This is a genomic window from Candidatus Kryptoniota bacterium (assembly GCA_036567965.1).
GTDB lineage: Bacteria > Bacteroidota > Ignavibacteria > Kryptoniales > JAKASW01 > JAKASW01.
Window position 1 is genome coordinate 115,344 of the sequence record DATCTN010000027.1, and the last position, 57,139, is coordinate 172,482.

Here is a 57,139-nt window from a genome sequence, read left to right on the forward strand (position 1 = left end):
GAGCACTTTTGCTCCGGTTCCAGTTCCAACTGCAGTGTGGGGTCAGTACCAAATGAATAAAATCTGGGGGACAGGCAGTTCCAACATTTACGTGGTCGGCAATGGCGGCTCGGCTGCGATGTACACTTCCGGATCATGGCAAAAGGTCATCAGTAATATCACTCTTGACATTCGTGACATCTGGGGCTCACCTGATGGAAGCCAGATACTTGCTGTTGCGTCGAACGATGAAGGATCTAAGTTTCTCAGTATCCAGGGAACAACTGTAACAACCGTTTCTGACAGTGGCCTGGGGAGCAGTCTTTACGGAGTCTGGTTTGTACCAAACCAGAAATATTACGCGGTGGGTGCAGGGATCTCTTGGAAGCACCGACTCACAGATCGTGTCTGGAACACATATGCACCGGGAGTTGTAACGAGCTACGTTTCTGAAAGCGTGGCAGGGAATGACACGAGCGACGTATTTGTGGTTGGGGACTCATTCGAGATGGTGCATTACAACGGAAGAAGCTGGCACAATTACAAGGATATGATTCCACTTTCTTATGGCGTACTTGGGAAAGTAGCTATCAAAGGAAATCTGATGATCGCAGTAGGATTCACGGGAATTGGACAGAAAGCTATAGCAGTCATAGGCAGGCGACAAAACTGATTGTGGATTCATCGCCGCTGTTTGTACCTAAGCGTGCTTGGTCGACTTGGGCAAAGGACTTACCCCGCTGCTCCGCTTGCCATTCACAACCATTCCAGTCAAATAAGTTGATAGAAAAATCAGAGCAAATGGGATCCACGTGCCTAACATACTCGAAAACATGTTGAGACTTCGATTGATCGCTAACCCTACGACAAAGAAGTCAACAAGAATTATAAATGATGTGAAAGCAATTGCGGTTCTAAATGGCGAAAGATGATTGTACTTCTTGAAATAGTTGAGCGATACCACAAAGAAGATTACAGGTGCTAGTACGGCATGGATGTAAAGGGTGTTCCGCAGTGTCGTGAGTACAACGCCAAGTTCGATAGTCTCAGCACAGAGCGCCCAACCGACAAAGGCGTGAATCAGAGGGATCCGGAAGCTCCTGTAGGATCCCGCATGAACCTTAATTTGAATTCCCAACTCAAATCCCTTCATGGAACATTACACGATGCATGAAAGAAATGCAAGCATCTGACTTCAAAACCCGCATCAACCAAGTCACCCATGCCAAATCGTTGCATCTACATTGATAGTACAATCCAGGATGACATGGGGAATTGTGATTTCTTTTCTGATGTACAAAAGGAACTCTAATTGCGGTCGAGTTGCAATTTCCCTGAGCATTTCCTAACCTTAGGAAATCAGAGAGCTGGGTATGGCTAAGAAACTGTTTAAACTTGTTGCTGAAATAAGCACTGGTAGTCCCAAGAAGATCGAAGTCATTCTGACCGAACTGATCGGAATTGATGGGATCGTTCGGAATGACAATGGCTTCAAGGTTACCAGGACTATGGAAGGCGAGAGCGCAAGGCAATTAAATCGTGAATTGCTGTCGGCACTGAGGCGAGTGGAAAAGAAAACGACTTTGAGAGCTGAATGGACCCACGGCAAATCGACTGAACGATTCTTTGATTATGTGCCAAAGGGAATCAGGCAAGCCTAAGGATATCTTCAAGTCCAACCATTTCTCAATTCATGCGGTGCTCATTGGGAAGTCGTCGATGCGAGACAGGACTTTTTCCGGCGGAAGCGTTTACTGCGCCGGTTTCAACGTGCAACCATGATTCGTTGCAGACAATAAGATTTGCATGTTTGTCAAATGTTCCATGAAGGCCTGTAAGGTGCCTGAACATTACGATACACTGCCAATTAACACATAGCGGAACCAATTTTAAAAGTGAAGCGTGAGGAACATGTCATGGAAAAAGAAGCAGATTCGGTCATCAAGTCAAAATCAGATGGTGGAGGCTTCAAGAACACTTTAATTGTTTTGTCGCCTTTGTTGGTATGTATTCTAAGCTTCTTCACTGCTCACATATTCAAATCTGTCTGGGATGTTTGGGCATGGGTACCAATAGTCATCATTTATTGGATAATAATCTCCTTCTTTATTCTATGGGGAGGTGGAAGAGCGTCGATCAGGAGGTGGTTGCAACCCTCGAGGAGCCATTGGGGTTGGGCAGTGTTTGCAGTTGCATTAGCTCTTCCGTCCTTAAGAATGATCCTCACACAAAGTTATCTTCTTAAGGGTGTTCTTATCTGGCTTCCTTGGCTGTTGTTAGGTTTGACAAATCCGTTCCTGGAGGAAGGATATTGGCGGGGACTTATTCTAGATATTACAAGTAAATGGCCGACATGGGTAGCCATAATTTATTCAAGTTTATTCTTCATGTTGAATCATCTTGTCGGTTTGGGAACCACTTCAATCGCTTGCCGTAATCCGATATTCCTGACCACCGTGTTTCTCTCGGGCGTTTGTTTCGGCATAATTTATTTCAAGACGAGAAGTCTGCGGTGGCTTATCTTTTCGCATGCTTTAACAGATCTTTTCAGCTTGAGTGTGCCGGTCTTCTTGAATCTTTATGTTCCGCCTGGTTAAACCGTTCAAGAGCCGTCGAAGGGAATATATATCGGCGGGCGTTGAGCTGTTTGTCAACCACTCGGAATACGGAAGTCGTGCCACTAACTTCAGATCGGTGCCTATTATGGGGGCAGGTTAATTTGCCTTCAAACTTTCATAGATTGTTATTTGTCGGGCTGTCCCGATTACCTAACGCAGAAAAAGTCGGAGAAAATAATGGATGAGAAGACTCTGAAAGAATTGGGGCCGATAGGTCGATTGGCTGGAGTTTGGGAAGGTGTCATCGGAGAAGACACGGCCCCATCTGATGACCGGAAGACGGAAAAGAATAAATACCGCGAGAAAATGGTTTTGGAGCCAACCGGATTAACGCAGAATCATGAACAGAATCTTTATGGTCTACGATACCACACTCAAGCCTGGCGGCTAAGCGAGTCCGATCCCTTCCACGACGAAGTTGGATATTGGCTTTGGGACGCCGCGGCCAATGAGGTTATGAAATGTGTCCTGATTCCCAGAGGTGTTTCGTTAATTGCCGGAGGCAAGGTGGAGCCCGACGCTAAGCACTTCAAATTAACCGCTCAGGAACGGTCGTCCATCTTCGGGGTCTGTTCCACTCCATTCCTCGATAAGGAGTTCAAAACAGTTTCCTTCGAGCTGGAAATGACTTTCGATGACGACAGAAGTTTCAGTTACCATGAGGTGACTAGGATCCGGATCAAGGGCCAGAAGGAACTATTCGAGCATAGTGATCGGAACAAGCTGGTACGAGTCTAGTCCGGCTGACCGCGGTTACCATTTCTCAGAATCAATTGGGGACAATGACATTGCCGTGTGGAAATCGCTCTCTACTCCACGCAGTGTTTTACGTTCGGGAATTTCCTATCGGGAATCTTCATGACGAGTGTCAGGCGATCCGAATTACCATTCCGATCGGGGAGCAAAGCCAGTCTAAGACTTAGCGCTTCAGATCAGAGATCTCAGCTCATCTCGGTCAAAATATTTCATTTGCATCTCTCAGCGAGAAGATGGTTCATCGAGATATGAGCGACTCATCTGGACGCGCGAGATCATCAAGGTTGCATTGTCGGACAACGCCGGGCAGGCCAGTCCGAAGACGTTTTATTTACAATTGACAATGATAATCGCTGGTGGGGAATTCATATCCTTCGGAGAAATAATATGAACCTTCTCCCACTCGCGCAGGTGCTGCTTTGCTTCACCAAGCTGCCACGTGTCACTAACGGTCACAGAGGTATGACGCATTTCCACGCGCTGTTTTCCTCCGCTAGCGCCATCACTGCGCAGCCACTCATATTCAACTGTGACCGGCGTGTGGTTCACCGTAATTGTACAGTGGAAGTCGAACGTTTTGGGGCAGTGCCCGTTGAATAAGCTAGGCTTAACTCCAATTTTCAACTTTGTAATTTTTCCGGGTTGACTCTTTGGCGGAACATTCTTTGTCTGTTTAGGTTTTAACTGCTTGGTCTTGGCCGGTTGAGGCTTGAGTTGCACTGTTTTGGTTTGCTTTGGCTGCACTCTCTTTTCGGGAACGTTCTCTTGGGCGAATAAGACTTGTGATGAGAATGCAAGGACAATTGCCGTAAACAACGCAAACCGCAAAGGAAGGACATGATATGAATGCATTAGAGGTTCTCCTCGAATTTGTTGTGAGGAATTGGATTATCCATCGACAGGGTCCGATGGCACAATGGGGAAATGAATATTCTCATCCCGACAAATGTTTCCTCATGTGTACCACCAAAGTGAATTGGTTGCAAAGGTCGAAGCATGGAACGCTGGCCTGCCCTGACAAATTAGTTCGATTCGAATTTAGTGAAAAGAACCCCGCCATCAAAGTTAACGGATTGTAGGAGTAGCAGACCTTGTTGGAGATAGTTTGATAGATTGTTGACCTGCCGAGTTTAATGGGGAAGTCATCAAAGCAGTCAGTAAGATGATCCGCTGCCCCTTCATTGTTCACCGTCCGTTGTTGCTCAGGAAGATATTCATTCTGGTCTTGTCGGCACAAATTCCCCCGGCAACATTACACGATGCATGCAAGAAATGCAAGAGTGTCGGTACATTAGCATCTCCTTTGAGTTTCAAACGATCCCCTCTATATTAGTTCAAAGGGCGAGCAGAGATTGCTTGAGAGAAGAGAATCGTTGCATGGGATGGCGGTTTTATCGGGGACAATTATTCTGCTACTTCTTCATGGCTCAATCGCGTTCTCCCAGAATGATAGCCTAAGAGCTAAAAGAGTCTCAGACTATCTGTCGCTAATTGAGAATTCCCAGACGAGCACGCTAGCTTCAATCCCTTCCGGTCAATTGAAACAATATGCGAGAATAGTATATGAAGCCGATGAAACAGATCCGCTGGCAGTAGACAAAGAAATACAGAAGAATCGTAAGTGGCGTGTAAGCCCATCTCGATTCAGATATGCCCTACTTAATAGTATCAAAGCTCGGCTGTCACTGCTGGATTTTAATTTGGTGGCAGCACCTCGCATTGTGAAGGCCACAATAATCCGAGTTGAGACGGTTGATTATAAGGTTGAAGGTGGTCCACCTGGTGTGAATGCCGGAAGTCTGCCAAGGACTGATCTCACAGCGATAGTGGACGAAGTTTTTAAGTCGGACACTCTCCTTTCTACGGGTGACATAATTAGATTCTACTACTTCCCCTTCTGGCGACCAACACGTTGGAACTTTGAGATCGGTGATACCTGCCTTCTGCCGTTAGAGCCTCTTTTGTTTCGGGGGACAGAATTTGTTGCGTTAATTACGGACCTTGATGGTCACCGGAGCGATACGGGTGCTATTGAAAACGACAGCGCAAGCTATGGGAGATATCCCATCGTCAATGGTGTGCTTGTTGACCGGAAGAATTCATTCGGTTACGGAGCGAGAACCAAGTGGGAGTCATTTAGGTCGATTCTCTTGCAGGAAATCAAAGCGATAAAATCGTGGTGAATTGAGAATCCAGGATTCCGATTTTGAGCCTCAACAATTTAACTCGTGCATTAAGTCTCAAACATCTTTCTACTTTGGGTACTAGCAGAATAGGGGGAAGGGTCTTCTAGATTTGGATTATGTCTATACCAGCGTGCGAGCAATGCGTTTGATTGAACATGAGAATAAACTTGTCCCAATACCGAGCGTCTAACTACTTGATGTACTAAGTCAAGGTTATTGGGATTTCACCACGGGCTGTTCCACCGTAAATATGCCAGCTAGCACGCTGCATACCTATATGCCCTGAAAGTTGGAACAGCCCATTTTTATTTCAGGCATGTTGGCGTTTCCTGTTGTTCTTATGAATAGTAAAGGTACAGATAAGGTCACTAATTTCACATTTGTACATCATATGGGGGCAGGTCAAACATTGCTAAGTCGCTTCGTGTGTGCAGAGAGCACGGCTCCCCAATTCTTTCTTGGACTTGGATCATGTCTGCGTTCGTGTCTACCGGTTGCCATTAATAGTCCGACAAGGTAAATTTCTTAAGACATGGGGGTTGAATCAAATGGATGTCATAATTCTGGAGAAGAACGACGGAGATTGGTAAACGGGTTTGCAATTGCAAACTAAGATGGAGGAGTTCAGATCTTTGTCTGGAACAAAATGAGAAGCTTCACGAACAGGAGATTGAGAATACCCAATTGCAAATCCTTTTCTGATTACTACTCATCCTCGTGCTTTAAAGAAATTTCGACGAAATTCAAAAAAAACTCTCTGAGTTGGAGGCAATAACTTGAAGAAGAATGGAGAAGAAGGCAAATCGCAGACGAGTTCTTCCAGAAGAAAATTCCTGCAAACGATAGGCACGGCGACTGCTGGGCTGATAATTGCTCCTTATATAAAACCCGGAAGCGTCTTTGCCTACAAGCATCATGTTTCCTTGTCATCCCAGCCTCAAGTAGGGATCACCCAGACGATCAATACTAATGCAGACTCATATGATCCTACGACCGTCAAGCAAAAAGTGCAATACCTGTTCGATCAACTCGGCGGAATCAGCGATGTGGTGAAGGCGGGCGATAAGGTTGCGATAAAAATTAACCTGACCGGTGGGTCAGGCAATGCCACGAGTACTCTGCTTAACGGCGTGTCAATTACAGAAGCTATGTGGACCCACCCTGCGGTTCTTCAGGCAGTTGGCGAATTATTGATTGATGCGGGTGTTACTGCTGGTGACATTTACATTGTGGATTCCTTGTGGGACACGGGCTCCAAAGCGCCGTTCGGATCCAGCGACAGCTTCGGCTATGCTGCTGTTCAGAAAGCTCTGGGCTGTAACATGATTGATCTTAACAATGCAACGCCTTACAGCAGCTTTGTCGACATGTCGACAGGTAGCAATCCATTTAACTTTGCATCTCTTAAAATGAATCAAATACTAAAAGATGTCGATGTCTATGTCTCGATACCGAAGTTGAAGCAGCATGCTGAAGCAGGCCTCACGTGCTCGCTAAAAAATCAGGTTGGCACTGTTCCGAAAGCTCTTTACACGATACAAACCAATACGGGCCGGCGGCAGCAGCTCCATAATCCAACCGGCGGGGCATCGAATAGCTACCTCCCGGAATCCATCTGCGATCTCAACGCTGCTCGTCCCGTAAGTCTTGCAGTGGTAGATGGGATCAAGAATGCCAAGGGCGGGGAAGGTGTTTGGATTTCCACTTTCGTTCCATACGCTAGCCATGTTTTGTTGGCGGGGAAGGAACCTGTTTCGACCGACAGTATTGGAGCCTACCTGATGGGACTAGATTGCGAAGCCAAGAGCCTTCAGTTGCCTGACGGCAAGACAACTTGTGATAACTACCTTGATTTACTCCACACCAAAGGAATGGGGACGAATCAACTTAAGGATATTAACATCGTCGGTGACGGAGCGAGTCTGATTACGTCCGTCCGACCGCACAACGACGTCAGACTCCCGAGCAATTTCCTTTTGCTTCCGAATTTCCCGAACCCATTCAACCCATCCACCAGAATAGTGTTCTATATGCCGAAGGCCGCAAGGGTTTCGGTCAAAGTCTTCACAGTCACCGGGAGTGAGATTCAAACGCTTGTTGAAGGTGAAGTTCCTGCGGGGCAACATGACCTCTACTGGAGCGCAGAGGGATTGGCCAGCGGAGTCTACTTGTGCAGGATGGAGACTGACAACTTCTCCGACACGATTAAGATGATCTACATGAAATAAAGTCAAGCATCGTGTTCATCAGTATAATAAAATGTCCGGTGCGTCGTGAGAGGGTACGTCGCACAAAGCACTAATTGGTATACGCCCAACTGGCAATCTCATACTCCCATCGACAAAAGGGCTGTGGGAGAATGTCGTGGATTATAATCAAGAAGATAATAAACGAAACGGTTCGGTAGTTTAACCCCAGGAGTACGCCTAACGAATACGTTGGCCAAGTAGTTAGGCGACACGCAGCAACAAGTCGGCAAATCTTTGACAGGAGGGAGGTAAAATGAAAATTTGTTGTTTTCTTTTATCTATTTCATTCCTTTCGATCTGGGGGTGTGATGTTACCAACGAACATTCTTCGAGTTCCTCCTTCGCTATTTACCGACTGAAGGATTCCACATTAACAGCTCAACACGTTTGGAATTTACCCATCGACAGTTTGATTTTGGCGGATGCGCCATTCTTGGTGCAGGACTCTCTAATATCTTATCGCTGGCAAACGCACGAGTTCGTAGCAACAGCATCGGTAGATACGGAACTGGCCATTCTTAGGAGACACAATGGCCCAACGGCAGGAATACCTTTCGTTGTTATGGTAGGACGCGACCGCATCTACCTTGGAGCCTTTTGGTATCCATATTCATCTCTATCGTCGAGTGTTCCATATATAGACGTGTGGCTGCAGTCTCATCAGATTCAAAAAGCGTGGACTCCGATTGATTCGGTGGACAAGCGGAACGACCCCCGCATCTATTCTGCTTTGAAGAACGCTGGAGTGCTTGTTGAATAATCAGCAGACGCTAACGATGATGTCATGATACGCTTGTTTATCCACATGGTGTGCGTCGGCTAACAACCAGGAAGAAGATGCTCATCATGGGCTATATATCGAATCGCCCGCCTTCCGCAAGTCCCGCCTTGCGGGACGGCGGAGAGGCTTCATGGCGCGCTCATAGGAAGAGAATGGTCGACGACTCGACTCATCGAGATGCGTGCCACGACTTTTTTCTCGCACACGTCGTGCGTCATTAGTAGATGTGGGATCAGGACTTGAGTTGCACTTGAAGAAACCATATCAAGAAGAGAAAAATTATGTGGACGACAAAATGAAATCAAGCAAGAAGACAGCGAGAATCGCGGGCGTCCTCTACTTGCTCGTCGGCATCTTCGGCGGCTTTGCAGAAGGATTTGTTGAACCCAAGATGTACATTGCCGGCAACGCGGCGGCCACGGCTGCGAATGTTATCGCGAACCCCTTACTTGTTCGCATAGGCGTTGTCGCTGACCTGTTGGATCAGACATTCTTTGTCTTTCTGGCCCTGACCCTTTACATCCTGCTGAAGCATGTGAACAAGAACGTGGCGAGGGTAATGTTGATCCTCGTCTCTCTCGCTGCCGGCATCGGATGCCTCAATGCGGTCTTCGAGTTTGAGGGCTTGCGTGTGGCAACCAACAGTGGATATGCTGCCGCCTTTGGCATCGAGGGTTCGCGTGCTCTCATATATCTTTTACTTGAAACCCAGCACTATGGTATCCTCATCGCGCAGATATTCTTTGGCCTGTGGCTGGTGCCGCTTGGGTATCTCGCTTACAAATCAGAGATGTTCCCCAAGTGGCTCGGCGAGTTTCTCATCGTGGGTGGGGTCTGCTACCTCGTTGACCTGCTCGCTGCTTTCCTTGTCCCCGACTTCGGTCAAAAGATTCACTCCTTCGTCGTCATTCCGTCAGCAATCGCGGAAATCTCGATGGTTGCATACCTGCTCGTGGTTGGCGTGAGATCGCAAAAGCCAGGCGGACCCATCTCCCAAAGTTCCGAATGATGATGAGATTAAGATGTGCCACTTGGCAAGCGCAGACGCCAGCTAATAGAACCCATATTGTCACGAAGATACGCCTTCGGCGAAAGCGGAGAGTAGAGAAGGAGTGGATTAAACGATAACAGGAAAACCTCCTCGTCGCAAAGGAAGGTGCCAATGCCTGACCGGATCTCTGACTTTGCATTGGTACATTAATATTGCCGCAGCTTCCTGTCCGCCGAAGTCGTTCTTTCGACGAAGGCGGAAGCTCCGGTCCGTTAGAACACACGAATTACATATTGCTAGTTACATGAGTTAGAGAAGAGGCTAGAAACGATCACAGTTAAACAGTTGCAACTAAAAGGAATTTAGCTATGCAAACAATTTTGGGAGCAAACGGAACAATAGGTTCTGTATTAGCAAAGGAATTAACGGCTTACACCAAGCAAATAAGATTAGTAAGTCGCAATCCTAAAAAAGTAAATGAAACAGACGACTTATTCCCAGCCGATTTATCAGATGCAAGTCAGGTAGAAAAAGCTATTGAGGGTTCTGAAGTTGTGTATCTATTAGTTGGATTTGATTACAACATAAAAGTTTGGCAAAATAATTGGCCGAAACTTATGCGTGCCACAATAGATGCATGTATTAAGTACAAAGCGAAATTGGTATTCTTTGACAATGTCTACGTCTATGATATATATGCTATCCCGCACATGACTGAAAATTCACTCATAAACCCAGCAAGTAAAAAAGGGGCGGTTAGAAAAGAAATTGCTGACATGCTTTTAAATGAAGTAAAATCGGGGAAATTGACCGCACTAATCGCTCGTTCTGCTGATTTTTATGGCCCTAATAATGACAGGAGCTTTTTACTTGAAATGGTTTACAAAAACATTAAGAAGGGCAAGAAACCCAATTGGTTCATTGATGCAAATAAAAAACATTCCTTTACGTATACACCTGATGCAGCCAAGGCTACTGCACTATTGGGAAACACTGCTGATGCATACAACCAAGTGTGGCATTTGCCCACCGATAGAAATGCCTTAACAGGTAAAGAAATGATAGCATTGTTTGCCAAAGGAATGAATGTAGAAAACAAGGTTTCTATATTGCCGATGTGGTTATTGAGAATACTCGGTTTATTCATTCCAATAATGAAAGAGATGCCTGAAATGATGTATCAATACGATCGGGATTACTTTTTTGATTCAAGCAAATTTGATAAACGATTTAGCTTTAAAACTACAACCTATCAGGAAGGTGTAAAATTAACAATTGAGCAAACAAGAAAATAAATGATGGGGGTAGGCAAACCGCTGACGGCACATTGGTAATATTGCGGATTCAGTGGTTAATTAAATATTCTACCGCATGTGTTCTACCAAGTCTCTCTCCGAAGAAGTCCTTCGGACAAGCTGACGGAATCAGCCGTTGACGATTTCGCCGCGCGACAGTACGCCGAGCTTGATATGATCAACAGATACGTCCGCGCAATGGGCCGCATAGGACTGGCTGATCGCCGCCGCAGCTTCCTGTCCGCCGAAGTCGTTCTTTCCACGAAGGCGGAAGCGCCCATCCGTTAGGCTAATAATGGTTATGCTAAGAGGAGGTAAAACCATAGCCGAACAGGAATTGAGGCTAAATGCGCCTGGCTATGAGTAGGACTATGAAATAATCTACAAAAAATGGATTTCGCGATAAATAAAAGCTTGTGAGTCAGGTATCGATCATTCCAGGGGAAATAATCAAAGGAGGCAAATACTATGGACAAAGAAATTAAAAATTACGAATACAGGATCATCCCTCAGTCCACAACTGCCGTGCGCCCCAAAAAGTGATCGAGTGTTATATTAGTAACTGAGGCAAGAGTGGATCAGAGGAGATTGCAATGGGAAAGAAGCGGCACACGGTAGAATCGATCGTGGCGATGCTGCGGGAGATAGAGGTTCACTCGGCTACATGCCTCCAGCTCCAGAAGTCTTTTATCCTCGTCAGGTTGCCAATGCTTGACAGGATTACTAACTTCATGTTGGTACATAAACTGTGGTCAGGTCATTCATCGGAAATTCCTTACTTGAAAATTCCCTCTGCATACGATAGATTACGTCCTGCGACGGTAACATCTAACGCGACATCTAACGTAGGTTCCGGATTTCGATTCTAGGTCGCGAAATTCTTTGAAAGAAGCAAAATTCTGAGGGGTTGTAGCTCAGTTTGGTTAGAGCGCCTGCCTGTCACGCAGGAGGTCGCGAGTTCGAGCCTCGTCAACCCCGCCAAATTCCTTCCGATTTGAAACATTCCCCTCGACTTTTCGACTCCTTCGGTATTCGTGAACTGTACAAATGTGTACAGTGTTGAGAATCCTTACTGTACAGTTGCAACTCCCGATCCACGATGCTTGCTCGAAGTTTGATTGCATCAGCATGGGCCCTGCCTTTCTTCTATGCCGATTAGCAATCATGATTTTTGTTATTCATTAGAATTACTTCCCGGACCACATATGCTTGAATTTAGTTTCAATTCCATGGAGTTCAAAGGCTGAGGAATGGTTCTCTGTTTCGGAAACGAAATTTTGAGAATTCCTTTTCTCAGTGCAACTTAGTGGTAGAAATAACAAGGCAGGTGCCTGCGGTATCTGCCGGGGGAAACGGCCTGCGGAACTCAGTGAGTGTCCCGGCCGACTTTAAGACAATAAAATGGGGGTAATAACAATGTTACTGTCAGAATTCAGAAACTGGGCGGTCGAGTATGGGGAGACGAACTTCTCAAAGAAAACAGCCGAATGGTACAGAATATCACTCGACTCGCTGATAAAACTCATCGGAGACAAGGAAGTTACTTCTGTCACGCCACTCGAAATAGAAAAATACAAGACGTTGCGCAAGAAAGATGTTGCCGAGGCGACTGTAAACATAAATCTTCGCGCGATCAAGAGTTGCTTTCGGAAGGCATTCGAGCTGGAACTTCTTCAGAAGAATCCGACTGAAAAAATCAAAGGCATACGTGAAGCAGATCAGTGTCCGCTTTACCTCACAAACAAGGAAGCTTCAGAATTTCTAGGTGCCGCTCAACGTGAGCAATGGTTTGGCAAGATCGTCCTTTTCGCAATACAAACCGGGCTAAGGAGAGGCGAGATTACAAACCTCCTGAAGAAGGACGTGGATATCGCTAACAGGGTCATGCAAGTCCATTCGACGACTGGGTACAGGGTCAAATTCGGCAAACGGAGAGTCGTCACGCTCAACGATGTGGCTCTTCAAATCGTCAAAGAGCGGATGACCGCCAATGATTCCGAGCCGCTTTTCACGGACGAGGATGGCAAAGCAATTGATCCGACCGTGCTAACAAAGAAGTTCAGAAAATACGTAAGGGAATTGGGTCTGAACAGAAAGCTACATTTTCATTCCTTGCGACACACTTTTGGATCCCTTCTTTGCCAGAACAATGTGCCGTTGAGGGACATCCAGGAGTTGATGGGACATTCGCGGATAACCGTGACAGAAAAGTACGCGCATACATCTCCGGAACATTTACACATGTCTACTGGGGTAATGTCGACTCTGACTGCTTCATCTACGGGAATGTTCAGCTGGAACTAACTTCTCAGAAGGACGCAGTGAGAACACGGGTGGGCTTTGACCTCATAGTGGGAGCTCACCCTTTTCATTTGCATCGGTGAAGCAGCCAGGAACCGGCAAGGACCGTAGTTATCTTTAAAAATGTAATTTTGTGAAATCAGAAAAACTCCATATTATGTGGCATAGAAAATAGACGCACACTTCCAAAAGTCGTCGCGTGGGGGCAACAAACGATACAGGGGGCACATTGATGAGGAGGGAAAAATCAGAGATCAGCACACAATTCCTCGTTTGGCGAACGAAACATAATCTTGATCTGACCGAGGAATTGACAAAAGGAATTCTCGTCGCCAAGCGTGCCATGGAGAACGTGCGTAAGATGTCCACGAGGAAGGTAGCGGATATCCACCTGACTTCGGTAATAAGCGACATGATACTCAGGGATTTCTCTTATGGAAAGAGGGCGAAGATTGATCCGGCGAAGTTCAGGCTTCCGATCGCGGGGAGCAAAATACGCTATGACACATCGACGTCGATTCTCCATATCCCATGTCTGGACGCGAAAATATTTGCTCCACTTCCGATCGGTTTGTCAAGAATATGGAAGGCGGAGCTGGACGAAGAGAACGTGTATCTAACGTTCGAATTACCGTGTGCTCGGAGAATTGCGTCGGAAAGATACCTGGGGATTGATGTCAATGTATCGCGTGCTCCAATCGTGGTGGGGGATCCAAGGACCGGGGAGTTCTGGAAACTCGGAGCAGAGCTCTTCGAGCTAAGAAAACGGCATGAAGCATCCGTGGCGGCTCTGAAAAGAGCAGGCAATTTCAGGGCACTCAAGGGCGCAACGGGCAACTACTCGAACAGGATGAATTCGGCACTGCACAGGATAACGAAGGAAGTGGTGATGATGGCGGCTGAACGTAAGTCGGGTATCGTCATGGAGGATCTTTCCGGCATCGAACACAAGGAAAGAGACCATTGGCGAGAGAAGATGCTGAAGCAGTGGGGGTACTCGAGACTTCAACATCTTATTGACTACAAGGCAGGCCTCATGGGGGTAGAAGTCCATTATGTGTCTCCCTATGAGACGAGCTCCCGATGTTACCTCCACAGGATCAAGGGCGAGAGATCGAAGACAAACATATTCTATTGTTCTCTTGGTCATTCGCTGGACGGAGATGCCAATGCTGCATTCAACATTGCGCTGAAGTTTTTGACGGATAGCGTCGTGAGCTAACTGAATCGCGAGCGGAGATGGCACCCGCGGGCTCCGCCATTCGTGGTGGAAGGGTCCGAGCTCCTCAATGTGGGGGTTGTCAGAGAATAGGGGAAAAGACTCAAAAAAACGGGAAACTGGATTCCTGCAAATTGTACAAAACGCAGGGGTAGAGGATAATTCGCGAAAATCCGCGCGAGCAATCTTATCGGTGAAGAATACGAATCTGATAATGAAAGCCCTCGAGCAGCGCTATGCGATCACCTTCATGGAGACCGTGCACGCGATTCCCGGGGCGCGCGGGAGAGAAATATTCAACGTGGGTCCGATGGAGAATCATATGGTCGCGTGGAGCGGGATAAGCTTTGAACTGAAGCAGGCGCTTCTTTCGCTGGTGGAAGAGAGAAAGATAGTGGTCATGGGAATCGATTCGAGCTTCTATAGGATATTGAAGGAAGAATACCAGAAGCATCCCGGAAATGAGAGCATAGTGGACGTGTGCGAGAGGTTGATGAATCTTCCTCGCGCGAGCATGGACGACGCGCTGGAACAAAAGCATTATGATGATGCGCACTGGCTGCCGGCGATGATACTATTAAGACCGCCGGAGGACCATCTGGACAGTTTAATGTTTCAATCTTACACAAAAGACGGACAGCAGAAATATGAAGCCTAAAGACATTGTAAAGAGAGGAGTATCAGGATGAGCGACCAAGTTGAACAGGCAAAGGCAGAGTGGAAAAAACAGATTGAAGACGCGAAATCAAAAATAGTCTGGAACTGTAATTTTCCTGTTACCGGATGGCACGAAACTGGGTGTCCTCATAGAACATGGACGACCGAAGAATTGCATAACGCTTTGATTGCCGCAAAGGCTTCAATGATACTTATGTGCGAGGACGACGAGAAAGAGTCGACAACACATTCCACTGATGCGGCAAGCGAGCTGCCGAACGATGAGAAATTGCAAAGTGGGCAAAAGAATATGCAGGCTACGGAGAAGAGAGAAAACGAGACGGATTCATAATAGGCGCGAAATGGGTGCGCGATATCGCGCGAGCGGCAAAAAATACAGTAGGGGAAGGAAAGCATGAAGCCTAAAGACATTGTGCGAGCTATAAAGAAATTCGGGCCTACGACGTTCATTCAGCTCATGGGGGAAGTGCCTGGTTTTGTCGGAGATTATGATTTTCGCATAGGCAGTGCGGAGCAGAATGCAGTTATGTGGTCCGGCATGTCTCCGGAAGCGATAGCGATTCTGGAGAACCTCATAAAATCGGAGCGCGTGTTTTACGTGCCGACCGTTAGCGGATATTACAGGTTTGCTCTCGGAGCCGTGGCAGATGAAATCACGAAGAAGGAAATTGACGACCAGATCTTGTCGTTGCCGAGGGTAGAAACGTGTCAGAAAACGGGAAAACGGAATCCCGCAATTCAAGTGGATTTCACACATCAACAACAAAAAGAAGGAAATAAAAATGAAGAGCTTTGCTGACATGTTTAAAAATGATTTTCTCATTTCGCGCAGGAAAGATCTCGAGGCTCTCCTCGTAGAAAACATCGGCCCGCCGGCCGCGCCTGAGAGCTATCCACAGGAACCGGAAGACCTGTTAAGGATGCACAGGATCGCCGACGTCTGCGTGCGCGAGGAAATAATTCTTCGCAAGATTGGAGAGACGCCGTTAAGGCGGGTCCCTCCCGCAACCCAGCTTGCTTATCTCGTCGGAAGCGCCGTCCACGATGCGGTCCGGAGCAGGTACAGACACATCGATCTCACGGTAAGCGGTGTGTGCCTTCGCCATATCCTGTCGCCCGTATACGAAGATCTCCTCTCATACGAGCACCGCGAGGTGAATGGTGACGAGAGAGTCTGCGCGATCCACCTGCTCGGCAAATGGATGTGCACGAAGTGCCTCGCTGAGATCGGCGGCAATGGTAAAAAGGACTGGAAGGCGTCTCCCGAGTTTCACCTCACGCCGGATGGCAAGATTTGTGACGAGCCTATGACTTACAAGGAACTTGAGCTCCGTGACTACGAGGCCGGACTTCGAGGCGACCCTGACGGCGTGCTCGAGATCGAGATAATAAGCGGCGCACCGTTATATACGCTCCTCGAAGTCAAAGTGCTTAACGAGTTCAACTTCGAAAATTTTTCAATTTCTCTCCCGAGAGTATATTATTGGCAGGTTCAGGGGTATCTGGGACTTACGGGACTCACCCGCGCGACGATGCTTCTCGTCAACAAGGCTGCGCGCGCCTCGAAGGACATGTACTCGGTTCTTGAAGTTTATCGCGACGAGCCTGTCATCGAGATGATCTGCAGGAAAGGGCGCGAGTTCCGGAAGGCCAAGGATACAGGGGTGCTCCCCGAGAAGATCTGTGAAAAGATCACGGACAAGCGCGCGGGAAAATGTCCCGTGAGGGATATTTGCTTTCGCGCGAATAACGAAACGCGGCTTACACGCATCGGGGATGTTGCAGCCGAATTGGATAGAATAGTCAGTAAACAGGGAAAGGGTAGAAACAATGGAAATATCGAATAGCATAACCGTCTCAAGTCATAAAAAGATCTTCGAGGAACTTGGCGTGAATGATGCGCAGGGTCTCATGCAAGAGCTTGCACGGACCACCGACAATCTGACGCAGAATTCACTCCGGCTCGCGCAGATCTTCTACCATATCAAAAACGACGAGCTATACCTCGACATGGGGTTCATGACGTGGGAGGCATTCTGCATGAAGTACGTGAAGCTTTCATCGCGCACGGTCAACTCGATGATCGAAGCGTGGGGAAGATACAGAGGACTCCCGCCGGACAAACAGAGAGCTATGACGGGAATCGGCTGGACAAAAGCGCGCACGCTCTTGAAGGTGGCGGACGGCGACAACTTCGGCGATCTCGTAAAGGAGGCAAAAAGGCTTACCTGCGATGAGCTTCAGGCAAAAGTCGGAATGCAGCTCAAGGAGAAAAAGTGCCGTGAGATTTCGGCCGCGCCCAATCGCACGCTAAATGCTTCTTCGGAGGACCCGAATGTCATCCGCGACAGGAGCGGCGAGCCGGAGCAGCTCTTCAACATGAACTTCAAGCTGTATGGCGACCAGTACAGATCCGTCGTCGACGCGCTTGAATTGGCCTCGAAGATGTCGCACTCCCACAAACCGGGATATAATCTCTCACTTATTGCATTGGAGTTCGTAGCGACGCATAGTGATGCTAAAGGTCTGAAGGGTTTGCTCGCGCTTGTCGAACAGACTCGCGGGGTTACGATTGTGGCTGTAGACGACGAGTCAGGAGAATTTATCTATGGAAAGGAGAATGTGCAGGAATCGGTTTAGAGTTATTGGCGCGGTTGTCGCGCGCCATTCAAAACAAGCGAAAAACGGGAAGCTGATTTCCCGAAAAACGGTTCAAAAAACGAATGAAGGATTAAGAAAATGACAGTCGGAGAAAAAGTAAGATATCTTAGAATGAAGAAAGACTTAAGTCAGAACGAACTCGCCCGGCTAGCTGACTTAGCGCAGCCCACAATCTGGCGCCTGGAAGCCGGCGACCAGCTTACTCTCAAAGGCAATCACGCGGTGCGGCTTGCAAATGCCCTCGGCACATCGGTCGATTTTCTTCTTTCAGACAGAGAGAAATGTAACACCACCGATTTCGTGGGCCACGACGACGGGATTGACGAGCTCGTGAAGCTTTACGTCGACTCGAATCAAAACGTGCGCGAGAAGATTTTGGACTACGCGCGATTCGTAAATATTAAACCATAAAGATAACCGGAGACGCTCTGCGTTGGCGCGCTAGTGTTGATGCGGGGCCTTCTTCCGGAATTTTGTGAAGCGAAAGAATGAAACAGTATTAATGAAAGGAAGGACGGATGGATATGGAAGATCTTGATATATATTTCGTTTCGATGCGCGGCCAGATTAGGACCTGCGGTCATAGACATAAGAGTGCCGCGCACGCGGTAAAATGCTCGCTGGAAAACCGCGCTGACCTGGCGCCGTGGTCCGGCGGCATCGATCGTAACACAGAGATCGGCATAATAGTGGGCAAACAACTTTTCAGGGAAGGCGATTGGATACTTACGCCGCAGGGGAGCGCGGAAATCATGAGTATCGATCGCGGCTTTTGCCGTTATAGAATCACTTACCTCGAGAGAAATACGGCGTGGGATGCCACGTACAGTGAAGCCGAGGAGATTTCGGTGGAATTTGGATTTTCCATGACTCCGTACGATCCTGGCGACATCATGCTTGCGCTATCCAGGAAGCTTTCCGAGTTAGGCGATCTTACTGGATGGGAATCGAGAGTTGAGATTAACGATCACGGCTACTACAGAATAGTGCTCATGCACGAGGACTATGACTGGTTTGTGCTAGTTGGACACGACCCACGATTCCAGAATATAGAAGCCGGAACGGTGGTTGGAGATATACTGGCGGGGCTCAACGGCGACTACTCGGTGGCAGCATTGAATGATGCTATGGATTCTATCTTGGCGATACATGAGGCAGTACACTGTGGCGCAGACGATGGTGTTGGCGAGGACGAGGCGCGACTTTTACGGCGACCTTACAATTAGACTGCGGGCTATTGTCTCGATGGCAGTCGATTCGGACTTTTAAGACTTTAGAGGCGGCATATCTTGCATCAGTCGGCCATGCTGCGGGACCTATCCAGATAAACTAAGATGGGTCGCGCAGATGGGCCTTTTCGTGCGCGATTTGCTGGAAGTTGATTTCCCGAGATGCGTGGCGAATAGTCGTGTGGGCAAGATTGCACCGTTAGCTTCAGCAGTCAGGCTTTCTAGGCTCAGAGATCTCATCATCATTGAGCGTGGATCCAAAGATCGAAGGTCCTCCGACTACACGCCGATAACTGGTACCTGAAGCTATTGCTATTGCTTGGATTCCTTGCGTATCTCACCTTCCGAATCTTCAGGAGCTTCTTCACGCAGAATCCGGGGAGATCTTCCGCCCACTTGCTTCAGATATTGGAAGACCTAGGTTTCTCACGCGGTTTATCGACCTCCCGCACTGCAATTAGGCGGGGTGCATAATTTTTGTGGTAGTGTCTCAGTTTGAAATCTTGATTTAGGGGTAGATGCTTGACCGGATAAGTATCATGCCGTATATTTCGGCATGAAGAAACCAAAGAGACCGAAAGACACAAATCAACTTGCAAAATCGGTTGTTGAGTTAGCGATTGGTGAAAGAGTTGAAACTTCGATTAGTGAGGGAAAAAATCCTCACGCCGTTGAGCTTGGAAGATTAGGCGGACTCAAGGGCGGCAAGGCAAGGGCGGAGAAACTCAGCGCAAAGCAACGATCAAATATTGCAAAAGTTGCGGCTCAAGTGAGATGGGGAACAAAAAAGAAATAGATACCCATCAAGAATTTTCTTCTGATTGTCTTTTTATAAATTCATCAAACAGCGGAACCGCAAACGAGTACTTACCATGTCGATTACGATAGATAATTCCTCTCCTTTGAAGAACATCAAACAATTGCGTGATCTGACTACTGCCAAAAGGCTTTTCAAGTATTTCTTGTGATTTAGCCACAACATCTTTGGTAGTAAAATGATCAGAACAGTGGTCTAAAGAGGCTACAACATTCAAGAGGTCCCTTTGTCTATCCGTAAGTAGCCCCCACCGTCCAGAGAAAAAATCAACGTCAAGTTTCTTTATAATTTCCTCAACGGGTACTCGCGGCTTAGGAATACCAGATTCAATTTGGCGAATAAAACTGTCGAAGACTTCTTTGCAAATAAACCGAATAAAATAGGGATAGCCACTTGATGTTTTGATTATTGTTTCAATGGATTCCGCTGAAAACGCTAATTGGCTTTGACTTTTCTTAATCGGTTTTTCAATTGCCCTACGACTATCTTCCTCAGACAATCGTTCAAGAAACACGGTCTCAAACATTCTTTCGGAATATGTCCTTGTTGCAACCAACAATGGCAGTAGAGTGGGTAATCCGGTTAGTACTAACAGGAAGGGGGTTTCTTTTTTTGAAATGATTGGAAAACATCCAACAACAGAGAAAGCGGATATTGCTGGTTGTCCGCATGATCTGTCATTGTTTGCACTTCATCGTCAGCGAAGATGATTCCTCGAAAGGCCGTCTGTTTTTGAATCACCTCCCATATTCGCGATAGGGTAGCTTTTAATTTGTCTGAAACCAAACCCGCCGTTTGATCATAGACTTCAGCAAGTTCTTTGAATCCGAGTCTAAGCGGTGCTGACGTGCCCCCCAAAAACCGGTCCAATGTTATATTAGTAAAACGAGTAACATAAGGACCAAAGGTCTACGACCTCGTAGAGGAGACAGCAATGGGAAAGAAGAGGCACACGGTAGAATCGATCGTGGCAATGCTACGAGAAGCGGAAGTCCTAATGGCAAAAGGACAGCCACTGGTAGAGGTAGTCCGACAACTGGGTATCAGCGATGCAACGTACTAGAAATGGAGAAAGGAATACGGCGGACTGCAGGTAGACCAGGCGAAGCGGTACAAGGAGCTCGAGCAGGAGAACCAGCGACTTCGCAAAGTCGTTGCAGATCTGACAATAGATAACTCAATACTCTGCCGAAGGCATCCCTTCGGGAAAGGAAGCCGCACGGGGAAACTACTGAGCCCGGTGAAGAAGCGCCGGGCGGTGGAAGAGATCCGGAAGGAGCTTCAAGTATCGGAACGACGAACATGTTTTGTGTTGGAACAGCCGAGGTCCACACAAAGAGAAGAGCCCAAGGTGAATGCAGCCACAGAACGTCTTACAGATCGGATCGTTGATCTTGCCTGCCAGTATGGACGGTATGGCTACAGGAGAATAACGATCATGCTCCGAAGAGAAGGCTGGCGAGTGAACCACAAGCGAGTAGAGCGGCTATGGCGTCAGGAAGGGCTCAAAGTGCCACAAAAACAGCCAAAGCGAAGGCGTCTGTGGTTCAACGATGGATCGTGCCTGAGACTTCGTCCAGATTACAGGAACCACGTCTGGAGCTATGACTTCGTCGCAGAGAGAACCGGCGACGGAAGACCACTACGTATGCTTAACATCATCGACGAGTACACGAGAGAATGTTTGGCCATCAGAGTAAAGAGAACCCTCAAAGCCAATGATGTTATCGACACACTGTCGGACCTCTTCATCACACGTGGCATACCCAAGTTCATCCGCTCGGACAATGGTCCGGAGTTCGTTGCAGAGATTCTACGGACGTGGCTGCACAATCTGAGAGTCAACACCGCTTACATCGAGCCTGGCAGTCCATGGGAGAATGGCTACATCGAATCATTCAACGGAAAGTTCAGAGATGAATTACTTAATCGAGAGATATTTGACACAGTCCTGGAAGCGAAGGTAGTCACTGAAGACTGGAGGAAACAATACAACACCGTGAGACCCCACAGTTCACTCGGCTACAGACCCCCGGCTCCAGAAGCATTTTATCCTCGTCAGTTTGCCAATGCCTGACTGGATCACTAACTCTTATGTTAAAAGTCAATGTCTCGGGTTTGGTGTTTTGTGATTGTGGTTGATTTCTTGTTCAATTCCAAGGCAATCGACCATGTAGACATACTCTTATCAGCAGACATCCTCAAACAATAGATGCCAACAGAGAGGGGCCGCATTATCTTTATCACCAATACATGGCCGGGGAGTGCAGTCTTAGCAAAGCAGATATTGCGCGATACGCGCAAGCCGCAAGTTAGTGATAGCACTTCTTCCCCGGATAGTTTTCAACATGTCGATCCCATTGAATGATTGAAGATTCTTTTTATTCAACCACTCCTATCTGATATGCTTTCTTGTTTTTCAAGACATACCAGAGTCGATCTATCATCTTTCTTGCAATTCTGATTATCGCTTCATCTTTTTTCATCCGCTTGGTCAGCTGAGTAAAAGCTATGGTCAATGCGGGATCTTTCCGTACCGCAATCCACGATCCTTCCACGATTATGTTTCTGAGCATGGCGTTCCTCATTGGCGTAAGGCCAGTCACAGTCTCATCATCCCCAGTGGAATGCTGTCCCGGGACAATTCCGAAGTAAGCCCTCAACTTGAATCTCGTCTCAAATCGATTGATGTCAACGATCTCTGTCAACACGGTCATTGCCGATACCGTGCTGAAACCAGGCATGGTTACGACATTTGCCGCATCTTCTTTGTATCTCTCCTCTTGTGACAATCGCCGTATCTTCTCAGTTACCTCCAGGATCATCTTTCGTAGATTCTTTAATTCTTCCATCAGCATCTTAAGAGCATAACTGCCGCTGCTCTGTTCATTGTCCGTAAGGGTATCCAACCATTTGATGAATCTAAGCGACCAGTATCTTTCGTCAATATCTTCGGGCAATTTGATCCCGTGGAAGAACAGAAAAGATTTTATCTGGTTCTTCACCCTCGTTTGTTTCTTTATAAACACATGACGCATCCTCACTAGCGCTCGGTCCTCTCGCGCTTGCTTTGACGGTACATATATACCTTTGATTTCTCCGTTCCTTAGCGACCGTGCCAGCTTACGTGCATCAACAGGGTTGGTCTTTCTCACTTCCTTTAGTTGGTACCTCTGCAGGGCTAACGACCATCGAACAGATACCCTGTTCTACGAACTTTTCATGGGCGGAGTATCCCGAAAATCCAGCTTCGTAAACTGTCTTATAATCTCCCCTAGGAAAGTTTTTCCGAAGATACTTAACCAAGCTTTCTGCCTCCGGCGGTTGCGTAAACGTTTTATGCTCGAAATCCTTTGTCATTATGCTTACCGACCAGCTCTTCTTTCCTACGTCGATCCCAACGTAAATCGATTGACCTGTAAAGTCCAGTTGCTTACCTTGATGGTGCATCGAAAGCCTCCTTTGGATTTGTTTTTGGTTTTCTTTTACTACCTATCAAACTTACAAACCAAAGCCGAGGCTTTCTTCTTTTAAACATAAGGTCTTAATATTGGTACATAATCTGGGGGCAGGTCGTTTTTCTCCCGGTTCATCCCCGCGTACACGGGGAACATTCAATGACAACCAAAAAGAAGTCGCAAAGGAGCGGTTCATCCCCGCGTACACGGGGAACATAACTCCCTTTCAATCTGTGAACGTGTCATTGTCGGTTCATCCCCGCGTACACGGGGAACATCTTCATCCTTCTGGTTAGATCTTCTGACATTACGGTTCATCCCCGCGTACACGGGGAACATGATCATCCCTAGCCCTTTTATGCCGAGATTGTCGGTTCATCCCCGCGTACACGGGGAACATAGGCGACGGATCCCGCGAACGATCCGAACGATCGGTTCATCCCCGCGTACACGGGGAACATGCATTACAAACGATTGATAGTGGGGTCGACGACGGTTCATCCCCGCGTACACGGGGAACATATTGTCGCGCTGAACGATAAGCGATTTTTTACCGGTTCATCCCCGCGTACACGGGGAACATAAAGGTGCGGTTCGGCACAAGAGTTGGAAGAACGGTTCATCCCCGCGTACACGGGGAACATAACTTCTTTGTAGCGGGATTCGGACAGGTGAGCGGTTCATCCCCGCGTACACGGGGAACATAGGATAAGGCAGATACCGAAGTAGCTCATGCCCGGTTCATCCCCGCGTACACGGGGAACATATCTCATCTGGGAATTCCACGGTCATCCAGTTCGGTTCATCCCCGCGTACACGGGGAACATTCGGTTTCAAGTCCCCGTTCCCAGGGGAATGTCGGTTCATCCCCGCGTACACGGGGAACATGTAATACACCGGCGACTCATGTTCTACTTGTACGGTTCATCCCCGCGTACACGGGGAACATGTACTTCGTATAAAGCCAGGTACGAGGCTGAACGGTTCATCCCCGCGTACACGGGGAACATATGTGCCCGGCGCTTTAGCGAGAAAATAATTTCGGTTCATCCCCGCGTACACGGGGAACATCGAACGTCCTCTCAGCATATTCCGCCGCAAAGCGGTTCATCCCCGCGTACACGGGGAACATTCATGGAAGGAAATGTAGTGTTGTTGCTGATTCGGTTCATCCCCGCGTACACGGGGAACATTGAAATCGCCGGCAGCCGCGGATCTTTTGGAGCGGTTCATCCCCGCGTACACGGGGAACATTCCCTTGCCGGCTTTGATGCCAACGCGGATCCCGGTTCATCCCCGCGTACACGGGGAACATCGCATCGAGCGCGGGAAGCTGGACGACAGGTTCGGTTCATCCCCGCGTACACGGGGAACATTTCTTTCTTAATATCTGCAAATGATGTTTGGTCGGTTCATCCCCGCGTACACGGGGAACATATCATTATTCTGGAAAACCTTCTGGTTTCGATCGGTTCATCCCCGCGTACACGGGGAACATAGCTCTGCAATAATATCTTTAACCTCCGTCGCCGGTTCATCCCCGCGTACACGGGGAACATGAGCGATTCCTCGATCGCAGCATCTATATCGGCGGTTCATCCCCGCGTACACGGGGAACATCAATTACGAGAGGTTTAAATGACTCCCACGGACGGTTCATCCCCGCGTACACGGGGAACATTACATCGTTCAGTGCGCCATAAGCTTTTCTTACGGTTCATCCCCGCGTACACGGGGAACATTAACTTCCCGCCATGCCGTGTACGAGTTACCGCGGTTCATCCCCGCGTACACGGGGAACATATAATGTCTCAATTTCCCGGTAAGAAAGCGTTCGGTTCATCCCCGCGTACACGGGGAACATCTCTGACCTTTAGCCAGCTCGACTATCTGGCTCGGTTCATCCCCGCGTACACGGGGAACATTACATAGGTTGCAGCTTTTTCATTTTACCTCACGGTTCATCCCCGCGTACACGGGGAACATGTTTGGTAATGTGTCACTCTGAGATCAACCATCGGTTCATCCCCGCGTACACGGGGAACATCTCAATGGTTCAGTCCGTAGTGAGATCGGACATGGTTCATCCCCGCGTACACGGGGAACATATGCTTCCAACGTATCCCGGAGATCCAGGTGTCGGTTCATCCCCGCGTACACGGGGAACATCATTGCTACGACGGGCTTAACTAACAACCGTGCGGTTCATCCCCGCGTACACGGGGAACATGACGTGAGACTCGCCGCCCAGGTTTACGATTTCGGTTCATCCCCGCGTACACGGGGAACATCCTCCGCGTAGTGAATAACAACGCGGTAACGCCGGTTCATCCCCGCGTACACGGGGAACATCCTATCCAGCGTGACCACCATGTCGCCTCCGTCGGTTCATCCCCGCGTACACGGGGAACATACCCCGCTGCCCGTAAAGCAGGCAGCCCACATCGGTTCATCCCCGCGTACACGGGGAACATTGACCCACTAGACCCATGTTTGCTCCTGCTGCCGGTTCATCCCCGCGTACACGGGGAACATGATTCGTCCGGGGTCTCGCGGGCCAACTCCGCCGGTTCATCCCCGCGTACACGGGGAACATAGAAAAGTTGACAAGCGTTACGCTTCCACTTCCGGTTCATCCCCGCGTACACGGGGAACATACTGCACACGCACATAAATACCGGGATCAGTACGGTTCATCCCCGCGTACACGGGGAACATCTTCACCGCTTCCGCTTTCTGACTCTGCTCGACGGTTCATCCCCGCGTACACGGGGAACATACATTGCTGGCCGCTGCAATATCGGGTGGTGGCGGTTCATCCCCGCGTACACGGGGAACATACGAGTAGATGGTTGCATCTGCGTTCGCACGACGGTTCATCCCCGCGTACACGGGGAACATACGGTGGTGGGTGCGGGAACGAATGTCTACGACGGTTCATCCCCGCGTACACGGGGAACATTCCTTGATGCGATCGTGCTCGCCTTAGGCGGACGGTTCATCCCCGCGTACACGGGGAACATAAGAAAAGCGCATTACGACAGGATCGGTCGTACGGTTCATCCCCGCGTACACGGGGAACATTTGAGCAGTGATGCTTTGTCTCGCCAGGGTGGCGGTTCATCCCCGCGTACACGGGGAACATTTCCCAATTCGATCGGGGGGCTCGATTTTTTGCGGTTCATCCCCGCGTACACGGGGAACATAGGGTTTAAAAGCCGCTGACCAGGTTGGACAACGGTTCATCCCCGCGTACACGGGGAACATACTTCCTCTAACCCATTGAATTTGTTGAAGCTATGATGGCATTAGCTCTCTACCGACATGCGAACCTCTGTTTATGCATTTTTGTCCCCACCATTTTCTTGTTGTCCCTCTTCGGGGGGTAAGAACGACACAAGCTTCAGTCCATCCATTTCCACGGGGATTCTTCGATTCTTGCCGCACGTCATAAAGTCAAAGCCAGATTCGGTGTTTGTACTCCATGCCATTACTGCGTTTCCTTCGTCCGCACCCTTCTCGATTGTGGCCCAAATCATCTCGCGGACTCTTCTCGATACATCCCCAACGTAAACTCCGGCCCGCACCTCAAGAAGCCAAATTGCCAATCGACCTCTCAGACGGGGAGGAACATTTTCAAGCACGATGACCGTCATCGCCGAGATTCTCCTTGTTTGGGATTACGATTTCAACTGATTCTTCGGGCGCTTCCGGCACCTGCAATCCTCCTGCTGCTAGGATTTCCTCGATCATTGGAATGATGCGATCAAGGATCCGAGATTGCCGGAAAGTATCTCGACAGGCAAGTCGGACCTCCTGTTCTGGATTTGATGGATATCCTGCTGCGATTTTGAAGGCGACAGGCACAACTGTCTCGAATTTAAAGACATCCGCAATATCGTAAACAAATGATTGTGGTTTGCCGGTATGGATGAATCCAACCGCCGGAGCATATCCTGCTGCCAAGATTGCGGCTTCGCATATTCCGTAAAGACATGCGGTGGCTGAACTCAGGCAACGATTCGGAACATCGCCGCTTTCCCACTCGGTATAGTCGTAGTTTCTTGATTTCCATTGTACACCGTACTGTTTTGCAATGAGATCGTACATCTTTCGTACACGGACACCTTCAATCCCCTGGAGCTGCTGCACGCTTCGTTTTGCCGGAGGTTCTTCTTTGAACCGAAGCGCGTACATCTTCCGAACGACCTTCAAACGTGCATCATCGTCGAGTGCTAACTTCGCCTGATACAACAGCCTGTCTGCTCTTGCTCCGCCAGGCTGCCCCGAGGAGTACAGTCGCACACCGCCGTCTCCTATCCAGACGAGCAGGCATCCCACTCGTGAAGCAAGCGTTACAGCCGCATGTGAGATTCGTGTGCCAGGTTCAAGCATGAGACATGCAACACTTCCGAGAGGGATATGTGTTCGCACACCGTTCTTGTCCACGACAACAAAAGCGCCATCGAGAACGTCAACGTTTCCCTTCTCAATGAACAGAACAGACACCCGGTCCTTTATTGGAATAGGTTTGAGCGGAGGAAGAATTGGTTCCATAGTCCAACCTTAGTTTTTATTATTAGATTCTTTCTTCGGTCGCAATGCTACTCTTCTTGGTGAGTACGATCTTTTCTCAATGGCAAATGAAACGGCGATATCGGGAAGTGAATCGCGACCCTCTGCAAAATCATCAACCTCCTCTTGCCGCTCAAATGAGTCGATGGATTCTTCTCCGATGAGGAGGCGCAGTGCATCCCTCTGATTGTTACTCAAGCCGGCGAGTACGGGCGCTGATGGAATGCAGGACTTGCGTCCAAGCCAGATGCCCCACTTCGGCTCTTTAAGAGCGGTAGCGATTCCATCTAACAAAGTCGCTTCTCCTTCCAACAGCACACCGAAGGCTGCATCAGTCAAGTATTGCCGATGTGTAATATGCGTATCCTTGATTTTACCTTCCGCAGTCTTGGTGTTCTGCACAGTGTGATAATCTTGAAGACGTCGAACTGGCAACTCACTCTTTGTGCCTGGCCGAGGGATTGCGATTGCCGTCATTCGAAGTGATGCGAAAGAAGTAAGTAACTTCTTCTCATCATTGCTTCCTCGAGGATAGCCCAGTGCTGCGCAACATATTCCGGCGATTGCGCTCTTGGTCGGCATCAATCCGGTATTGCGACGATTATACTGGCTGTCGAATCCCCACGATTGAAACGGTCCTTCCAATCTAAGGGCGAGGTATTTCTTCTCAGTTGACATGAGAGACCATCCCGTCAAGTAAGTCATTCAAGCTAATATCGGGGATCGCTTTCTTAAACACATCCGTGATTCCCCATGTCTTGGTAAGTTTTTCGTACTCTGACTTGAGTTGTTCAATCGACTGGGCAGCATAACCCTGCGAAGGACGTATAGGATTCTCAAAGGCATTCACAAGCTGAACCGGATGACCTTTTTCTCTGACGATGCCAAGTACATAATTTGGGAGCGTGTTCCCATTCATACTGTTCTTACGAGCACCGGGAATTGCCTTGATAGTCGCTTCTGCAAATGTGCGGACCACACGCTTGCGTTCATCTTTGGTCAAGCTTGCGAGATGCTCTGCATCTGCAAGCATGTCAAGATTGAGCGCAGCAAAACGATAGTAAGTCGCTGAGTTGAATTCCAGGGTGCTGGTCATACCGGCACCCGCATCTTCTTTCGATTGCAGATCATCCACAGCGGCAAAGAAGTCGATTTCGTTGTCAACCTTATGTGTGGACAACGCGTGCGAAAACATTGACGCTGCCTCCACCGTCAAAGAGTGATCGTTGGCAACCATGCGCCCAAAAATCGAGATGTCGGCTGCGTCTTTGAGTGAACTTGCATCAACAGACTTCAACGTCTTCTTAACATCCTTTGTTTTCACATAAGCTTTTGCAAGTGTCTCAAGCTCCAGCGGAGACATGAAGTAGAGCGTTGTCGACTTCACCTTGTCTGTCGATTTATTATCAAGCTTCACCAACGCGTCAATGATATCCTTTGCGCCTTCGTCGGCTTGGGTTGCGGAACCTCCTGCAGCTTTGATTTCCTTAACGAGAGGATCATACAGCAATCGGGTCCGCTCTCCCTTGAAGTATTCAGGTGAAATTTCTTTCGCTAATTCACGGATGGCCCGCTTCCACGATTGACTTGAAACCCGTGCCCTTTGAACCCCGCCGAAGATTGCCGTCTTAGGGGAATTGAGATCATCACGGTTGAGACATGCAACGGGTACAGATTGAATGATATGCAATTCTAAATGTTTCATTGTTTACCTCCTTCGGTATTAGACTTTTGTTCATCAAATTGAATCGGGGCAAGCAGAAGAAGCCCAAATCCAAAACCCTTGGCGCTCCCAATACCCGATTGGTATGATTCCATAAATTTCTCACGGTCAGTTACTTCCAGGATCCCACGAAATTGTACCGCACCATGATAAGCCGCGTCATCTTTCCTTCGAAAATGGTTTTCCAACATCGGACTGATTTCGAGAGGTTGTTCTTCGACGATACGAAATCCACTGGGAATATCTACTCCCGCTCGCTCGTCATGGCACCGAATTTCTGCTTTGCGCAGAAGCCAGACTCGCAATTCTTCCCGCTTCACAAGCGGTACCCGCTTCCCTTTCGTCCGTTTCCCATCGCTGCGCAGAATCTTGTTACCATCAGGTCCCCGTTGATCGACACACTTAGTGGGATTCGCGCGCAAGTCAAACGCGTAATAGCGATGAGAAAGAAACGAAGGGGAGATCTCCTTGATTGCAAAGTCGATCGATGAGCACCATGGTGGCCTAACAGGTTTTCGCTTCGCCAATATCCAGACGCGATAAGTTTTTTCCAGATGGTCAATGCGAGTCAGGAAATCGCGCTTGGCATCAGGCTCGCGTTGGAAACAATCTTCCCATATCCTCTTGTGCCAGGAGTAGTTATCAAAGATGCCATGAGCGCCTGCTGCCTCTGCATCAACTTCTAGATGAGCAAGCCAGTTCATAGCTCCTCCGCATTTGGCAACGGTACATTCTGGTTCCAAAATGCCGATGCCCATTCTGTCTTCGCCCGGTCGTTCCAGTATTTCAGATCGGTCACAAGTCGTTCGTAGTTGACTGGAACGCCTTGTGATTTTGCCACGAGAACCATTCGTTGAACTCTCACCTGAACCTCATCTCTTTCTGAGGCGAGTAAATGCTGAAAACGGCGCTCGGTGGGTGTCAACTTGCTCTCATCAGCACTGGTTTCGTTTCTTCTTCTTTCGATCTCTTTGCAGGTCGAGCCGAAGTTTCCGTTGCTTGTCTCTTCGGGATGAGTAGCAAACAGCCCTGCCACAAACGGAAGTACAGAATCGTTGATAGGTACTCCCAAGCGACTTAATGCAGGCCATGCTCGGTGTTTTTTGCTATCCACAAGGACACATCGAAGATTGGCCATCATCCCACGGTCATCTTTGTGCTTGCGAAGCCGTTCGAGCATCCAGCTCATACGATCTCCTCCTTTGTTTGCTTAGTGATAACTGCAGACTCTTCTTTTGGCATTGTCAACCTCTGCCATCCTTTGGCAAAGGCACGCATTTGTCGCGGCGTTTCCTGTCCGCAAGCCACCCTGTACGCGTCAAGAGCTGTCTTGTAAAGCATCTTTTGCCATACATGAAGTGTTGGAATTGCGCCCTCGTTATCGATGGCTTCAATGTGAGCCAACAGAAGGGAGAGATTCTTTTCTACCGCAGTCCAATAATGCGTGGTAGCTATCGAATGAAGTTTTGCCTTGAGTTCTCCTTTTGAGGCTCCGGCAGATTTAAGTCTGCCTTCCCATCCATGATCAATTTCCTGCCGATAGACTTCAACCGCCCATCCTAATCTACTTGCCAGATTCTCAGCTTCTTTAACTTCGGCTTCATACGTTGAGGTACCTTTAGGCGAGCGAAGCCGCGAAGAGACATGAAAGACTGACTCGGTTGTGTCGACAATTGTTGCTTGATCCCGGGCTAACGCACCGACAATGATATCACACTCGTCGGCATCTTGAATTGATTGAAGAGCTAAAGGGCCGCCCGCTTCCCCGGCTCTTCGCTTTACTATAATGGCAGATAGCTCACGCCAAAGAGCTTTCGACGGGCGGTATGATAGAACCGCCCGTTCTTCTTTTTTCTCAGTCTTCCTTATTAAAACCGTGGCTGTTGGCTCAGATGGAAATCCGTCGGTGAAAGTCGGATAGACTAAACCGTCGCCTAGCAACATCCGTTCGCAAGACGGATGTAAACGGATGAGACGCGTCATCGGAACCAACCGCCCTAGATACGTTGCTGTTGCATTCTCAATAGGTTTTGAATCCGCGAAAGAAGTCGGCACCATTTCCCACACAGGCCTTCCGATATCTCGTTTGTCATAGTTGAGCTTAATATCTTCATATGTCGGCAGGTTGAGATGTATTGTTTCTCGAAGGCTCTTTCCTCGAAGAAAGGCGTGAACCATAGAGGCAGGTACGCACGGAGCGTCTTTCGATGTCTTCTTGCTTTGTTTTCGATTCCAATAAACTTGAGAAATCAACCCCCCTGGAGAAAAACACTGGAATGCCAACATTGAGACAACTGTTTCTTCTAGCGGTACATTTCGGGCATCGCTCACACCACCATGATCGAAGAGGGTTGAATTATTTCCTGTGGCAAATGCAAAATTTAGTTTCGAGACTGGAGTCCAATCTTCGAATTCTTTTTCTGATTGTTTACCACTTGCACTTTTGGAGATCATGGCTGCTTGCAACCACGGCTTTTTCTTATGGAACAACTCAAACGAATCTTTCCACTCTTTCAGATATTTGCGGGTCGCACCCGGCAATCTTGCCGGCACTTTCTTCCACTCTTTGTAGTCCTTCGGGCCCTTAATCGCCGCATGAGTAACACATAGAAACAGACGCATTAACGATACCCGCTCGTGCGGCCGCACCACCAGATCTGCAAAGTCCGAACCATTGGTTAGTACGTCGCAAAGACTCACTTGTTTTCTTTTCCCGGATTGCGTCACAACTGGTATCCAGGAATCAAACGCTACATTCATTTGTCCTCCTTTGTCTTTTCGATAACCAAACCCAAGTCATTATTCCAGTGCAGAGTGACACCACTCTTGAGCTGCTTTGCTGAGATAGTCTCATCACTTCCTAGAAGTCCAAGTGCGTACTTTCCCCGCACATAGCGTTCAATTGAGGGATGGCTCTCCCTCTTTCCAGATCCAAAGTGATACTCTGGTACCTTAACCAGATTGCGGTGTAATGCCTGTGCAGTCGCCAACTCAAATTCATCACCCTCGAACCCGCAAACAGTCCCATCAATCAATTTAATTGAGGTTTCGGAAAATGAGCGACTGAGTATCAACGACAAAGTTGGGAGTTCGTTGATTCGCGTTTGCACTCCCTCCTCATCATCAAGAGCAACCTGCCATATATTGCTGCTCATCAGTGCCTTCTGCTTCAGTGCAAGTGCTTTACCATAAGTATCCTCTAGGAGCTCCTGCCAGCTGATCGGTTCCTTCTCGCGCTTCTTGTATGTTGCCTCGATCATCTTCCTGATGTCTCTTGGTATGTTTATCTTCTTGCGCCTCTTCCACTGTTCAAGTGAACGAAGCAGAACATACGGATCATAAACTAACGCTTTGTCGCCGAGTACTTTTAGTATTTCTTTCTTCTCAATCTTCCTAAGTTCAGCGAGATTTGTTTGTTCCTCAATAATATATAGTTGTCGTTTTGAGATTGGCCTGTCCTTTCGATCATGACGCCACAAACGTCCTAATCGTTGCAGCAACATATCGGTCGGCGCTAATCCTGTTATCATCAAATCCGCATCGAGATCGACGCTCTGCTCAACAATCTGAGTTGACACCAGAATCGAACCGCACCGCGTGGAGCTGTCTTTTCCAAGGCGATTCATCCATTCATTTTCCAGCTCTTCCCGACGCCAGAACGGAAACCGGGAGTGCAACAAACCAATTGGGAAACTGAAGCTGTTCGATTGCCTGATTTGAGTGTACGCCTTCTGAGCGGCTTCAACCGTGTTCGAAACCCAAAGAACGCACGCTCCTTTTGACGCCTTTTCTACTGCGATGGACATTGCTTCCGCATCAGCTTTGAACAAGATATCAACACTTCGAGGGACGGGCGGCTGAACAGAGAGCGGCTCCAGGACTTCTCCAAGCCGTCGGCCGGTAATCAGCGGATATGGTTCCTTGGACCCTGGAATACCATGATTATTTTCGGCAGAAACTATTTTTCCCCGTCGCAGCTTTGATAGTGTTGCCGAGAGCACAATCACCGTGCAACCGAGTACTTCCAGCGTTTCTATGAGACGGTCTATCAATGTGCCGGTGTAGAGATCATACGAATGAATTTCATCGAGGATCACGACCTTACCCGCCAGAGCAAAATGTCGAACAAAGAAATGCTTTGCTGCCACGATGCCGAGCAAGGCTTGATCAACTGTGCCCACACCGAACGGAGCAATAAGCGCCCTCTTCGCTGAGGAAAACCAGTCCCGACCCGTCTGCGCGTCTTCTTCCTTTCCGCCTGAAGTTCGGGCAGGTGAAAGAGGAACTCGAACATCTAATAGCCAACTATTGCTATGAATGATTTTGCTTTCATCCGCATCGGGTGCAATGCGCTTTACGAATTTCTTCATGCGCAGGTGCATACGGTTGCTCGTGGCCTGTGTTGGAAGCGCAAAGTAAATCCCACTCGCCTTCCCATCGCAAAGAAGGTGATATGCTACGCCCAATGCCGCCTCAGTCTTCCCTGTTCCCATCGGGGCTTCGATAACATACACACCATGATTTGTTATTGTGGAGAGTGCGGCACTCTGAATTTCATTCGGTTTGAAACCGAAGAGATCGAGGAATGAAAGTCCGGTCACAATTTCTGGTCGAATGAGTCCAATTTCCTCGATGCACTTCTTAGCTACATCTGGAACTCTCGTTACTTCAATTCTTCCTTCAGCTGGGAAGTACCGCTCGTCGGAACCAATCCAATCCGCTACAGAAGTAAGACCTGCCAGCCACCAGAGAGCGGGTGACGAATCATCGACCAATAAGTCCGAAAACCTAATCCCAAACTCAGATACAACGGTCTCAGCAGCAGACTTTCGTTCCTCTTCCCAATTTATTCCGCTAAGATCTTCGATGATTGCCTTCTGCGGTTTGAAGCCACGCTCATTTGGTCGATTGAGTCTGCCATGGTGGCCGCCAAGAACAGTGGAAAGGTAAGTGGCACTTCTCTCATCCATTCCCTTTTCGTTGAAAATTTTCTGAAGGGCTGCGTGGGAAACCTTACCATGGTCTCCTTCCATCTCGCTGTCCCAACGTCCTCTTTGAGCAATCTCTAGGAGACCTTTTAGCTTAAGCCATTCCTCGCACTTTCGCTGGAAGCCAGGAGAGATTTTTCCTAAGTCATGAAGAGCAGCAAGTGTACCTACCAATGATGGAGCAACTCGAAAGAGACTCAGAATTTCTTGTCTTTTTTGTGCCATTGCACGCGCAACGAATCCGACATTCAGCATATGTTCAAGTACAGAGATACCAGGCCGTCCTTCCCGCGTGGTCTTGGCCCAAAATGCTGCGACCGTTGGATTATTATAGATCATTCTCTGAATAGCTAACTTGAGTTAATTCTCGTTTTCCCCACACATTCCATGAGATATTGAATTCGCAAAGCTCCATCAAACTAACCTTGCTGACAAAATCGCCTGTAAATTTGGATCGCTCTTGAAGTGTGTCCAGAGACGATGCTATTCTCCGTCTTTCTCCCAATCTAGCTTTGTCTCACAAGAAATTTAACCAACATCCCAGATTTATCAAACTTTCCTTGGCAACACGATTGTTTAACAAACCCGAGGTATCTGGCTGACGTGCCCCCCAAAAAGTGATCCAATGTTATATTAGTAACTGAGGTAACAATGGACCAAAGGTCTACGACCTCGCAGAGGAGACAACATGGGAAAGAAGCGGCACACGGTGGAATCGATCGTGGCGATGCTGCGATAGGATTTCTCTCCGAGGCTGGTTGCCAATGCCTGACTCAAAATGGACCAAGTTACGGGGGTCACAACCATAGTGAGCTGTTCTTCGTGAGCATTCTTCTTTCAGCTTCCTTATGGTGAGGCGCTCTTTAGTCTCCCCTCGGTTACCGGTCAGAATTCTTGTTTTCGTTTCAAGCACATTCTATATTTTCGGTAGCACGTGGCGTAGAAAAGCAGGGTGTAGGAAGAAAGGCTACTGAGTCGTGGAAGGACCAAAGGGATGCAGGTGGCGGCACAAAGCCTGAACAGTGCTATACACGCGTCGGAAGAGCCGAAGGAATTCGATAAAAAAACCGTGTGCCTTTCCATCAGTCCGACGGTGGGCTTGTCGCCTGGAAAAGAAACCGCGTCAGAGGTGCTATATCTCGTCGCTTTAAAGAAGAGGGTGGATTTCTGCTTGTCCGACATGACGCGCGAATCAGTTGGCATCGTACCGATTTACCGAGCAGCGATTTTGGAACTGCAGCAGTGACTAATAAACATCCCCCTAAGATGAGGACAAGTGCTCCTGCAACTTAAATAATTACGAGGTTTAAATGAGAAGGGACAATTTTCTTGTACTTATTGCCAGTTGCTCGCTGTTCATCATCTTCAGTAATCGATCAGCCTATTCACAACAGGTGGTCGTCACCAATGCTACCTTTACGATCACGGACAGCAATGTTGTAGTTCATTACGATCTCAATGGACCGACAGACAAACAGTACAAGGTGGAGCTGGTCTTGAGGAGACAGACGCAGCCGTTTTTCAGAATGTTGCCAACAGATATCTCTGGCGACGTGGGAACCGGAGAATTTGCAGGAAAGAATCGCGAAATCGTCTGGCATTTTTTCAACGATGTCCCCTATGGTTTCGATGGGAATGATTTTTACTTCGAGGTCGACGCCACATTGTTGGGTGCAAAGAAGGGGGGAACAAACTGGTTGTATTATGTCGGAGGAGTAATCGGCGCCGCTGCTGCAGTTTATTTTGGCAGAGATTTGTTCACAAAGGGGTCGTCCACGAGCGAGCTTCCTTCTCCTCCGGCCCCTCCAATCAGGTGATGATCGAATGGAGATGAAATGATGAAGAAACAAATCATAGTCTTCTTACTCTTGCTCCCCGGTCTCGCATTAGGACAGACCTCAACAGCGAAGACCAATGTGGGATCTCTGCCATCGCCAGTCAACAAACCCACGTCGCCCAGCATCGACAGCCAAGCCGTAGGGGCAAATATAAATCAAATCAATTCATTTACACCATTTCTGACAGCAGACGTCGCATTCAAGGATTCATCGGGTCAGAACATTTTGGGAGCCGACGATAACGCAGAGATTCTTGTCACGTTGAAGAACATCGGCGGCAAACCGGCAAAGGACTGCAGAGTTGAGCTTGTCCCTTCCGTAGAAAGTCCGGAGATCACCATTACTAATCCGTCCGTCATATCACAAATATTGCCAAACCAGCAGCTTGACACGCACATATTCCTGAAGGGCTCTCATTACATCTCAACCGGGAACGCCCAGTTCACGCTGAAGGTCCTTGAAAAAAACGGTTTCGACCTTGACCCAGAAAAGGTGCTCGTCATCCCGACTCTTGCCTTCCAGCCGCCCAAGGTTGAACTGGTCGACTACGGCGTCCAGGATCCGAACAGGACGGGTAAGATACAGAAACGCGAGATAGTCACTGTGACACTGAGATTGCAAAACAAGGGACTTACAACGAGTTACGTAACAACCGCCACTATCACCTTGGGGGATAATGTTCTGCCGATTCAGGTTGATTCGATTTATAATATGGGCGACATGAAGCCTGGAGACTATAAGGATGTCAACGCGACAATAGTGACGAATGACCGCGCGACTGAAGTAAAGATGGATATTGCGGTGAAAGACAGAAGTGGAGAGAACACGTTTAGCAAGACGCTTGAGCTACCGTTCGACACACCTCAGAAGAAGGTGCAGGAGATTGTTATCGCTGCAAACAAGACTGAAGGACCGGTTATACCGAACGTCGCCGACCTGAAGCTCGACATCGGAGAGAACATACCGGTGGCAGCTGTGGAAAAGCCTAACGCAGTGGCGGTAATAATAGGAAACAGGGATTACACCAACGCACCCGGCGTGGATTATGCGCTGAATGATGCGGCAATCGTCAAGCGATATGTTCTATCCGCGATGGGATACAAACCTGGAAATGTGATTTATCTTGAGAATGCTACACAAGGAGATCTGATAGGGATTTTCGGAAATGAAACGAACTACCAAGGAAAACTGTACGATTATGTGCGGAAGGGATTGAGCGAGGTTTTCATTTACTACAGCGGACACGGCGCTCCAGACCCGAATTCGAAAGAAGGGTACATAGTTCCTGTTGACTGTGATCCGAGCCATGTTGCTTTGAACGGGTACTCACTCAAAACGCTTTATTCAAACCTTGACAAAATAGACCAGGAAAAGCAGTTGACTCACGTGGCCGTCGTTCTGGATGCCTGTTTCTCCGGTGCTTCTGTGAATGGTACTCTTCTCGCGAACATAAGTCCAATCTACATTACGGTTCACAAAGATGTGATGGTTGATACGAACGCAACTATAATAACAAGTGCCACCGGCGACCAGGTAAGCGGGTGGTACAGCGACAAGAGGCAGAGCCTGTTTACGTATTTCTTATTAAAGGGGCTCCAGGGAGCAGCCGACTACCAACATAACAAAGCGATTACCGCAAAGGAGCTTTACGAGTTCACCGCTGACGAGGTGAATGGTGTTCCATATTGGTCGAGACGACTTAACAGCAAGACACAAACGCCTACGTTTTATGGAAGTGATTGGACGGTGTACGATGGTAAAAAATAGAGCCTTTGAGAACTGAGAGTTGTCAAATTTGCCCTGATGCTACTGCTCACTGGCAGGCATTGATCGAATCTCAATGAAAATGCCATTCGAGGTAGGTTGGACTCAACTAACAATGAAGACTACTGCGCGAACAGAAAGGGAGGTCAACTTCTACCAGGATAAATCTCGAGCAATGCAGTTGACAGAGAATGGTTTGAGAAAGGTTTGGGCTCCAATATGGTTGTAAAATTCGGAGTTTACTTATCGCGAACTCTTCAGGCGCTCGTCCTCGTCTTGTTTCTTGGACACGTTGCAATCGCTCAAGCACCAACGTTTGCATCGTTCTCGCCAAAATCAGGACCGATCGGTACAAACGTAACGATTTCTGGGACAAACTTTAACTCAACTGCAAGCAACAACGTTGTCTATGTCGGCGCAGTTCGTGCAATTGTTACCAGCGCAAGCTCAACTTCGTTGTCGATAAGCGTGCCCGCAGGAGCAACTTACGGTCCAATTTCAGTTACAAACCTGGCTACAAATCTAACTGCCGACGCCAATTTGCCATTCGACGTTACGTTTGAAAATACTGATTCAATTGATGCTTTCAGCTTTTTGCCTACACTCGACTTGCCCACGCGAAAGACGCCCGCCGTTGTGAACATCTCAGACTTGGACGGGGACGGTAGGCCCGATCTTCTTTTGGTGAGTAATTCAAGTGGAGTTATCTCATTTTACCCTAACACCACATGGAGCGGCAACACGTCTTTTGCAGTGGAGATAGATTCATCTACTGGTACACTGCCAGAAGGGCTTGCTGTGGCAGATTTAGATGGGGACGGCAAACCCGATGTCGCGGTTGTGAATAATTTAAGTAGAACTATCTCCGTCTACCGAAACACCAGTGTAAGTGGTACTATCTCTTTTGCTGCAAGGCTGGATTTCCCGATCGCTATAAATCCATCTCGTATCGCAATTGGAGACATCGACGGAGACGGGAAACCCGACCTTGTTGTTACAACCGGTCCTCCGGATTCCCTTATGGTATATCGTAATACGAGTTCTGCCGGGAACATTACGTTTGCACCAGCAGTGTCATTTCCTACTGGAAGCCAACCAGCATCGATCGCTATTAGTGATCTTGATGGAGACGGAAAACCTGACCTTGCAGTAGCAAATGGCGGCAGTAAAGCGGTGTCGATCTATAGAAACATGAGCACACCCGGTAGCATTTCATTCGCAGCTAAATGGGACCTGTCTACCGAGAGCAATTTGATAGATCTTGTAGTGGCCGATATGGACGGAGACGGTAGGCCAGATATTGCAGTGCCAAACATGAATACCAATACGGTGTCTGTGTTTAGGAACACAAGCACTGTAGGAAACATCTCGTTTTCATCAAGCGGCGATCTTGTTGCAGGCTCGCAACCACTCCTGCTTGGAGTTGGCGATTTAGATGGTGACGGTCGGGCTGATCTTGTTGCCGTCAACAGCGGTGACAGGACGATGTTGGTTTATCGGAACACTTCCTCAGCGGGAAACATTTCATTCACAACAGGTGTGAGCTATTCAATCGGGGGCAACCCCAGCTCAATAGCCTTGGGCGATTTGAGCGGTGATGGGAAGCCTGAAATTACAATAACAAATTCTACCGACAGTCTTGTCGTCGTATACAAGAACGCGGTCTCATCGCTGCCTACGCCGATCCTTATCGAACCTGTCAATGGTTTGACAGGTACAGCAACAAATCTGAAGTTTGCATGGGCTGCTTCTTTTGGAGCGACAACCTACAGGTTACAGGTATCGGCAGATTCTACGTTCATGGTCAATGATTACGATTCAAGTGGAATCACGACAGCCTCTGAGACTGTAAAGGGATTATCGTCTCTGACTAAGTATTATTGGAGGGTGGAGGCATCCAACGTTGGGGGAACAAGCTATTGGTCGAGTGTTTGGAGTTTTGCTACAGGTATTCTGACAATTTCTTCGTTTTCTCCGACATCAGGGCCCATAGGGGCAACCGTAGTTATTTCAGGTTCAAATTTTGATCCAACGGCAAACAATGACATAGTCTGTTTTGGTGCGGTGAGGGCAACGGTTAACTCCGCAACGCCAACCTCACTAGGAGTGACAGTTCCAATCGGAGCGACGTACCAACCAATTTCTGTGACGGTAAACGGCTTAACGGCATATACGACCGCTCCCTTTGGTGTCACTTTTCCTGGTTCACAAGTCATCGATACGACATCCTTCGCATCGGCCATCGGTTTCACGACGGGATCACCCTCAGAGATCATTTCAATCTGTGATTTGGATGGAGATGGCAAACCCGACATTGTGGTTACGCACCACACTAGCAGCAATACGATCTCAGTATATCGAAACATAAGCACACCAGGAAACATTTCATTTGCTCCTAAACTTGATTTCTCAACAGGTTCGGATCCACGTGGCCTTGCCATCCGAGACGTTGATGGAGACGGGAAGCCTGATCTTGTTATAACAAATTATGCGAGCAACACAGTATCGGTATTCAGGAACACAAGCATTCCTGGAAGCATTTCATTTGCTCCTAGAGTTGACTTCACTACCGCTTCGGTTCCTATTGGGGTTGCAGTGGAAGACTTGGACGGAGATGGCAAACCCGAGCTAGTTGTTACAAACGTTGCAAGCGATTCAGTATCGGTATTCAGGAACACAAGCATTTCCGGTAACATTTCATTTGCCCCTAGAGTTGACTTCACGACAGGATCGGAGCCATCATGGGTTACCATAAATGATGTAGATGGAGACGGCAAGCCAGACTTAATTCTTACAAACAATCTCAGCAATACTGTCTCGGTATTTAGGAACACGAGCATTCCTGGAAGCATTTCATTTGCGCCTAAAGTTGACTTCACAACCGGGACGTATCCAAACGGTGTTGCTGTATGCGACGTGGATGGAGATGGTAAGCCGGACTTGGTTGTTACAAACTGGAGCAGCAATACAGTATCTATATTCAGGAACACAAGCAGCCCCGGCACAGTGACCTTTTCGCCAAAGGTTGACTTCACGACGGGCTCGGACCCGACAGGCATTGCAATAAACGATCTGAATGGAGATGGCAAACCTGATCTCGCTGTTACAAGCAATCTTAGCAATACTGTCTCCGTTTTCAAGAATACAAGCGTTTCCGGTTCTATTACTACAAACTTATTTGCTCCCAGGGTTGACTTCGCTACGGGGACATATCCCGTCTGGGTTGACATCTGCGACGTGGATGGCGACGGCAAGCCCGACCTCATTGTTACTGACTGGCAGAGCAGCAGTTTTTCGGTCTTCAGGAATGCGATTTCAGGTTCACTTTCCGCACCTACGCTTGCAATCCCGGCCAATGGTTCGACAGGAGTTTCGATCAATCCCACGCTTACCTGGAATGCTTCGACTGGAGCAACGGCTTACAGATTACAGGTTTCAACCGATTCGACATTCGCCACGACAACTTGTGACGTGAGCGGATTGGATACCACATCAAAAAGTATCAGCGGGTTGGCACATCAGACGAAGTATTACTGGCGGGTGAATGCTGACTCCGCAACAGTAACGAGCGGATGGTCAGCGACATGGAGTTTTACGACCACAGAGTACGTCACTTGGACTCAAATAAATAATGGTTTAACGAGTGGTCAGACACGATTAGTCTTTTCATTTGCGATTGATTCCTCGGGGTACATCTTTGCTGGTACTGACAGTGGAGGAGTGTACATTTCAACTGACAATGGAACGAGTTGGGTACAAAAAAATAACGGTTTGCAGGCGCTTGGATATATCTCCTCGTTCGCCCTCAACTCTTCCGGCGATATTTTTGCCGGAGTGTACTATGGAGGAATATATCTTTCCACAAACCGCGGGGCAAGTTGGACGCAAGTAAGTAATGGAGTGAGTAACGGCGGTGCTTATTCATTGGCTATAAATTCCTCCGGATACATTTTTGCCGGGACGTATGGTGCAGGTGTATATCTTTCGACGAACAACGGGACAAGCTGGACGCAAATAAATAATGGATTGACGGATGGATATGTTGGGTCATTGGCCATAAATTCGGCCGGTTATATTTTTGCTGGAACGGTCAGTGGAGCATTTCTTTCAACAAATAACGGAACGAGTTGGACACAAGTAAGTAATGGCTTGGGGAGCACCAACAGGGTTTTTTCATTGGCCATAAATTCGGCCGGCTACATTTTTGCCGGAACGACACAGCTAGGCGTATATCTTTCGACGAACAACGGGACGAGTTGGACACAGGTAAGTAATGGCTTGCCGAGTAGTAATATCTTCTCATTGGCCGTAAGTTCCTCCGGCAACATCTTTGCCGGAACGAATGGTGGAGGTGTATACCTTTCGACGAACAATGGGATGAGTTGGACCCAGGTAAATAATGGATTGACGAATAGCGTTGTTCAGTCATTAGCCATTAATTACTTGGGCTATATCTTCGCCGGAACGAATGGTAGCGGGATTTATCGTGCGGATATCTCGTCTACTACGCCGCCGCCAGCGCCAGCCCTTTCGAGTCCACCTAACGGTTCAATCGGAACTTCGACCAATCTGACTTTGTCATGGGCTGCCTCTGTTGGAGTATTGAGTTATGGGCTTCAGATATCAACAGATTCTACTTTTGCCACGATGAAGTATGACACGAGCAACTTGACGATTACTTCCATGATATTGAGCAGCTTGTCGTTTTCAACAAAATATTACTGGCGAGTGAATGTAACTGACTCGGCAGGAACCAGCGCATGGTCGAAGATCTGGAGCTTCACGACTGCTGCCGCCCAACAACCTCCCTCGGTGCCTGTTCTAGTCAGCCCTGTGAACGGTCAAACAGGTGTTTCAACCAATCCTACATTTACGTGGAATGCTCCTTTGGTTGCTACGAGCCACACAGTGAGGGTTCCTGAGCGAGCAGCTTTAAGAGAGGCAGGAAGGTTCTTCAAAGTCGACCAGACGGAGCTCTCTTACAGGTTACAAGTCTCGTTGGACTCGGCATTCGATGCAAGTGTATTTGCTGACACCACGGTTGTAGATACTTTTGTCGTTGTCAATGGCTTGTCACCACAGACGAATTACTTTTGGCGATTGAATGCGACTGACTCCGCGGGGACGAGCGGATGGTCAGATGTGTGGAGCTTCACAACTGCGACTCAGACCTTTTGGACACAAATAAATGATGGCTTGACGAACAATGATGTTTCATCATTAGCCATCAACTCTTCTGGCTACATTTTCGCTGGAACTTATGGTGGTGGTATATGTCTTTCAACAAACAACGGGACAAAGTGGACGCCGACCGCATTTCAAAGTGGTAATTTTTCATCGCTGGCCGTCAATTCCGCTGGCTATATTTTTTCTGGAACAGTCGGTCAAGGCATGTATCTTTCAACAGACAATGGTGCAAGTTGGACGGAGGAGATAACCGGTTGGATTGGCCGCCTTGAAGTTTCGTCAATAGCCATCAACCCGTCTGGCTACATTTTCGCAGGGAGTTATGGCAGTGGGGTACATCTTTCAAGCGACGGCGGGGCAAGTTGGACGCAGATAAATACAGGATTGACGAATAGCAATGTTTGGGCTCTTGCCATCAATTCCTCTGGATACATTTTTGCGGGAACAATCTATGGAAATCCCAATGGTATTTATCTTTCAACGAACAGCGGGTCCAACTGGACTGAAGTAAACAACGGATTAACCAGCAAGAATGTTTTGTCATTGGCCATCAATCCCTCAGGATACATTTTTGCGGGAACGGACAGTGGTGGTGTGTATCTTTCCAAGAGCAATGGCGCAAGTTGGACACAGATAGTTAATGGATTGGCGTATGGCAGTGTTTGGTCATTAGCCATCAGTTCCAATGGCTACATTTTTGCCGGAACGGATAGGGGTCGAGTATATCTTTCAACAAACAACGGTGCGAGTTGGACACGAGTAAAAAGTGGTTTGACGAAGAGCGTTGTTCAATCAATAACTATCAATTCTTCCGGCGATGTTTTTGTCGGTACCGATGAAAGCGGAATTTATCGTGCAAGTATCTCGTCTCTCCTGACACTGATACGGCCTGCACCCACGCTTGTCAGTCCAACAGACGGTTCCACCGGAGTATCTACTCACCCGATCCTGAAGTGGAACGTTTCTGGAGGTTCAACAAGTTATGAATTGCAGGTATCCAAGGATTCATTGTTTGCAAGTACTGACTTTGACAGATCAAACCTGACAGCGACTTCACAAGAAGTAACAGGTCTCTTTCAGGGCACAACTTACTACTGGCATGTCCAGGCGAGTGACTCTAACGGATCAAGTGGCTGGTCAAAAATGGCGATCTTCACGACATTTAGTTATCCGGCTTCAATCCAGGTTTCAACTAAATACAATCCTCCAACCACGATGGATTCTTCAAGCTATCAGATCATTGGTCTGCCGGGAATCACGGATATTCCCATTGGCAATCTCATGTCGGGGAAGGAAGGTCCTGACTGGAAAGCTTACTATAACAATGGTGCCAACCAGAACTATTACGTCGAGTATAATGGTACTTCTGCATTCAATTTTGAGCCAGGGCGGGCGTTCTGGATATTAAGCAGAAATTCATTTTCGGTCTCGCAGAATGCTTCCACGGTTTTAATTGATACGGCAGATAGTCATCCCATCAGCATCCACAGCGGTTGGAATCTCATTTCAGATCCATTCGAAAAGAGCGTCAGTTGGTCGTCGGTCCAAGCTATGAACGGAACTAGTCAGCCAATCTACGCTTTCTCGAACGGCTCTTATTCTCAACCGGACACGATGGAACCTTATCAGGGTTATTATTTTTACAATGACACAGCCGGTTCGCAGCTTCGAATACCTTATGTCTATTCATCGTCCGTCGCTGCGGCGTCAAAACCGGCAGACCCAAAGGGGCAGAGTGTTACTTTAGCAATCTGTGAAAGCAACAAGAGCCAGACTTCGATAACAGTCGGCGTAAGATCCTCAACAGCTTTTGATGACGCGAATATGTTCGCTCCACCTGGTGAGTTTCAGAGGGCGAGAATCTGTGTCGTCGATTCAACGATTCCTGCCGGATGGAAAGAACTTGTAAGAGACTATCGGGATACGATCGGCGCGGGTCAGCAGTTTGACTTCTATGTCACAAATAAGACGGGCAAGAGTCTCAATTTGATGCCTAAGATCGGACTCGGACTCAGCCAATATGAAGTTTATCTTATAGACAAAGACCTTCTCAGATCGTACAATCTGAAGGACTCAGAACAGATTTCGATTCCAGCATATAATAAGCTCAAGAACTATTCGATTCTCATCGGCGGCAAGTTGTTTATTGATGCAAAGCTAGCTGCGTTCTTACCTAAGGGATTCATGCTGTATCAGAATTACCCGAACCCGTTCAACCCGGTCACAGTCATTCGATTCGAGGTTCCAAAAGCCGAGCACGTTTTGTTGACGATCTATGATGTGTTAGGCAGAAAAGTGGAGACCCTAGTAGATGGAAATATTTCACCGGGTTATTATGAATTCCCGTTCGACGGAACAAGACTTTCAACTGGTGTTTACTTTTATAGACTATCTGCGGGCTCGTTCAAGCAAGTGAAAAAGATGCTCCTGCTGAAATAGTTTTGTGATTTTGCGGCGACTACATAGGGAGGGCAAGGGTGGAACCACTGCAGCACAGTGGGCCCGTAGGCACGAGGGCTATTGTACTAACTTCAACCCTCGTCAGGTTGCCAATGCTTGACAAGAACACTAACTTATCATTGATACATGAACTGGGGACAGGTCATGAATAGATTGAGCCGTGATACTGTTCACTGGGAAAGTCCATTTTCAGGGGAAGATGGATTCGAGCGGGAATTCCCCAAACAGAATGAACGGGCAAGTACACTCTATGAGATTGTCAGTGTGTTGTTCGATAATAATTAAAGGGGATAAAATGAAGAATTTGTTCCGCGTTATCACGGTGGCGCTGTCAATGTTGTTCGTATGGATTAATCCATTGGTTGGACAATGGATTCGAATAAATAAGGTTGAATACGGGCTCAAGCTCGTTTGCGGCGGGTCAAATCTTTTTGTTGTAAACCCATGGAACGGAATCATTCGTTCAACAGATTGGGGGTCGAGCTGGTCGGCGGTCGGTATAAGTGGGGAAGATCTCGCGGTGGCCGGTTCATACGTCTTTGCCGCATCTCCCAGCGGAGTGTATGTTTCAACCGACCAAGGTAAGACCTGGACTATTTCAAAATCAGGGTTAGGAACCCAACCAGGGAGGCTTGTCATCAAGCCGGAACTTGCAGGGGGTTTCAAGACCGGTGCATTAGCCGATTCTGCCAACCCTCCATCGGAATTCTCTTCGCTTTCGCTGTTTTGATTTTCGGAAGGAACATCGAAAGTGCCAAGTTAGGCCTTCATGGTGCCAACTTGAGTGCCAAGTTCAGTGCCAAGCATGACGCCGACTGATTCTCACTTCACAAAGAACAATTCCCCAGGAGTGTCATTCCGGCACTTCCGATGCCGTGCAATTCACTGAAGGGGAACTGTTAGAAAATCTTTTGAGAATCGGAAGTTTCGAATGAATTCTATTGCACGGACAAAATACAAAAGAAGGCCACTTCATGCAATAATGCGAACCGAACTCCCATTTTTCCAAGTAATACCTGGAGGCTCATAGCGGTCGTTTCGCATCCGCTCTCAATCAACGGGAAAGAACCTAAATCCGCTGTATCATGGTACAGTGTCAGTCCGGTTTGCATTCATCCATTTCTTCAATTCCCGTGCATTTTCGATATTTCTTTCCCCGTGAAACCGAACTGAACTCAGCTTTTTCGGGTTCGTATACACACCGCTTTAGCGCCCCTGGTACCCGCTCGAAAGGGCTGTGGGAGTACCTTTTCAAGCGCTATCTTGACAGCTTTTCAGTTCCCTGAATCATATCCTTTGAATGAGAAGAACGCGCCGTGAGGCGATTAGACTGTGAAGAAGGGATTCTTCAGGGTGTCTCTCAGCGAACACTCTGTGAGCCGGAAACAATCGCATCAGGATCAATTCTCTTGCTCGCGTTGAATTCTGAATCTTGCAGCTAATCCATTTACTTCTTTGTGAAGCTGCTGAGGGGATAAGTGAGAATAGATTTCAGTTGTCTCGCTGTGCGAATGTCCAAGTAGCTTCTGAACCGCGTACAATGACACGCCGGACATAACCAGGGCAGACGCGAACGAGTGCCTAAGTGAATGGAAATGCAATTTGTCATTGAGACCGGCACGCCGGACGTATCGTTTGAACCGCTGTGATGCTGTCCCTTCTTTCAACTGCTTTCCTTTTGCATCATGGAACACGGTTTCGGCTTCATTCCGGAGATTGCGTTTACGTTCTATCAACATTTGACATAGGTCATCACTCATAGGGACTGCACGGGATCGTTTACTTTTGGTTGTGAAGGCCTTGCTGTTCTGAATCAGAATCACCTTGGAATCAAAATCTATGTCCTTCCAGCTAAGGGAAAGCAGCTCCCCGAGCCTGAGACCTGTGAGGACTGCTGTTATGCAAAGCTCCCGAAAGTCTCTATTCTCAATGACAGAGACGAACAGCCTTAATTCCTTTTCATTGAAGAATGCCGGTATCGCTTCCGGTGGTCTTGGCTTCTTTGCCTTGCGGAAAGGGTTCTCTTTGATAAGATTCCACTGAGCGGCTTTTTCAAACGCTGAGCGAAGGGCAATGTAGTATTTTCGTGAAGTCCATTCCGATGCTTCCACCTTTTTGACGCTGAGAAAATGTTCAACTTCCCTAACGCTGAATGAGTCCATGCTGCGATCACCTTCAACTCGAACAAATTCCCGAAACGCTGTCTCATAGGTCTTACGTGTCTTATTGGTGTGAGCACCTGAAGAATATTCAATGAACTGTTCCTGAAACTGTTTGATCGTAATTTTCTCGGGCGGTTTCATTTCGTCTAATCCTTCCAAGAGTATGTAAGTGTTTTTGTTCCCTTCTCCTGCTTTGTCGATTCGAATGTGTCCTAAGCGGGAAAGATTCTGAGTGTGTCTGGATACTCGCTGCACGCCGGACATTTGCTCAATTTCTTTGCGAGTGGTGGAACACTTGTGCCCTTCGTCTGCTCGTTGCGAGAGGGCTGCATAAACGCGAATATCACTCAGCGACAGCCGTTTATCTTGCAGCAGCGCTGTCGGGATGTTGAGACATTCAGCCATTGACTTTACTTCGCATCTCCTCGACCGCAATTAGAATCAATTCTCTGTGTTTCAGTCTGGATCTCACGGCGTGATTTCTCAACAAACTTTGTGTGATTACCTATGCCTCGCCTGTTTGGGTTCTTTCCGAGCCGAAATTCATAGAGCGGGCAATTTGTGATAACGCAGTTTCTCACTTCGCTTGCGCTGCCGTTGGAACAGTCGAGACACTTCAAACGGATGGACTTAAGAGGCGATAGTTTATTCATGTTCGACATCCATCCGCGTTCCAGCAGTCTTTGAGTTCAACAAATTTCACGCCGTCAACCATAACGACGCGGAATTTTCCGGCGCTGCTGCACATTTTGTTGAGATACCGTTCAGCAGTTGCCGGACTTATTCCGGCCACCTCAGCACCTGAGTTTATCGCATCTTTCAACTCTAACCGTCTCCATCTCAATGCCTGTGTTTCAATCCAGGTTCGGAATATCGGTTCGCATTTTTCGTTCTTAATCAGTTCCTTGCTTGAAAGTGGCTCACTGATTTCCACGCTTTCAGTCTTCGGCTTTGACTTTCTCCGTGGATTCTTCTTAGTGTTGCAGCTTCGGCAAAGTAACTGGTAGTTCTCAGGATCATTGTTCCTGTTGTTGTTGTCAATATGGTCAATGATGAGAGTCTTGACAGAACCGGCCTTGCCACACCAAGCGCAGAATTCGCTGTCACGAGCTGCAAGAAATTGATACCACTTCTTTCGATTCCTTCCGTTCATTCTCGGCACAGGGTTAGTTCCATTCTCCTTTGGTTCCTTCGGGTTCACACACTCACACAGGCGATAGTATTTTCCTGAAAAGGAAAAAGCCGATTGAGAGAACAACCGGCTTTTCATGTGGTGGTGAGCTGATATAGTCGTGGTAGCTTTTCATTTCTTACTCAGCTTACCAAACGAGAATCAAAATTGATGCTACGTTACACTACTGTCACGTAACTCTTTTTGTAACTTTTTTTCGTTTATAGTAATAACTCCTTTTGATAGCTTCATAACTTTTGCCGGAATCCTCAGCGGCTTGATGGAACAGTTCATCCTTACTCTTATCGGGAAACTTCTTTTGCAGTTTTTCAACTTGACGTTTGACCTTGTCAGATTCGTTCTTCCCTTTCTTCTTTCTCACCTCTTGCATTGGTTCCTGATATTTTCCTTCCCAATATTTATCTATCGGCAAACCTGCGCGTTCGACCATGATAATTTCTTGGAACAGACGTACTTTCTCTGTGCACAGGTCTTTTTGCTGTTTAGATTCCTCAATCGACGCTTTGTTTTGTTCAGGATAATAAATCAGCAAATCTAATTGATCTGTCCATTGGGCTTCTCTTGTTTTCCAAACCTCAAGGCAAGCTGTTACGTCATATTCGTCAAATCCGGCGCCGATCTGGACAGACACCTTCAAGTGATTGTTTTCGAGCCTCTTTGAAATATACAAACCTTTGAGTTTTTCGGATACGGTGAGCGCTTGACAGAGCTCGTCATCCCCCAATCTTTTCGTCCCCGAAGTGATATGTTCAGGCGCATTGATTTTGTCCAATTCTCGCTCCGCTATCCGGTATAGAGTCCCTTCTGTGTATGCTTCTTCTCTCTTGATTTCATTCGCAATTTCAATCTCAATGGACTTAATCCAATCGGCGAACTCTCTCTGTGGTAAGTTCGCAATTATCTTCAAGTCTTGCGTGGCGCTATTCCTCAATAAAATCCATCCGCGACTTGACTCGTGAGTTAATTCAACGCGTTTTCTTGTTTCCTCAGGAATGCGTTCCTTGATCTGAGCTATCAAATTATCTTTCTCATCAAGCCGCGTTCCGCTAAGCTCCCCTCCTTTGTTCCCCTTTGATCTCGTATTCTCTTTCATCTTTTGGATTCCGACGAGAGTTCCGTCATGGTACGAGTGCAACTGCAATCGTGGCAAGAAAATCCCTTGTCATCGCTTTGAGAATAACGCAATTGCACTTTCCGGTGTCACGGCGTTCACGGTGCCCATAAACTCATATCCTTTCTTCTTAAGACCGTTCTCCCAAAGTCTGTTGCCTTTGACGCCGAGCCAGATCGCTAACACTGCCCAGAGATAGGTCAAAAGGGCGGGAGTCTGATGGAATTCGTATGAGTACTGACTCAAAGCATAATATCGAAATGGAACCCAAAGGTAGGGCAGCAAAATCACTGCTCCAAGGCCGTAAAGTCCTTTCATAAATGCCCAAATTGGCCCAAAGAAACAAGCGTTCAGGCTCCAACCTTTCTTTACAGCCTTGATTTCTCCAGTTGGCTTCTTGTAAATATTGAAACTATACATAGTTACCTCTTTTTTCTGGCGATATGTTCATTTGGGTTGCTGACAATTTATGTGGTCTGCCATTGTCAAATCGAATGCAAAGTATGCCTACCTGTTCAAGTTGTTTGGATGACTGATTTTTGGTTGAGTTTCCCAACCAAGAAACCGCTATCTTGCTTGCCCGAGGTCGTCCAAGTGCCTCTGCATCTGGGAGAAAGAAAGAGGGATAAATTGTTTTGAACAGTGTATGAGCAAGCTCCATCTTTCAAAAATTTAGTCTATCCCAATGACGAAAAAAAACTTGGCTCGCTTAAGCGAGTTAAGTCCATGGTCGTAATCTTCCTTCGTCTTAATGGAGAAAATCACGTCAAGAAGCTCTGAGGCAGCAACGATTAAGTCTTGGTAACATGTCCTTGGCGTGTGAGCTTTAGAAAAGGTTGTCGGTCTCTTCGCTTCTGTCATCCGGTAGGTTTGGAAAAGGAAACGTTCCTGAAACCCTGCTATGATATATGCGGATGATGGGAGCGAGGCCTCATTGACATTCTTTAGACTCTAAAACGGCTGAAAAGCACGTTCTTGAGACCCCTATGGTTCCCCTACCTACTGCGAGACCCATCTGTTGAAAACGAACCGTGTATCTTTTGTCAAGTTCTCACTAACTTGATCTTCAATTTCGACCAAGATCATCCAACGTTCTTGAGTCCCTTAAATATGTTAAAGTGGATTCCCTCGGTTCACTTAAATGGTTTAAGTGACCTGAACACAAGAAGGAGGGTGTGTGTTTGTGGCGGGGTCTCCAACCGGAAGACTTGCCAGTTGATTTATTATGACATTCTTTCTTTACTTGGTTGTCTTAATTTGATCGGGGTCATTCAAGATTATCTCCGCCGTCCCTTGGTACGTCCGAATCTTTCCAGTAATCTCGACAAGCTTTCCTTCGTACTGTTGAATGTTGCTGAAGTTACCTGCGTCTTTTGCGAAGATAACTCCAGTAAAAGGGTTGTTCGGATACTTTCCACCTATGTCAAGAAAGATTGTGCCCTTGCGAGATTCATAGAGCTGGTAAACCTTCCCGACTACTGTTACATATTCTCCGACGTGGTCTCCAGCTTCTGCCGCTGAGTATTTCTTCTGAGCATTTGCAAGTGTTGTTGTTATTAGAAAAAGTCCAAGGCCGAGTAAGATGGTTCTTCTCATTGTCTCTCCATGAAATTAGTTACGTTAGTAAATGGACTCACGGCTTTGCCATTCGCTTATTTGGATGTCGCTTTGCAGGGGCCTTCTTGTCGGGAAACCACTCCCAATCCGAAAGGAGTCTTCTCTCCCTCAAGTGATAGAATGAAACCATGTCACCGTTGAGGGCCGACAGGTAAAGAATATCAAGACACATGATGAAGAACGCGGATGCAAGCAATATTCCATCCGAATATGTCAACTCAGAGCCAGATTGTGAATTATGGAAGAGTCCGTATCCAAATCGGGTCGCCCCGCTAACAATATCAAGTGCCAAAGCTGCAACTGCCCCTCCGATGACCAACGCGGCTCCAGATAGTTCCTTCAGATTCTTGCTTACTATCATTTCACTGATTACAAAAAGGATAACGAACTGAAGGGAAACCGTGAACCAGTTCCGCTCATTTATGAATTTGGTATCCAATCCAACCAGATTTAGCAGAAACTCAATTAACACAAAAGGAATCGCTGAGAGGAATATTAGGAGAAAGGTTGCAAAAAATGAAAGAAGGCCAGTCGTAATAATCAAACCACTAAGCTCGTTTGCGTCCAAACCAATTCTCAATATTCCTTTTGTCTGCTCCTCAACCTTAAATACCATGTGTTACCTCCTCTTTAGACAAAAAGCCCTACCATTTGCGAAGCGTGCTGTCCGTCTCGCCCGTGAATCGGCGAACGATGGGGGTCTGTAAAAACGTTCAGCAATACTCATAAGTTTTTCGCCGGTTGTATTCTACTCTGTGGACTTGTGAAATTCCAATGGTTCCCTTCAATTCGATGGATTTGTCGCCTTCCGATCAGGTTCTCCCCGATCAGAAGCTCCCTCCAAAATGCCGAACCCGTGCAGTCCCTTGTTGATTTCCGAATGCAGCTGCTGAGGAAGAAGGTGAGAGTAAATTTCGGTTGTCTTGCTCTGTGAATGTCCAAGTAGCTTCTGAACCGCGTAAAGCGACACACCGGACATAACCAGGGCAGAAGCAAACGAGTGTCGAAGGGAATGAAAATGCAGGTTGTCATTGAGTCTAGCACGCCGCACGCAGTGTTTGAACCTGTGCTCGATTGTGCTTGCTTTGAGTTTCCTACCATAACGATCCGAGAACACAAACTCAGATTCCGAACGAATGTTGTCCCTCCGTTCCAACAGCATCCCTGAAAGTTCTTCGCTCATAGGCACAACACGAGAACGCTTGCTCTTCGTTGTAAACGACTCGCTGTTTTGAATAAGGACGGTTTTGGCTGCAAAATCTAAATCAGTCCAGCGAAGGGAAAGCAGCTCACCAAGTCTGAGACCCGTGAGAAGTGCTGTGATGCACAACTCAGCAAAGTCCTTGTCCTTGTTGGCTGAGAGGAACAGCCTGAAATCGGATTCCGTGAAGAACACAGGAAGAATTTCCCTCACCTTTGGCTTTGAGACTCCCCGGAAGGGATTTGCTGAGACGAAATGCCACTGAACAGCCTTCTCGAACGCTGAGGCAAGGGCAATGTAGTATTTCCTCGCCGTCCACTCGGAAGCTTCCAGCTTCTTGACGCTGAGAAAATGTTCAATCTCTCGAATTCCAATTGTGTTCAGAAGACAATCACCTTCAACTCTTAGGAACTCCCGAAATGCGGTCTGGTAGGTCGTGAGAGTCTTTGCTGTGTGGACGCTCGAAGCATAGGCAGCATACTGGTTCACGAACTCGGAGAACAGAACCGTCTCCAGCTTTTTCTTTGTCTCATATTCTTCACGCTTGAAGTCTCGAAGGAATTCAATTGCATCCGGCTTCTTCCGGCACCTGGTAGATAACTTGTGCCGCGCCCTGTTTTCGTCCTTGAAGAAAAGGTAATAAACCCCGCCGATCTTTGAGAGGAACATCACTCACCTCGTTTCATTGAGGTGAAAATGAGAATCAGAGTGCCAACGTGGGTGCCAAGCCGGTTAGAAAGGTTGACTTTGCAGAGGTTTTTTGCAGCTTGCAGGGAGTTTCAAGATCTTTGTTGCGAGCGTAAATGAGAGCGGTGTATTTGCCTCCACTGATAATGGTGCAAGTTGGTACGAGACTGACGTGGGTCTCCCAAACAGAGGAATCCAGTCAATTGCCGTTGATTCGAGCGGAAATCTCTATGTGTTGTTAGAAATCTATGGTGGGTTGATATTTCATTCGACGAATGATGGAAATACTTGGACGACAGGTCCAGATTCAATATCTGATAACGTGACAAGCATCGTGGCAGACAAGAATTATGGTATCTTTGCAAGCGGTTCTTTAGGAATCTATCAATCCACCGATTTTGGCAACACTTGGATTACAAAAAGCTCAGGTCCTACCGGCAATAACGTTCTCACCGTTAACTCGTACGGTAACATCTTTGCTGGGGGCTCGGGCGTGTATCGATCCACAGATGGTGGTACGACGTGGGTGCAGACCACGTCGAGCTTCGGTGTCTCCTCATTGGCAGTAAATGATAGTGGATACGTATTTGCCCTAAGTGATACTTCGGGTGCGTCAATCGTGTACAGGACCGCTGCAACAACAACGCCTCCTTTGGCAGGAAGCCCGTCGCTGGTTTTGCCTTCAAATTTGTCAACGACCACATCCACCACAGTTAGTTTTTCCTGGTCGCATGTTTCACTTGCGGACCTTTATGAATTACAAATCGCGACGGATACGGGATTCACAAGTATAGTGTTTGACTCGATAACAGGCTCGACTTCTATGCAAATGAGTCTTTTGTCTGCCGTTCGTTACTATTGGCGTGTTCGATCAATTAATGTCGCTGGCAAGAGTTCCTTCTGTCCATATTGGACCTTCGTTACGTTCGTTGCTCCACCTACGAATCCCACTATTAGTTCGGGCAATATGTGGATCACTCTCTACTGGGATGCCAGCACCGCTGAACATCTGGTAAGGTACAAGATATACCGGGGTACCACTCCGGCTGTCACACTACTTCACGACAGTTGTGCCACAACATCCATTGTTGATTCAGGGCTAACGAACGGGACGACCTATTATTATAAGTTGACGGCAGTTGACAGCTTATATGGAGAAAGCGGCTTCAGCAATGAAGTAAGTTCAACGCCGTTTAACGCACCTCCGGTACCTGCTTCGTTGAGCAATGTCAGCCTGTTGAGTACCGGTCGTGACTTAACAAGCTCTCTGACGTTTTCGAGTTCAGGGAGTCATGATCCAGACGGAACGATCGACTCAACGTTGTGGTATGTGAATTACGCCAGAGTCGGTAGTCTACCCTCGCTTACATATGATTTTGGGCCCGGAACAAGCAGAGTAACTTTAGTCGTAGTCGACAACCAAAATGCAATAGATTCATCCGTGGCACTCGTGAACCGGGCAGCATACGTGAGAGCGCTCGGTGGACCTGTAACTTCTGGGCTGAGTATGGTTGGCAACAACGTATCGTATTGCATCTCTACTGGTGATGCAGTGTATCGACTTGACAGCAACGAGACGACGATCTACAAGCTGCAAGTTGCAGGCAGTAGCGGTTCATCATGTTCGATTGCATACGATTCCACAGTCTATATTTCGTCTTCAGACAACAATCTTTACGCATTCTCTAAGAATGCAACATCAGTCTGGCCAGCACTACCACTTGGAGGAAACACTTCAGCTACTCCAACTGTCGACTCGACACTGCAGAGAATCTACATTGGCGTGTCTAACAATAATTTTCTTGGTGTGAATCGTTTGACAGGTGCCGTATTGTGGAATTTCTTCACGGGTTCTCCGATAACGAACTCAGCAGTGATATCGAATGATAGGAAGCTTTTCTTCCCGACAACAAACGGCACAGTATACGGAGTTGACCTTGAAGCAACCGACAGACCGGCTTCACCTACCTGGTATCTTTCGCTTCCGGATACTTTGCCCACGTCTCCTGCCGTTGACGACTCCGGGAAATTTTATGTGGGGACAGCTAATGGTAACCTCTATGCGATATCTATGGCTCGAGGAAAATCGGCCTCCGAATTATGGGGGCTTCACCTTGGTGGACAACTCGTTGCCGCACCGGTTATCGATGGACAAGGAATACTCTACATCGGTTCAACAGACTCGAACCTGTACGCAGTCAATCTGTCTTCGGAAAACATCGCTTGGAGCTTCAAGGCAAGCGGCTCGATTCGCTATACTGCAGCTTTGTCCGATGCTGGTAGGATTTACCTTGACGATGATGCTGGGTCACTCTATTGTCTGAGCGACAGTGGGAGCGTAAACTGGTTCTTTTCAGATACCACGGACAATCTGGGAGTGCGAGGTCCTCTACTTTATAGTGAAGGGATGATTTACGCCGGCGCAGGTCCCCGAAGCGTCATTGCTTTCTATGACAACGACATAGGCTATAAGTCCCGAGCATTTCATGTATCAACTGTCAGCGTGGCCGTGTGGGGTACGTTCCAGGGAAATAATCAGCGAACAGGAACACAAATATATCGGAATGTTAATTCAGATACTGGCTCAGTTATTCCGACCTCGTTTGCGCTCTATGCCAATTATCCGAATCCATTTAATCCCTGGACTACAATCAAGTACGACATTCCAAAACAATCACATGTGCTACTTGAGATTTACGATGTCTTGGGCAGACGAGTTGAAACGCTAGTGGATGAAATCAGACCCCAAGGAGAATTCAAGGCAATCCTCAGGACGGAGAAGTTGTCAAGCGGGGTCTATTTCTATAGACTTCAAGCGGGGAATTTCACTCAGGTCAAGAAAATGGTTCTGATTAAATAGTCCCCTTGGGCACTTATGTCGATTCAGGTCCCGTTCAGAGAACTCGTGGCGGGACTTTTCGTTACCGAGCGTCTTGGAATCATTTTTTCCCTACCACCGGTAAGTCGATTGCGGTACAAATTTCGGGAAATCGTTTTCCCGTTTTTTGTTTGAAAACAGAAGGGCGCGCGAAAACTTTTTCGGGCTGAAAGAGACCAGCAGATCTTGGATTCAACAGCACCTTCCAGGCCTCCAACACGGGAAGCTTATTATCACTATCCTCGTCAAGTAGCCAATGCCTGGTTATGCCCCCCGTATCTTGGTCCATTTTGAGTGAGAAGAAATGAGTAAATTTTCACGAGCAGAATGGAGACCACAGGACATGAAGAAACGATTCAGCGAACAGCAGATCGTCTTTGCCCTCCGGCAGGCTGATGCAGGAACACCGGTGGCTGAAGTGATCCGGAAGATGGGAGTGAGCGAGCCAACGTTCTACCGTTGGAAGAAGGAGTATGCAGGGATGGGGATCAACGAGGTCCGGCGGTTGAAACAGCTCGAGGAAGAGAACCGACGGCTG

The 57,139-nt window shown here is 47.7% G+C and carries 47 protein-coding genes, 1 tRNA gene, 1 pseudogene and 1 CRISPR repeat array (1 of these 50 running past the window's edge); of the genes and pseudogenes, 29 read left to right on the forward strand and 20 right to left on the reverse strand.

The features are described from left to right. Positions 1 to 652, forward strand: the 3' portion of a protein-coding gene (locus VIS48_12870) for a hypothetical protein (protein HEY9167042.1). The gene continues 341 nt to the left of window position 1, outside the view; 652 of the gene's 993 nt are visible here — the last part of the coding sequence; the start codon falls outside the window, past its left edge; its stop codon occupies positions 650 to 652. Positions 653 to 679: 27 nt separating this feature from the next. On the opposite strand, the gene VIS48_12875 is transcribed toward VIS48_12870, so the two are convergent. After that, positions 680 to 1,117, reverse strand: coding sequence for a hypothetical protein (locus VIS48_12875; protein HEY9167043.1), 438 nt, complete (start codon positions 1,115 to 1,117; stop codon positions 680 to 682). Positions 1,118 to 1,352: 235 nt separating this feature from the next. On the opposite strand from VIS48_12875, the gene VIS48_12880 reads away from it, so the two are divergent. From VIS48_12880 to VIS48_12890, 3 genes are all read left to right on the forward strand, one after another. After that, positions 1,353 to 1,640 (forward strand): hypothetical protein, encoded by a 288-nt coding sequence (locus VIS48_12880; GenBank protein ID HEY9167044.1) that lies wholly within the window; start codon positions 1,353 to 1,355, stop codon positions 1,638 to 1,640. Between the two features lie 255 nt (positions 1,641 to 1,895). After that, a complete protein-coding gene (locus VIS48_12885; GenBank protein ID HEY9167045.1) occupies positions 1,896 to 2,576 on the forward strand; it encodes a CPBP family intramembrane glutamic endopeptidase in 681 nt (226 codons plus the stop codon). 198 nt (positions 2,577 to 2,774) lie between these two features. Further along, on the forward strand, positions 2,775 to 3,335 hold the full coding sequence (locus tag VIS48_12890; GenBank protein ID HEY9167046.1) for a heme-binding beta-barrel domain-containing protein: 561 nt from the start codon (positions 2,775 to 2,777) through the stop codon (positions 3,333 to 3,335). 345 nt (positions 3,336 to 3,680) lie between these two features. Here the strand turns inward: VIS48_12890 and VIS48_12895 are convergent, their stop codons facing one another. After that, on the reverse strand, positions 3,681 to 4,205 hold the full coding sequence (locus VIS48_12895) for a hypothetical protein (protein HEY9167047.1): 525 nt from the start codon (positions 4,203 to 4,205) through the stop codon (positions 3,681 to 3,683). A 530-nt stretch (positions 4,206 to 4,735) separates the two neighbouring features. Here VIS48_12895 and VIS48_12900 point away from each other — a divergent pair. The 17 genes from VIS48_12900 to VIS48_12980 all read left to right on the forward strand — a co-directional run bounded on the left by VIS48_12900 (position 4,736) and on the right by VIS48_12980 (position 19,739). Further along, positions 4,736 to 5,536, forward strand: coding sequence for a hypothetical protein (locus VIS48_12900; protein HEY9167048.1), 801 nt, complete (start codon positions 4,736 to 4,738; stop codon positions 5,534 to 5,536). Positions 5,537 to 6,315: 779 nt separating this feature from the next. After that, complete coding sequence (locus VIS48_12905; GenBank protein ID HEY9167049.1) at positions 6,316 to 7,767, forward strand: DUF362 domain-containing protein; 1,452 nt, start codon at positions 6,316 to 6,318, stop codon at positions 7,765 to 7,767. 274 nt (positions 7,768 to 8,041) lie between these two features. Beyond that, complete coding sequence (locus VIS48_12910; protein HEY9167050.1) at positions 8,042 to 8,548, forward strand: hypothetical protein; 507 nt, start codon at positions 8,042 to 8,044, stop codon at positions 8,546 to 8,548. A gap of 316 nt (positions 8,549 to 8,864) precedes the next feature. Then, complete coding sequence (locus tag VIS48_12915; protein HEY9167051.1) at positions 8,865 to 9,578, forward strand: DUF4386 domain-containing protein; 714 nt, start codon at positions 8,865 to 8,867, stop codon at positions 9,576 to 9,578. Between the two features lie 350 nt (positions 9,579 to 9,928). After that, the gene (locus VIS48_12920; protein ID HEY9167052.1) at positions 9,929 to 10,855 is read left to right on the forward strand and encodes an NAD-dependent epimerase/dehydratase family protein; all 927 of its coding nucleotides are present in this window, start codon (positions 9,929 to 9,931) and stop codon (positions 10,853 to 10,855) included. Between the two features lie 593 nt (positions 10,856 to 11,448). Beyond that, the gene (locus tag VIS48_12925) at positions 11,449 to 11,724 is read left to right on the forward strand and encodes a hypothetical protein (protein HEY9167053.1); all 276 of its coding nucleotides are present in this window, start codon (positions 11,449 to 11,451) and stop codon (positions 11,722 to 11,724) included. A gap of 34 nt (positions 11,725 to 11,758) precedes the next feature. Then, positions 11,759 to 11,836: transfer RNA gene (locus VIS48_12930), tRNA-Asp, on the forward strand. 435 nt (positions 11,837 to 12,271) lie between these two features. Next, complete coding sequence (locus VIS48_12935) at positions 12,272 to 13,159, forward strand: tyrosine-type recombinase/integrase (GenBank protein HEY9167054.1); 888 nt, start codon at positions 12,272 to 12,274, stop codon at positions 13,157 to 13,159. A gap of 229 nt (positions 13,160 to 13,388) precedes the next feature. Next, positions 13,389 to 14,378, forward strand: coding sequence for a transposase (locus VIS48_12940; GenBank protein ID HEY9167055.1), 990 nt, complete (start codon positions 13,389 to 13,391; stop codon positions 14,376 to 14,378). A gap of 211 nt (positions 14,379 to 14,589) precedes the next feature. Beyond that, on the forward strand, positions 14,590 to 15,033 hold the full coding sequence (locus tag VIS48_12945; GenBank protein HEY9167056.1) for a hypothetical protein: 444 nt from the start codon (positions 14,590 to 14,592) through the stop codon (positions 15,031 to 15,033). A 27-nt stretch (positions 15,034 to 15,060) separates the two neighbouring features. After that, entirely contained in the window at positions 15,061 to 15,384 is a 324-nt protein-coding gene (locus VIS48_12950) for a hypothetical protein (GenBank protein HEY9167057.1), read from the forward strand. Between the two features lie 63 nt (positions 15,385 to 15,447). Next, positions 15,448 to 15,852 (forward strand): hypothetical protein, encoded by a 405-nt coding sequence (locus VIS48_12955; GenBank protein HEY9167058.1) that lies wholly within the window; start codon positions 15,448 to 15,450, stop codon positions 15,850 to 15,852. After that, positions 15,836 to 16,900, forward strand: coding sequence for a hypothetical protein (locus tag VIS48_12960; GenBank protein ID HEY9167059.1), 1,065 nt, complete (start codon positions 15,836 to 15,838; stop codon positions 16,898 to 16,900). The genes VIS48_12955 and VIS48_12960 overlap by 17 nt, the downstream gene beginning before the upstream one ends. After that, on the forward strand, positions 16,884 to 17,693 hold the full coding sequence (locus tag VIS48_12965) for a hypothetical protein (GenBank protein ID HEY9167060.1): 810 nt from the start codon (positions 16,884 to 16,886) through the stop codon (positions 17,691 to 17,693). The genes VIS48_12960 and VIS48_12965 overlap by 17 nt, the downstream gene beginning before the upstream one ends. 99 nt (positions 17,694 to 17,792) lie before the next feature. Continuing rightward, on the forward strand, positions 17,793 to 18,125 hold the full coding sequence (locus tag VIS48_12970; GenBank protein ID HEY9167061.1) for a helix-turn-helix transcriptional regulator: 333 nt from the start codon (positions 17,793 to 17,795) through the stop codon (positions 18,123 to 18,125). A gap of 107 nt (positions 18,126 to 18,232) precedes the next feature. Continuing rightward, entirely contained in the window at positions 18,233 to 18,940 is a 708-nt protein-coding gene (locus VIS48_12975; GenBank protein ID HEY9167062.1) for a hypothetical protein, read from the forward strand. Between the two features lie 559 nt (positions 18,941 to 19,499). Continuing rightward, the gene (locus VIS48_12980; protein HEY9167063.1) at positions 19,500 to 19,739 is read left to right on the forward strand and encodes a hypothetical protein; all 240 of its coding nucleotides are present in this window, start codon (positions 19,500 to 19,502) and stop codon (positions 19,737 to 19,739) included. Positions 19,740 to 19,746: 7 nt separating this feature from the next. On the opposite strand, the gene VIS48_12985 is transcribed toward VIS48_12980, so the two are convergent. Then, positions 19,747 to 20,286: a hypothetical protein gene (locus VIS48_12985; GenBank protein HEY9167064.1), complete on the reverse strand. Its 540-nt coding sequence runs from the start codon at positions 20,284 to 20,286 to the stop codon at positions 19,747 to 19,749. A 408-nt stretch (positions 20,287 to 20,694) separates the two neighbouring features. Here VIS48_12985 and VIS48_12990 point away from each other — a divergent pair. After that, a pseudogene (locus tag VIS48_12990) lies at positions 20,695 to 21,902 on the forward strand (IS3 family transposase). 239 nt (positions 21,903 to 22,141) lie between these two features. Here VIS48_12990 and VIS48_12995 read toward each other — a convergent pair. From VIS48_12995 to cas3, 10 genes are all read right to left on the reverse strand, one after another. Continuing rightward, positions 22,142 to 22,915, reverse strand: a complete 774-nt coding sequence (locus VIS48_12995; protein HEY9167065.1) for an IS110 family transposase — start codon at positions 22,913 to 22,915, stop codon at positions 22,142 to 22,144. Next, positions 22,893 to 23,210, reverse strand: a complete 318-nt coding sequence (locus VIS48_13000) for a hypothetical protein (protein ID HEY9167066.1) — start codon at positions 23,208 to 23,210, stop codon at positions 22,893 to 22,895. Before VIS48_13000 ends, VIS48_12995 begins: the two co-directional genes overlap by 23 nt. Positions 23,211 to 23,345: 135 nt before the next feature. Next, positions 23,346 to 26,485: a CRISPR direct-repeat array (repeat unit 29 nt; unit sequence CGGTTCATCCCCGCGTACACGGGGAACAT). Positions 26,486 to 26,556: 71 nt separating this feature from the next. Further along, positions 26,557 to 26,874, reverse strand: coding sequence for a type I-E CRISPR-associated endoribonuclease Cas2e (cas2e, locus tag VIS48_13005; GenBank protein HEY9167067.1), 318 nt, complete (start codon positions 26,872 to 26,874; stop codon positions 26,557 to 26,559). After that, complete coding sequence (cas1e, locus tag VIS48_13010; protein ID HEY9167068.1) at positions 26,855 to 27,775, reverse strand: type I-E CRISPR-associated endonuclease Cas1e; 921 nt, start codon at positions 27,773 to 27,775, stop codon at positions 26,855 to 26,857. Before cas1e ends, cas2e begins: the two co-directional genes overlap by 20 nt. Positions 27,776 to 27,784: 9 nt before the next feature. Then, positions 27,785 to 28,471, reverse strand: coding sequence for a type I-E CRISPR-associated protein Cas5/CasD (gene cas5e, locus VIS48_13015; GenBank protein ID HEY9167069.1), 687 nt, complete (start codon positions 28,469 to 28,471; stop codon positions 27,785 to 27,787). Further along, a complete protein-coding gene (cas7e, locus tag VIS48_13020) occupies positions 28,461 to 29,498 on the reverse strand; it encodes a type I-E CRISPR-associated protein Cas7/Cse4/CasC (protein ID HEY9167070.1) in 1,038 nt (345 codons plus the stop codon). Before cas7e ends, cas5e begins: the two co-directional genes overlap by 11 nt. Beyond that, entirely contained in the window at positions 29,495 to 30,220 is a 726-nt protein-coding gene (gene cas6e / locus VIS48_13025; GenBank protein ID HEY9167071.1) for a type I-E CRISPR-associated protein Cas6/Cse3/CasE, read from the reverse strand. The genes cas7e and cas6e overlap by 4 nt, the downstream gene beginning before the upstream one ends. Further along, complete coding sequence (gene casB / locus VIS48_13030) at positions 30,217 to 30,705, reverse strand: type I-E CRISPR-associated protein Cse2/CasB (GenBank protein ID HEY9167072.1); 489 nt, start codon at positions 30,703 to 30,705, stop codon at positions 30,217 to 30,219. The genes cas6e and casB overlap by 4 nt, the downstream gene beginning before the upstream one ends. Next, positions 30,702 to 32,276 (reverse strand): type I-E CRISPR-associated protein Cse1/CasA, encoded by a 1,575-nt coding sequence (casA, locus tag VIS48_13035; protein HEY9167073.1) that lies wholly within the window; start codon positions 32,274 to 32,276, stop codon positions 30,702 to 30,704. The genes casB and casA overlap by 4 nt, the downstream gene beginning before the upstream one ends. Continuing rightward, positions 32,273 to 34,843: a CRISPR-associated helicase Cas3' gene (gene cas3 / locus VIS48_13040; GenBank protein ID HEY9167074.1), complete on the reverse strand. Its 2,571-nt coding sequence runs from the start codon at positions 34,841 to 34,843 to the stop codon at positions 32,273 to 32,275. The genes casA and cas3 overlap by 4 nt, the downstream gene beginning before the upstream one ends. Positions 34,844 to 35,498: 655 nt before the next feature. On the opposite strand from cas3, the gene VIS48_13045 reads away from it, so the two are divergent. The 5 genes from VIS48_13045 (at position 35,499) to VIS48_13065 (ending at position 46,483) form a co-directional block, all read left to right on the forward strand. Next, positions 35,499 to 35,750 carry a hypothetical protein gene (locus VIS48_13045; protein ID HEY9167075.1) on the forward strand — a complete coding sequence of 84 codons (252 nt, stop codon included), beginning with the start codon at positions 35,499 to 35,501 and terminating at the stop codon, positions 35,748 to 35,750. Positions 35,751 to 35,814: 64 nt separating this feature from the next. Continuing rightward, on the forward strand, positions 35,815 to 36,321 hold the full coding sequence (locus tag VIS48_13050) for a hypothetical protein (GenBank protein ID HEY9167076.1): 507 nt from the start codon (positions 35,815 to 35,817) through the stop codon (positions 36,319 to 36,321). Positions 36,322 to 36,339: 18 nt separating this feature from the next. Then, positions 36,340 to 38,109, forward strand: a complete 1,770-nt coding sequence (locus VIS48_13055; protein HEY9167077.1) for a caspase family protein — start codon at positions 36,340 to 36,342, stop codon at positions 38,107 to 38,109. A 216-nt stretch (positions 38,110 to 38,325) separates the two neighbouring features. Continuing rightward, a complete protein-coding gene (locus VIS48_13060) occupies positions 38,326 to 45,732 on the forward strand; it encodes an FG-GAP-like repeat-containing protein (GenBank protein HEY9167078.1) in 7,407 nt (2,468 codons plus the stop codon). A gap of 316 nt (positions 45,733 to 46,048) precedes the next feature. Then, positions 46,049 to 46,483, forward strand: a complete 435-nt coding sequence (locus VIS48_13065; protein ID HEY9167079.1) for a hypothetical protein — start codon at positions 46,049 to 46,051, stop codon at positions 46,481 to 46,483. A 670-nt stretch (positions 46,484 to 47,153) separates the two neighbouring features. Here the strand turns inward: VIS48_13065 and VIS48_13070 are convergent. From VIS48_13070 to VIS48_13100, 7 genes are all read right to left on the reverse strand, one after another. Beyond that, on the reverse strand, positions 47,154 to 48,320 hold the full coding sequence (locus VIS48_13070) for a site-specific integrase (GenBank protein HEY9167080.1): 1,167 nt from the start codon (positions 48,318 to 48,320) through the stop codon (positions 47,154 to 47,156). A 244-nt stretch (positions 48,321 to 48,564) separates the two neighbouring features. Further along, positions 48,565 to 49,068, reverse strand: a complete 504-nt coding sequence (locus tag VIS48_13075) for an HNH endonuclease signature motif containing protein (GenBank protein HEY9167081.1) — start codon at positions 49,066 to 49,068, stop codon at positions 48,565 to 48,567. Between the two features lie 208 nt (positions 49,069 to 49,276). After that, on the reverse strand, positions 49,277 to 50,200 hold the full coding sequence (locus VIS48_13080) for a hypothetical protein (protein ID HEY9167082.1): 924 nt from the start codon (positions 50,198 to 50,200) through the stop codon (positions 49,277 to 49,279). 69 nt (positions 50,201 to 50,269) lie between these two features. Next, entirely contained in the window at positions 50,270 to 50,638 is a 369-nt protein-coding gene (locus VIS48_13085) for a hypothetical protein (GenBank protein HEY9167083.1), read from the reverse strand. Positions 50,639 to 51,457: 819 nt separating this feature from the next. Beyond that, positions 51,458 to 51,814 (reverse strand): nucleotide-binding protein, encoded by a 357-nt coding sequence (locus VIS48_13090; GenBank protein HEY9167084.1) that lies wholly within the window; start codon positions 51,812 to 51,814, stop codon positions 51,458 to 51,460. 37 nt (positions 51,815 to 51,851) lie between these two features. After that, a complete protein-coding gene (locus tag VIS48_13095) occupies positions 51,852 to 52,451 on the reverse strand; it encodes a hypothetical protein (GenBank protein ID HEY9167085.1) in 600 nt (199 codons plus the stop codon). Positions 52,452 to 52,619: 168 nt separating this feature from the next. Further along, positions 52,620 to 53,705 carry a site-specific integrase gene (locus VIS48_13100; GenBank protein ID HEY9167086.1) on the reverse strand — a complete coding sequence of 362 codons (1,086 nt, stop codon included), beginning with the start codon at positions 53,703 to 53,705 and terminating at the stop codon, positions 52,620 to 52,622. Positions 53,706 to 53,796: 91 nt separating this feature from the next. Here VIS48_13100 and VIS48_13105 point away from each other — a divergent pair, with 91 nt between their 5' ends. Continuing rightward, complete coding sequence (locus VIS48_13105) at positions 53,797 to 56,583, forward strand: PQQ-binding-like beta-propeller repeat protein (protein ID HEY9167087.1); 2,787 nt, start codon at positions 53,797 to 53,799, stop codon at positions 56,581 to 56,583. A 361-nt stretch (positions 56,584 to 56,944) separates the two neighbouring features. Then, positions 56,945 to 57,139: transposase (locus VIS48_13110; GenBank protein HEY9167088.1), on the forward strand; the 195-nt coding region annotated here is incomplete at its 3' end.

What these genes read in the sequence shown, in the direction of transcription:
- VIS48_12880 (HEY9167044.1), top strand. Translation starts at nt 1,353, where the DNA reads ATGGCTAAGAAACTGTTTAAACTTGTTGCTGAAATAAGCACTGGTAGT.
- VIS48_12885 (HEY9167045.1), top strand. Translation starts at nt 1,896, where the DNA reads ATGGAAAAAGAAGCAGATTCGGTCATCAAGTCAAAATCAGATGGTGGA.
- VIS48_12890 (HEY9167046.1), top strand. Translation starts at nt 2,775, where the DNA reads ATGGATGAGAAGACTCTGAAAGAATTGGGGCCGATAGGTCGATTGGCT.
- VIS48_12895 (HEY9167047.1), bottom strand. Translation starts at nt 4,205, where the DNA reads ATGCATTCATATCATGTCCTTCCTTTGCGGTTTGCGTTGTTTACGGCA.
- VIS48_12900 (HEY9167048.1), top strand. Translation starts at nt 4,736, where the DNA reads ATGGCGGTTTTATCGGGGACAATTATTCTGCTACTTCTTCATGGCTCA.
- VIS48_12910 (HEY9167050.1), top strand. Translation starts at nt 8,042, where the DNA reads ATGAAAATTTGTTGTTTTCTTTTATCTATTTCATTCCTTTCGATCTGG.
- VIS48_12915 (HEY9167051.1), top strand. Translation starts at nt 8,865, where the DNA reads ATGAAATCAAGCAAGAAGACAGCGAGAATCGCGGGCGTCCTCTACTTG.
- VIS48_12920 (HEY9167052.1), top strand. Translation starts at nt 9,929, where the DNA reads ATGCAAACAATTTTGGGAGCAAACGGAACAATAGGTTCTGTATTAGCA.
- VIS48_12925 (HEY9167053.1), top strand. Translation starts at nt 11,449, where the DNA reads ATGGGAAAGAAGCGGCACACGGTAGAATCGATCGTGGCGATGCTGCGG.
- VIS48_12935 (HEY9167054.1), top strand. Translation starts at nt 12,272, where the DNA reads ATGTTACTGTCAGAATTCAGAAACTGGGCGGTCGAGTATGGGGAGACG.
- VIS48_12940 (HEY9167055.1), top strand. Translation starts at nt 13,389, where the DNA reads ATGAGGAGGGAAAAATCAGAGATCAGCACACAATTCCTCGTTTGGCGA.
- VIS48_12945 (HEY9167056.1), top strand. Translation starts at nt 14,590, where the DNA reads ATGAAAGCCCTCGAGCAGCGCTATGCGATCACCTTCATGGAGACCGTG.
- VIS48_12950 (HEY9167057.1), top strand. Translation starts at nt 15,061, where the DNA reads ATGAGCGACCAAGTTGAACAGGCAAAGGCAGAGTGGAAAAAACAGATT.
- VIS48_12955 (HEY9167058.1), top strand. Translation starts at nt 15,448, where the DNA reads ATGAAGCCTAAAGACATTGTGCGAGCTATAAAGAAATTCGGGCCTACG.
- VIS48_12960 (HEY9167059.1), top strand. Translation starts at nt 15,836, where the DNA reads ATGAAGAGCTTTGCTGACATGTTTAAAAATGATTTTCTCATTTCGCGC.
- VIS48_12965 (HEY9167060.1), top strand. Translation starts at nt 16,884, where the DNA reads ATGGAAATATCGAATAGCATAACCGTCTCAAGTCATAAAAAGATCTTC.
- VIS48_12970 (HEY9167061.1), top strand. Translation starts at nt 17,793, where the DNA reads ATGACAGTCGGAGAAAAAGTAAGATATCTTAGAATGAAGAAAGACTTA.
- VIS48_12975 (HEY9167062.1), top strand. Translation starts at nt 18,233, where the DNA reads ATGGATATGGAAGATCTTGATATATATTTCGTTTCGATGCGCGGCCAG.
- VIS48_12980 (HEY9167063.1), top strand. Translation starts at nt 19,500, where the DNA reads ATGAAGAAACCAAAGAGACCGAAAGACACAAATCAACTTGCAAAATCG.
- VIS48_12985 (HEY9167064.1), bottom strand. Translation starts at nt 20,286, where the DNA reads ATGTTTGAGACCGTGTTTCTTGAACGATTGTCTGAGGAAGATAGTCGT.
- VIS48_13000 (HEY9167066.1), bottom strand. Translation starts at nt 23,210, where the DNA reads ATGCACCATCAAGGTAAGCAACTGGACTTTACAGGTCAATCGATTTAC.
- cas2e (HEY9167067.1), bottom strand. Translation starts at nt 26,874, where the DNA reads ATGACGGTCATCGTGCTTGAAAATGTTCCTCCCCGTCTGAGAGGTCGA.
- cas1e (HEY9167068.1), bottom strand. Translation starts at nt 27,775, where the DNA reads ATGGAACCAATTCTTCCTCCGCTCAAACCTATTCCAATAAAGGACCGG.
- cas5e (HEY9167069.1), bottom strand. Translation starts at nt 28,471, where the DNA reads ATGTCAACTGAGAAGAAATACCTCGCCCTTAGATTGGAAGGACCGTTT.
- cas7e (HEY9167070.1), bottom strand. Translation starts at nt 29,498, where the DNA reads ATGAAACATTTAGAATTGCATATCATTCAATCTGTACCCGTTGCATGT.
- cas6e (HEY9167071.1), bottom strand. Translation starts at nt 30,220, where the DNA reads ATGAACTGGCTTGCTCATCTAGAAGTTGATGCAGAGGCAGCAGGCGCT.
- casB (HEY9167072.1), bottom strand. Translation starts at nt 30,705, where the DNA reads ATGAGCTGGATGCTCGAACGGCTTCGCAAGCACAAAGATGACCGTGGG.
- casA (HEY9167073.1), bottom strand. Translation starts at nt 32,276, where the DNA reads ATGAATGTAGCGTTTGATTCCTGGATACCAGTTGTGACGCAATCCGGG.
- cas3 (HEY9167074.1), bottom strand. Translation starts at nt 34,843, where the DNA reads ATGATCTATAATAATCCAACGGTCGCAGCATTTTGGGCCAAGACCACG.
- VIS48_13045 (HEY9167075.1), top strand. Translation starts at nt 35,499, where the DNA reads ATGCAGGTGGCGGCACAAAGCCTGAACAGTGCTATACACGCGTCGGAA.
- VIS48_13050 (HEY9167076.1), top strand. Translation starts at nt 35,815, where the DNA reads ATGAGAAGGGACAATTTTCTTGTACTTATTGCCAGTTGCTCGCTGTTC.
- VIS48_13055 (HEY9167077.1), top strand. Translation starts at nt 36,340, where the DNA reads ATGATGAAGAAACAAATCATAGTCTTCTTACTCTTGCTCCCCGGTCTC.
- VIS48_13060 (HEY9167078.1), top strand. Translation starts at nt 38,326, where the DNA reads ATGGTTGTAAAATTCGGAGTTTACTTATCGCGAACTCTTCAGGCGCTC.
- VIS48_13065 (HEY9167079.1), top strand. Translation starts at nt 46,049, where the DNA reads ATGAAGAATTTGTTCCGCGTTATCACGGTGGCGCTGTCAATGTTGTTC.
- VIS48_13070 (HEY9167080.1), bottom strand. Translation starts at nt 48,320, where the DNA reads ATGGCTGAATGTCTCAACATCCCGACAGCGCTGCTGCAAGATAAACGG.
- VIS48_13075 (HEY9167081.1), bottom strand. Translation starts at nt 49,068, where the DNA reads ATGAACGGAAGGAATCGAAAGAAGTGGTATCAATTTCTTGCAGCTCGT.
- VIS48_13080 (HEY9167082.1), bottom strand. Translation starts at nt 50,200, where the DNA reads ATGAAAGAGAATACGAGATCAAAGGGGAACAAAGGAGGGGAGCTTAGC.
- VIS48_13085 (HEY9167083.1), bottom strand. Translation starts at nt 50,638, where the DNA reads ATGTATAGTTTCAATATTTACAAGAAGCCAACTGGAGAAATCAAGGCT.
- VIS48_13090 (HEY9167084.1), bottom strand. Translation starts at nt 51,814, where the DNA reads ATGAGAAGAACCATCTTACTCGGCCTTGGACTTTTTCTAATAACAACA.
- VIS48_13095 (HEY9167085.1), bottom strand. Translation starts at nt 52,451, where the DNA reads ATGGTATTTAAGGTTGAGGAGCAGACAAAAGGAATATTGAGAATTGGT.
- VIS48_13100 (HEY9167086.1), bottom strand. Translation starts at nt 53,705, where the DNA reads ATGTTCCTCTCAAAGATCGGCGGGGTTTATTACCTTTTCTTCAAGGAC.